The sequence below is a fragment of the Acidimicrobiia bacterium genome, from assembly GCA_040880805.1.
In the GTDB taxonomy this organism is placed as follows: domain Bacteria; phylum Actinomycetota; class Acidimicrobiia; order IMCC26256; family DASPTH01; genus DASPTH01.
In genome coordinates, this window is record JBBDHW010000037.1 from 1 (window position 1) to 45,359 (window position 45,359).

Here is a 45,359-nt window from a genome sequence, read left to right on the forward strand (position 1 = left end):
GGCGAGACGCTGCAGGTGTTCGCCCAGCGTCCGCGCAACATGCGCGACGTCTTGGTCAACGCCGCCGAGCGGCACGCCGACTCGCCGTACCTCGTGTTCGGGAACGAGACCGTCACCTACGGGGAGCTCCCCGGTCGGGTCGCGTCGTACGCCGCCGTGCTCGCGGACGAATATGGAGTGGGCAAGGGTGACCGGGTGGCGATCGCGAGCGCGAACACCGTCGAGTACGCGCTCACGCTGTGGGCCTGCATCGTGACGGGCGCGATCGGCACCGGCTTGAACGGCTGGTGGACCGGTCCCGAGCTGGCGTACGGCGTGGAGCTCACCCAGCCGAAGGTGCTGATCGGTGACGATCCGCGCCTCGAACGCATCGCGGAGTCGGGCGCCCATATCGACGCGCCGATTCTGCGATGGGGCGAGCTGGCGGCCAAGGTTGCGGCGCGCGGCAAGGTCGCGCTGCCCGACACGCCGCTCGACGAGGACGATCCCTTCATCGTCCTGTTCACGAGCGGTACCACCGGGCGGCCGAAGGGCGCGACGTTGTCGCACGGCAACATCATCCACTTCGCGCTCAGCAGTGGGCTGCGCGGGGCAACGAGCGCAATGCTCGCTAACACCGGCAGCACCGCGTCGCCGATGGCGGCCGCATCGCTGTGCGCCGGTCCGTTCTTCCACATCTCCGGCATTGCCCCGATCATGATGGGCGGACCGTTCTACGGCACCACGATCGTGTTCACGCCCCCGGGCCGGTGGGACGAGACCACCCACCTCGAATTGACCGAGAAGCACCGCATCGCCACGTGGACGGGCGTCCCCACCATGTACTGGCGGTTGCTCGAGCACCCCGACTTCGACGACTACGACCTCACCTGCCTGAAGGCGATCAGCTCCGGTGGCGCGCCGTTTCCGCCCGAGCTCATCCGCTTGCTCCAGGAGAAGTTCCCTGGTGTCGGTGTGACACAGGGATACGGCGCGAGCGAGACCATGGGGTCGGGCACGCTCTCGTTCGGCCCGCTGATGGAGCACCACCCCGACGCCGTGGGGCGGGCGACGCCCGCCATCGACATCCAGATCCGTGACGAGAGCGGCAATGTGCTCGGCGTGGGTGAGGTCGGGGAGATCTGTATCCGCTCCGGCACCGTGTTCCTCGGCTACTGGGACGATCCCGAGGCGACCGAGGAGGCGTTCTGGCCAGGCCGTTGGTACCGCACCGGCGACTTCGGCCGGATCGACGACGACGTGTTGTTCATCGAGAGCCGGATGCGCGACATGATCCTGCGCGGTGGCGAGAACATCTACCCGATCGAGATCGAACACCGGCTCGTCGAACATCCCGGCATTGCCGACGCCGCGGTCATCGGCGTGGAGCACCGCGAGCTCGGGCAAGAGGTGAAGGCATTCGTGGTGCTGGCTCCCGGCGCGGATCTGAGCGAGTCGGCAATTCAGGAATGGGTCGCGCAGTCGCTCGCGCGTCACAAGGTGCCCGCGTATGTAGAGTTCCGCGACAGCCTGCCGTACACCGCGACCGGCAAGCTCTTGAAGCACGAGCTCGAAGCCGAGGACGCGACGCCGAGCTAAACGGTGCGCCGTTCTGTGCTCGGACCGTGTGCGCGGAATATCTACAGTTACGCGCCCTTGCCGCCGACACCTCGCGCTGCGATCGCAAGCCCCGCGTCCCACCCAGGCGCTCGGCCGTTGACCGGCGGGCGGATCGTCTTGATGTCGGCTCCGCCACGCGCCAGGACCCACGAGACAACGGAGTTCGAGTTCCACATCGCGCCTGTGCCGAACTCGTCGCGGCCCCACACCGGGGTCGGAATCGATGGCAGCACATCGAGAATGTGTCTCGCGACTTCGGCATCCTCTGTCAGCCTCACGGGGCTCGCGATCGCCTCTTCGATGTCGGGAATCTGCCCGTCTCGCCAGCGACGTATTTCGTAGCGGAAAACTCGAAACCGACCCAGCCATCGCATTCCGACCGGCCCTTCCGCCACGACACCTCGCCGTTCGCCGAGAAGGAACCGGCGGGATGAGCAACGCCCATGACGATTCCTCCGTCTACCTCCACGATCGCGCCACCGCGCACGCGCCGTCATCGGCTGTGCGGGTGTCGGTGCTCACGCGCCGGTCGCTGCCCTCCGAGGCTCGGTTGTCGGCCGCGAAGCGCCGAGAGCTGGTGTTCGACTTCGGAGAGGGCCGCGACTTCGGATCCTTCCATTACGTACACCAGGTAGTACATAAGGAGGTCGGGAAGGGTTACAGCATCGAGCGCGACCGGGGCGTTGTCGTGACCGAGCGCGTACACGGTCCCGAAGCGGCGCGAGTACGCACGCACCGAGAAGAAGCTGCGGCTGTGTTCGGCCCAGCCGGCGAGGGCCGACGCCGCGATGCGGTGTACGAGGTCAGCGTCGCGTTCCCCGACGCCGGCCTCGGCGAACTGGGCGGGGTCTGCACCGAAGTCGAGATCGAAGCGTCGCTCCGCGCCGTCGGGGAACACCAACCCAACTCGGTAGCGCACCCGATGCTCCCGGTACGCGCCCACGGCGCGGTCGTCACTTCCCGCTGGGGTCGTGACCCAATCGCCGAGTCCGCGCACGACCTCGACGGCGAGCCGCTCGAGCTGCGCGGGTACATACCCGTCGGGGTTCGGGTCGCTGAGGGGGGGAATCGGCGCCGTCGGGTCGAAGGCCACGCGCCATGTGTCGAGCGCCTCGGTGCGGGCGACGGGCGACGCGCCGGCATGGAGCGAGATCTCGACGCCCGCGGTGACCTCGAGCACATCACCGGGATCGATGAGGCGGGCGTCGACCTGGGGCGCGAGTCGACCCAGATCGGCGACAAATCGCTCGCGCGAGATGGGGAAGAGGAACGCGTTGAGCCATTCATGGTCGTCACAGAATCGAAAGCCAGCCGACGCGGGCACGACAACGGTCGGGTCGACGCGAAGCGCGGTTTCGAGGTTCCGCCGGTGTGTCTCGAGGGGGAACCCGGTCGCGCGGCTCTCGAAGAACTCGAAGTTCTGACTGGCGTACATCGCGAACAAGATGTCGATCGTCCCGAACCGGTCGCGCACCACGTCGATCGTCTCGTCGGAGAGCAGCGTGTCTTCCTGGTTCCAGAACGCCCCCGAACGGTCGCGGAATACCATCCCCATCTCGGGTACCGAAGTGAGCTCGGACCGGGTCGGGAAGAGCTCGAAGCCTGGTCCCAGGATCGGGGCCATGGCCACGACCGGATGGACGTTTTCGAAGCCCAGCTCCCGGAGTGCGTGCACGATGAGCGGATCGGGCGGACAGATCGCGTCGACGTCGCGCGCGACCAGGTCGAGCGAAGCCACGTCGAAATGATCGGGATGACGGTGCGAAACGACGAGGATGTCGACCTCGGGGATCTTGTCCACGTCGACGGATCGCCCGGGACACGACACCACCGTGCCCTCCTCGAACGGATCGCCGAGCACCGGATCCATGAGACAGGTCGCCCCGTCCAGCTCCACGAGCACCGAAGCATGTCCAAGCAGTGTGATCCGCATCCCGACGCCTCCCGCTCCGCACGCGATGCCAGTGTGCCCGATTGTCCCCGCACGCGTGCAGCGAGCCACGGCGACCCGGGCAGCGGACGACGACCCCGGTCGCGATCGTCGTGACGCTCGATTCCACCGAACTTGACGTTGCAGCGACGGTTCGCACACTGCGCCACCGGCTGGTTACCGGCCAACTCCTGCTCTGTCCTCGGAGGCACGTAGGCGTCGACGAGGCTGTTACCGCGGAGCCACTGGACGGTCCCTCGGTCGTCAAGCGTGAAGGGTTATTAGATTGAGCCACGACTGAACAGGAGGGCGAGCACGTGGAACTCGGCTATGGGATGTTCGACGCGGACAACCATCTGTACGAGGCTTCTGATGCGTTCACCCGGCATCTGCCGGAGCGGCGGCGTCGGGACTTCTACTGGGTGACCGATGATCGGGGTCACCGTTTGATCGTCGTGGGGAACCGCGTGTGGGACTACATCGTGAACCCGACGTTCGATCCTGTGGCGGTGGCTGGCGCGTTGGACAGGCGCAAGGTGGAACCGCTGGGTGACCGGCCGGAGTACCGGGATCCGGTCAGGCGTGTGGCGCGCTTCGACGAGCAGGGGATCGAGGCGTCGTTGATGTTCCCGACGTTGGCGTCGGGTTTGACCGAGATCGTGGGCGACAACTTGTGGTTGCTGTCGGATCTGACGTGGTCGTTCAACCGTTGGTTGGAGGAGGACTGGGGGTTCGCGTTCGAGAACCGCAGCTTCGCGACGCCCCTGTTCACCTTGTCGGATGTGGATGAGTCGGTGGCGATGTTGGAGTGGGCGCTCGAGCGGGGATGCCGGGCGATCATGGTCTGTGGCGGCCCGGTGCGAACGCAGTTGGGGTGGACCTCGCCGGCGGACCCGATGTTCGATCCGTTGTGGGCGCGGTGCGCAGAGGCTGGTGTGGTGGTGTGCGTGCATGCGGCGGCGGCGGGCTACAACCGTCATTCGGGTGAGTACACCGGCAACTACGAGCTGAGACCGTTCCAGGACCAGACGCTCGATACGCTTTTGAATCGTGGCCGTCCGGTGTCGGACTTCTTCGCGGCGATGATCTGGCAGGGTGCGACGACGCGTCATCGGAACCTTCGGTTCCTGTCGGTCGAGAACCATGCCGACTGGGTGCCGCGGTTGGTGTCTCTTCTCGGCCGGTTCGGTCGGGCGAGCACGTTGGGTGAGGACCCGGTCGACGTGTTCCATCGGTGCGTCTGGGTGACGCCGCACTGGGAGGACGACATCGAGGGGTTGATCGAGCTCATCCCGGTCGAGCGGGTGACGGCCGGGTCGGACTTCCCGCATTACGACGCATTGGCGGAGCCCACCGATTTCGCCAAGCACCTCAACGGGCTGAGTTCGCAGGATGTGCGAAAGGTGATGAGGGACAACCTGCGCTCGATCCTCACGGGGGGTGTACAAACATTTGTGTAAGGGCGGAGCTCTGATGGCCTGAGGGCCGGAGAGAATTCCGCATCATGTCGGACACCAAGCGTGACGAGCAGCCGCCGGCGGAGGTGTCGGTGATCGACGACGAGTTGATCGAACGGCTGATGGCGCAAGTCGATGCCGAGGGCGTCGAGTGTGCTCGATGTGGAGCGCAGCGATCATCTGGGCTACGAACGTGGCGATCCCGCCGGCCGCGGTTCGGGTAACTCCCGTAACGGCACGTCGCCCAAGACGGTGTTGACCGACGCCGGCGCGATCCCGCTGGAGATCCCGCGGGACCGCAACGGACGTCTCTGATTCCAATCAGGAATACTGGCAACGTGCCGGCTGACCCCGATCTCCTCGGCAGCGTTCGGACCATGCGTCGCAAGCTGGCCGACGACGGTCCGAGCCGAACTCGTACCGAGGGCGACTTCGAAGTCGTGTCCGTCCCGCCTCGTGACTGTGACGCGCTCCGCGACCTCCTACTTGCCGAGCGCGCGCGAGTCGTGATCGAGATCGGCCTCGCGTACGGAAGTTCCGCGCTCGCGATCGCGGAGGCCCTCGTCACTCCGGGCGCCGACGATGCGCGCCACCTGATCATCGACGCGTTCCAAGGCCACTTCCACGACGCGGGATGGAACGTGATCGTCATGACTGGTCTGACCGACGTCTGCTCGTTGCTGCGCGAACGATCTCAACTCGTGCTCCCCCGGCTGATGGCCGACGGCGTCGTCGCCGACGCAGCGTTCGTCGATGGCAGCCACGTGTTCCACAACGTGTTCGTCGACCTGTTCTTCCTCGGCGAGCTCGTACGTCCCGGTGGTCTGATCGTCCTCGACGACTGTTCCTGGCTGTCAGTGGCTACGGCAGCGAGATACTTCGAAAACAACACCGGCTGGCAACGAGAACCGATCAACAGCGAGACGCGGCTCCGCGCCTTCCGCGTGCCGAACCCCAAGATCGAGGCGAGCTTCGAAGCGTTCAAACCATTCGGCGTCGACTTGACGGACTGACACGCAATGCCGGTTTGCTCACATCGACGGGCGCATCGGGTCAAACCCAGCCCAGTACGTGCGTCGACCCAAGGTTCATCCGAGCGAAGGTCACGGCATGGACCGCGCCGAGTTGGGCACGTTCCTTGGAAAGGGCAACAAGCCCGCCACGATCCCGCTCGTGCCCCGGACCGCGCGGACAATCGACCTCGCGGTTGGCGAACAGCACGAGGGGCCGATCCTGCGACGGAGGGACGGACCGCGCCTGGACCGCCGAACAGCGCACCGCTGGGTCCGCTCGATCGGGAAACGGGCAGGGCTCGGCGCGGTCCACCCGCACATGCTTCGTGCCGGCTTCATCATGGCGGCGCTCGATGCCCGCGTTCCGCTACGTGATGTGCAGATCGCAGCCCGCCACGCTGATCCGAGAACTACGACGATCTACGACCGCCGGAGAGAGAACTTCGACCGACACGCCGCATACGTCGTGGTTGCCTTTGTCGCCGGCGGCTGACCTGCTGACCCACCTCGAGCGGCACTTCGGAGGCAGCCTCCGACTTCCGGAGTCGATCGATCGGGCCCCCGACATAACAGTCACCGATCGCCAGCGAGCCTTGGCAGGCTGAAGTCATGACCGCTGACTCGTCCTCAGAGCTTTCGTGCCGAATTCCCGCCGACGATGTCGAGAATTCGGGGCCTGCTCCGTCTCAGGGGTGCATCCGGCCGGAAGGGCCGACGTCACACAAGGAGAACACCATGGCCAAGTACTTGTTGCTCAAGCACTACCGAGGCGCGCCGGCGCCCGTCAACGATGTCCCGATGGACCAGTGGAGGCCCGACGAGGTCGAGGCACACATCCGGTTCATGAACGACTTCGCAGCTCGGCTCGAGAGCAGCGGCGAGTTCATCGACGGACAGGCGCTGTCGCCCGACGGCGTGTGGGTCCGCTACGACGGCGAGGGGCGCCCGCCGGTGACCGACGGCCCGTTCGCCGAGACGAAGGACTTGATCGCGGGATGGATGGTGATCGACGTCGACAGCCACGAGCGAGCGATCGAGCTCGCCGGTGAGCTGTCGGCAGCACCCGGGGCCGGCGGCGAACCGATCCACGAATGGCTGGAAGTCCGACCCTTCCTGGCCGCGCCGCCCACCGTCACTCAGTGACCGTGGACGACGTCGAGCTGCGCGAGCTCGCGCCGGCGGTCTTGAGCGTCCTCGTCTGTCGCGGTGCAGACTTCGCGACGGCCGAGGACGCCGTGCAGGAGGCGCTCATCCGGGCGCTCTCCGCGTGGGAGGGCGAGTTGCCCGCCGACCCCACGGGGTGGCTCATCACGGTCGCTTGGAGAGCCTTCCTCGACATGACGCGGTCAGACGCGGCGCGCCGCGACCGAGAGGTCCGATTCGACACCGAACCGCCGGCCGGCGCGGTCCCGAGCGCCGACGACACGCTGCGCCTCTACTTCCTGTGTGCGCATCCCGACCTGACGTCGTCGTCGGCGGTCGCTCTGACCCTCCGGGCCGTGGGTGGCCTCACTACACGCCAGATCGCTCGGGCATACCTCGTGCCCGAGCGCACCATGGCGCAGCGCATCAGCCGCGCCAAGCGCACGGTCAGTCGGGCCGGTGTCGATCGTCCCGGCGACGTGCGCACGGTGATGCGGGTGCTGTACCTCGTCTTCAACGAGGGCTATTCCGGCGACGTCGATCTCGAGGCCGAGGCGATCCGACTGACCCGGCAGCTGGCTGCCTTGGTGGACGACCCCGAGGTCCACGGATTGCTCGCCCTGATGTTGCTGCACCATGCGCGCCGCCGCAGCCGCACCCGACCGGACGGAAGCATCGTGCCGCTCGCCGATCAGGACCGCAGCCAGTGGGACATAGTGCTCATCGCCGAGGGAATCGACATCGCACAAGCTGCGCTCGCGCGCGACCAGCTCGGCGAGTACCAGGCGCAAGCGGCGATCGCCGCGCTCCATGCCGACGCGACGCGTATCGAGGAGACCGACTGGGTCCAGATCGTGGAGTGGTACGACGAACTGCTCCGGTTCACCGACACTCCGATCGTCCGGCTCAACCGTGCGGTCGCAGTCGGCGAGGCCGACGGCGCGCTCGCAGGGTTGGCGGCACTGGCCGAGGTCGACGAACACGTCCCGCGACGCGAAGCGGTCGCCGCCTATCTCCACGAGAAGAACGGCGATCTCGAACTCGCTGCCCGCCTTTATGCCAACGCGGCTCGCAACGCACCCAACCTCGCAGAACGCGACCATCAGACGCGCCAAGCAGCGCGACTCAACCAACTCCTGCAACACCACAGATGACCTCGTCGCCGGGCGTGAAGATGGCCGCCAACTGCTCGGCGAGCTCGCTCGGCCGGTGCGCGCCTTGAAGGTCGGCCAACTGAGGCGAACTCGCTCGAAGCTCCGCAGCGCCGAACCGCCGACAGCACTTCTCGTGCACCCGGACCTGTCCCAGAACGCCTAATACACGGGTACGCTGCCGATCTGTCGCGCGAGCAACGCGCGTCGACTGAGCGTTCGGGGCGCGCAATCTGGCACGCGTCAATGACGACGGGCTCGTTCTTGCTCGACGTACTCGTCGGCAAGATGGTGTGGCGCACACGCCAACCAGCCGTCGAAGATCGCTTCCCGCAGTGCTCGCTTGGTGACGGTCTTCAGCTGGATCAGAATCGCCGGGTACCCGTCGAAATGCGGAATCGTGAAGAAGGCTCGGGGCTGTGCCGCGAGCACGGCCTCCTTCTCGCCGAGATCCTCGACGCGAACCGCGAGGATCGCTCCGTCGGGCGGGCTGGTGTCGCCGAACCGCCGGATGTCTGCCTTGCTGAACGGCCGCTCCCACGCAAAGGCCTTGCCCGCGACCGACCATGTGCGATTGCCGTGACGCTCGCCCTCGCCGACTTCCGGCAAGTCCAGGGCCATCCGGGCGACCTCGTCGACACTTACCATTACCGCACCCTATTCCGACCGCTGCGTAGTGCCGTTCGTTCCGTGCGCGTCGAGGAAGCCGCCAACTTCGCGATCTCGCGCGAGGGGCCACCGTCGAAGCGCCGCAGCAGGGTGTGTTACCGCTCCAACTCGCGTCGCCGAGCTGGGGTTCTCGTTCGAGCGTCGAGTTCGGCGATGAGCTTCTTGGCGGCCTTGTTGCGGTAACTCTCGTCGACCCAGTCACAGAGAAGGTCCACGTCAGCCGCGGACAGTCGAACGGTGAGCCATCCCCACTGTCCGAGGCCGCTGGTGGTCGTCGGCACTGCCCGTGCGAGCGCGACTGCTTGCTCGTAGGAGTCGGTGAGCTTGACGGCCATGGCGTGGGTCTGGGCGTCGCGCCTCCCGAGCCACAAGAACATTGGTCCGTGCACGAGATGCCTTCGCCATGGCGGCGGATCGACCGACCGTTTCTCGACCTTGATGACAGGCTCGCCCCACGGGAAGTCCTCTGTCGCGGAAGGAAGGCTCAGCGCGAACTCGCGCAGGGTGTCCCACTTGCGAACGCTCACCAGCTCAGACTCCCACCGATGGGTCTCCCTCGAGCAGCCACTCGATCGGGTCCAACGCCGTCCCCTTGTAGCAGAACTGCGTGAACTGTACGGCGGATCAGTGAACGCGGCGCCACCGGTCTCGGCGGTCGCCGATTGTTGACTCAGAGACAGAACGGGTGACCGGAAGGGTCGGCGTAGATCTCGGTGTCGGCCAACTTCGGCAAGCGGATGGCGCCGAAACGCTCGGCGCGCTCCTGGGCCGAGTGCGTGCCATGGGTGAATCGGAAGTCGACGTGGAGCTGCGCGGGGTATGCGGGGTCGGGCCAACGGGCGGCGACGACAACGAGGAAACCCACGGCACACCCCTCGTCCCCAACCGACGGGAGTGCACGCTCAGTTTGCGGCAGGATGCTCGGATGATCCTTGAGCATGCAGTCCTCAACGTGAGTTCGGGCGAGGAGCAGAGCTTCGAGCGCGCGTTCGCCGAGGCGAAGGCGATTATCGCGGCGATGTCAGGCTTTCGGTCGCTCGCCCTCGATCGGTGCATCGAACAGCCGTCGCGCTACCTGCTCCTGGTCGAGTGGGAGCGTCTTGAGGATCACACGGAAGGATTCCGGGGCTCGCGCGAATACGAGAAGTGGAGGGATCTCCTCCATCACTTCTACAACCCATTTCCAGTCGTCGAGCACTACGAGCCGCTCATGCGTGCCTGAGACGCGCGAAGCGCTGCGGTGGCGCGCAACGCCGGGTTTGTCCATGCCGCAACGGTTCAGCTCGATGGAAGCCTGCCACGCACCCGAGAGCAGACCGGACGCGAGATGCGATGGATTCGGCGCGTCGATTCCACCACTCGGTTGCCAGGACCCATCAATCCATCGCCGTGAGGTGACTCGGTGATCGCAGTTGAGGTGCCCGGATCGCGGGCCCCGCCCCGCGGATGTCATCGTCGCGGAACGTGAAGCCGTCCGATCGCGCGCTGTCCTGAACAAACGAGTGATACCGCACCAGCTTTCGATCGGTCATCACGCGAGCGATCAGTTGCTTCGGCGGCGCCGGAAGCGGATCGTCGCCAGCGCCGCGACGATCGCCGCGCCGGTCACTCCCGCGATGATTGCGCCGTTCCGCAACGTGATGCGCGACCGGTGCCCGCCTTCCTCGGCTTCGACGCTCTCGATGTCGGCGAGGTAGAGCCCTTCGTCGTGCAGTGTGACGTGCGCACCCTGCTCGGGATCCTGTCGAGCGGCGTGTCGCAACTGCTCGCGAAAGACTTCGGGACCCACACCGTCCGGTACCTCACCCTGCGCCTCTTCGGCCTCGGTCTCGTCCACGCGCTCACGCTATCGTCCCGTGCGCCTGAGCGAGCTGGTCGGTGAGCAGGGCTTCACGATCACCCCTGCTCGATCTCGGGTCCGAGGCGCGCTCGGATCAACGACGCAACCTCACCGTCCTCGGCGTGGCGACCGAGGTCGGCCTTGGAGAAGATCAATTCGTCGTCGAGGGTGACCTCGAAGAGACCACCCGACGACGGGACGAGCTCGAGCGATTCGACGCGCGGGCCCCACCCCGTGAGCACTTCGTCCGTCAAACTGACGGCACGTGGTGTGTAGTTTCAAACGCTGCAGTACTCGATCCGGATGACGTGCTGGTCGTCCGACACATCCCACCTCCTCCACGCGCGGTTACCCGGATAGTGGCACACCGCTACCGTCGTGTGCATGTATGTGGATCTTCTGTTCGATCCGTTCGGTGCCCGTTGGGTCGACGTGCATGACGGCGCCGTCGCGGCGGAAGCAGCCGGCTTCGACGGCGTGTGGACCTACGACCACCTCGCCGGCTCCGTGCACGGCGCCTCGGGCGTGCTCGAGTGCTGGACGACCCTCACGGCCATTGCTGCGAGCGTCCCGCGGATCGCCGTCGGGTCGATGGTGCTCAACGTCGCCAACCGCGACGCCGGCACCCTCGCGGTGATGGCTGCCACGCTGCAGGAGGTCAGCGCCGGGCGTCTCCTCCTCGGCATCGGTGCCGGCGGCGGAGCCGACACCCCGTACGCCGCCGAGCAGTACGCGCTCGGCCGCGACGTTCCCGGTGCCCGGCGGCGCAGGCGCGCGGTCGAGGACGCGATCGCGACGCTCCGTCAGGTGTGGACGGGCCGCGCCGATGGAGCTGCCGGATTCCTCCAGCCCCAGCCGCCACCGCCGATCATCGTCGGCGCCTTCGGACCGAAGATGAGCGAGCTCGCCGGGCGCGTCGCCGACGGCATCAACACGTCAGGCGCCGATCTCATCGCACGGGCCCGCAGCGCGCACACGGGCGCCGGCAATCCGCCCGGGAGTTTCCTCGTGACCACGTCGGCGAGCCTGAGTTCGGAATGGCTGGACCCCCACGGCGCACGGCGCGCGCAACTGGCTGCACTCGATGTCGACCGGCTCGTGCTCTTCGTGCGACCGCCGTATACCGACGCGATCCGGCGCCACGCGCGGTGGCTCAGTTGACCCATCCTTACGACTGCGAGCAGGCCCGGATCGCGGCGTCGGCGGCGGTGTCGGCGGCCAACGTGGCGCCTTCGGCCAGGCGCGCCATCACTTCGAGACGGTCCGGGTGCTTCTCGAAGTAAGCCGTGATCGCCGCCTCGTTCGGTGTCCCGTCCATGTTGCTCATGTGGAACACCTCTTCGTCGACGCTCCCGTCGGTCGCGCGGTCGCTGATCACGCGGAACACCGACCACGGGATGCCGCGCTCCTCGCAGAGCAGCGCGATCGCGGCAGTCTCCATGTCGAGCGACACGACGCCGCGGTCTCGTAGCTCGGCGATGGCGTCGAGGTCGGTCGTGAGCCCGACCGCGGTGTACATCTTGCCCTGCGGCGTTCCGTCGCCGAGCGGCGCGGGTCGGTACTCGGCGCCCGTCTGGCTGTGCACAACGGCCTCCGGCAGGATGAGTGTCCCGATCGGGGTCTCGTTCTCCACCGCGCCGGTGATGCCCACGGAAACCACGTGGCCGATCGACATCGCGTCGAGCAGGCGCTCGGTGCCCGTTGTCGCGTAGTCGATGCCCATCCCGGTGACGATGGCGACGACGTCGCGGTCGCCGAGTGTTCCCGAGTGCACGGTGACGTCGGCGACCTGTGTCTCCGTGAGCGCCAGTTTCTTGACGAGCGGCGTGAGCTCCATCGGCATCGCGCAGATGAACGCGAAGTGGGCCTGATTCGAGGGCATGTTCACGCCCGAAGCTTCTCGCGTCCCGCTCCGGACGGCCAGTCCTGAGGCATGATCAACGCTGCGATCTACGCCCTCCTCGACGGTGGCGCGCTCGATCCCGAGGGCGATCATCAGGTCGCGTAACACGTTGGCGTGCGCACCGAGCGAGTAGTCCTGCCTCGCCGTGGACGAACAGCAGCACCGGCCGCCCATCCCCAGGCTCGCCGCCGCCGATCCGGTAGGTCAGCCGGTGCCCGTGCAGGAGTACGTCACGCTCCTCGGGGTGCGTCACCCCGCGGAAAACTACCGGACGCGTGGCCGAAGGCGGGACACGGTCAGACGGTCAGGGCCCGCTCGAGCCATCTGCGTTCGATGGGAAAGGTCAACGCGGCACGGGCTTCCTCGACTGGTAGCCACACGGGCGTGAATTTCTCGTCGCCCGCGCTCTGCGCGCGTCGCCGGCCGGTGCGCAGGCGCATCCGGTAGTAGTGCTCATCGCGTGTGACGTGCCAGCCGGGGCCGGCGTCGGGAAAGGCGTCGAACTCGCTCACCTGAATCCCGAGGTCGGCGGTGACGACCGCGTCCACATAGCCACTCTCTTCGCCGACCTCGCGGACCGCGGTGTCGGCGGGCGACTCGTTCGCTTCGATGTGGCCCTTGGGGAGCCGGATCTCGTCGCGCTCCGGGCGTCGTAAGACCAACACCTCGTCGCCTTCGATGACGACGCCCCCCGCGGCCGCGTACTGCGTCTCGATCATCTGCAGTTCGCGTCGCAGCCACGCCAACGTGTCGCCGACGGACACGAACTCCAGGGCCGACATGCCGACTGCTCGCGCGCCCTCGACGTTGTCGAGTCGATCGTCGATGAAGACACACTGCTCGGCATCCACGCCCAACCGATCGGTCATCAGCCGGTAGATCCGTTCGTCGGGTTTCTCAACTCCTTCCTCGCCCGAGATCACCACCGCGTTCACCAGACGATCCAGCGCGAGCCGGTGCGTAGTCGCGAACCGCACACCGGCGGGCGCATTCGTCAGAATGCCGGTGCGATAGCGAGGTCGGAGACGGCCGAGGAACTCCTCGAGCCGGTCCTCCAACACCCAGTGCTCGTTGAAGTCAGCGAGCAGGAGCGCGACGTCTGGCGCGTCCAACCCGGTGTCGGCGCGGAGAACCGACGCGACATCGTCGATCTCATAGGGAAGGCCGACGGTGTTGATCGCGCCCCAGACCAGCTCGTTGAACTGATCGGCCTCCACGTCCAATCGCGCTGCCCAGCGCATCCGCCCCAACGCGGTGCGTTCGGGGAGCAACACGCCACCGATATCGAACACGACCCCCTCCACTGGCACATTGCCCACGCTAACCAGCAGCCGGCGATCGCAGCCTTTGCTCGAGCACCACTCCGTAGAGCGCACCGGGGAAGACGTCAGTGATCGTCCAACCGGCGGGCTCGCAAATCTGCGTGAGCTCGTCAAGGGAGCACCAGAGCAGGTTGAACCAACTGGTCGCGAGCTCCCGGTAGCGGATGCGGATCGTGATCTGTCCGCCGAGCCGATTCCGGCGGCGGTTTGCCTCGTGATACGCGAGGTGCACGGGATCGTCGGTTTGGTACGGATCGATACACGTTCCGACGATGATCGAGCCGGGGTGGCCGAGCCTCGTGAGTGCGGCGAGAAAGTCCGGCGCTCGCTCGGGGCTCTCCAAGAACCCGAGGTTGTTGCCGAGCGCGAGGAACGTATCGAACGGCGGCGGCGTGGTCGCCGCGAGATCGTCGACGGTGCCGAGGAAGCGTTGCCGTACGCCGCGCCGCTCGCACACTTGGAGTGCGCCCGGTGAGACGTCGAGGGCGACGACATCCTGGTTGTGGTCTTGGAGTGCCAGCGCGGCGCGCCCGGCACCGGCGCCGACGTCGAGCACACGGCCAACCGCGCGATCGAGCGCCCATCGGCATCGCTCGCCCCATTTGTCAGGCGCTCCGAAGTAGTTCTGTTCGACCGAGTCGATGTCGACGTATCCGTCGTCGCGCTCGACGACGGCGCGACTCTCGCCATGCTCCAGCGCAGCGAGCAGAGCCGCGCCGAACGCGTCTCCAAGCATGGGGGCGCCGCGATCGTCAACCATCGCGACCAGCTTGCTCACTTGTCGTCATGTCGATCCGAACCATTATCGCGGCAACGCAGGTGCGCTACTTCCCGAGCTCGCTCAGCCGCTGCGCGAGGGCGCATTCGAGATCCTCGCGTTCTTGGCGCGTTCGCTCGACTGGCCACGACATGAGATCGACCAGCAGCACGACTTCCGCCCAGGGATGGAAGCTCCGACCGCTGATCTCTTCCCAGATCCTGACGAACCGATCGGCGGTCTCGAGACCGAAGTTTCCGATCAGGTTGCCGCGACACCACGACACGTCGACCGACGGGGGACCCATGCTCGCTGCCTGCCAGTCGACGACGCCACTGAGCCGACCGCGGTGCCACAAGACGTTCGCGAGGTGGAAGTCGCGGTGGATGAACACTCGATCGGGATCGAGCCGGGGTCCATGGAAGATTTCGAGGGCGCGCTCCCAGAGCGCGGGCGCTTGCATCCATGTCGGCGGTTCCCCTGACTCGGGGTCATAGGGCCTGAAGTCGTCGATGCCGTGTTCGGAGGTCAGTGGTGCCGCGTGTATCGCGGGCAAGACACCAGCGAGGCCGCGCAACCACTGATCGGTGCCCTTCGGCGCTCCGTCGAGTCGGCCGGGTAGCCGCGCCATCAGGATCGTCGGCACGTCTGTCTCCGCGCCGGTCGGGTCGACGGCCAAGAGTTGCGGCGCGGGAACTGGCGTCGCTTCCAAGCGCTGCAGCACGCGCGCTTCGCGTCCCGCGATGTCGGGGTCCTTGGCGTGGATGAGTGGAACCACAGAGCGGCGCAAGACCGCTGCGCCAGTCTCACTCGGCCAGGCCACATACAGGACGTGCATGGCAGAAGATCTCCCGCCCAAGAGCACCCGGACGCGGGTCACTTTCGCGCCGAGGGTCTCTTCGACCCACGCGAGCGTCTGCGACGGAGGCCGCAGACGAAGCAACCGGTACCGCTCGGCATCGTCCAACGTGTGTGAGGGACTCACGCGGGTCCAGTGTTGTCGGTTCGGCGCCTGATAACCGGAGCGACCGCACAACGGCAGATGGAAGACTCGGGGCGCATGGCCGTTTCCGAGCTGGACAGATGTCCGGACCGCTCGCCCACTAGGTTCGGCGCATGCCGAGCGACCTCTCGTTGAAGACGATGAACACTGTCCACCGCGGCCTGCTCAAGATCAGTGGTGGACGCCTGGGATGGAATCTCAGCCGCATGCCGGTGCTGGAGCTCACGACGACGGGCCGCAAGACCGGCCAGCCTCGCTCGGTGATGCTCACGTCGCCCGTGCAGGATGGTGCGACCATCGTTGTCGTGGCATCCCGCGGCGGCGACGACCACCATCCGGCCTGGTTCCTCAACCTGCGGGACAACCCGGAGGTCGATGTGGTGATGGACGGCAAACCCAAGCAGCGCATGCACGCGCGTGTCGCGACCCAGGAAGAGCGAGCACGCCTGTGGCCCCTCGTCACCGCTGACCACAAGAACTACGCCGGCTACCAGACCAAGACCAAGCGCGAGATTCCCCTGGTCCGCTTGGAACCCGTCGAGTAGTCACCGCCCGGGCGCGAGTTCGCGCAGTCGACGGCGTCGCACGCAAGGAGAATGGCGCCGAAGCGGGAGGCGTGGACAATGTCATCGGAGCCGTGTACATTGTCCACGTGACCCGCGGCCGGCACCCGCACAAGGAGATCAACAAGGCACTCGAGGGCGCCGAGAAGGCTGGCTTCGAGGTGGTGGAGATCCGCAAGGGCCACGTGTGGGGAAGGGTGTCGCGCCGAATGGCCAGGAGCTGACGGTCTGGAGCACTCCGCGAAGCCCCGAGACGATAGCCAGGCGCATCCGCGAGTTCGTACGCCGACATGCGACGTAGAGGAGACCGACGATGAAGACTTACACGTTCCGACTGGTGGTCGCTGATCGCATCGACGATGACGGAGCGAACCGCTTGTTCGAGGCGGGGGTTGAGGATGGCGTTCCGGAATCGGGTCCCCAGGGCCATTCGATCGGTTTTGACCGGGAGTCGTCCTCGTTACAGGAGGCGATCCTGTCGGCGATCGCGGAGGTGGAGTCGGCGGGATTCGACGTTTTGCGAGTCGAACCCGACGAAGTCGTTTCAGCGGCTGACATCGCCGAGCGCACCGGCAGAAGCCGTCAGTCGGTCTCGTCGTTGATCAATGGAACTCGAGGCCCCGGCGGCTGGCCGCGACCGGTCGCGGGCAACGTGCGCAGTCCGTTGTGGCGCTGGAGCGATGTCGGCAGCTGGTTCGAGACATTCGATGGGTCTGAGAAGGTCGACAAGACCGAAGCAGCCGTCGTAACCGCGGTCAATGAAGTACTCGCGGCGCGGCGCGCGTTGCGACCGCTCGGCGCGCAGGCGCGCAAGCGACTGCTGCGTCAGCTCGCGAGCTGATCGATGCAGATGCCGACGCGCGAAGCGGCGCGCGGGAACTGCTAAGAGCTCTCCGACGAGGATCAAGCGCTCCCGGGCGAATGGGTGAACGAAGGATTTCGGCCCGCACCCGAGCCTGCGATCCCGGTCGAGGCCGCCTCGTCGGTCGCGCTCTGGGGTGAGGTGCTCGACGACTTCCGGAGGATCGTGGCGTCGCTCGACGAAGCGGCCCTTCACGTCGAAGCGGCGCGCCGGGCGCGTTGGTATCAGGTCTCCCACGTGAACCGTGAGATCCTGCATCACGCGGCGGAGGTCGGTTGCATGCGCGACCTCTACCGCCACATCCACCTAACGCTCGCGGACGGCGGCCTCAGCAAGGACGGTCCAGTGGAAGCTGCCGGGTGGTTGCTGGTCGATGTCCACGACCGAGAGCGCCTCGAGGTGGGCATCGGTCAGCATCGCGGTCAGGGTCGTGGCGTCGACATAGAAGTGCGGATGGCTCTTGTCGCCCGCGCTCTGATCGTCGACGAACGTGTCCGGGCGTACCTCGCGGCCGGCGCCGAAGGCGCGGTGACGCTTCGACAACATGGTCAGCTGTGTGGTCCCGCCGGGATGCAGCACTCGACGGCACTCGCTGAACGCGGTGCGCACGACGTCTGCGTCGCCGTGATACAAGACGTTCCAAGCGAGCACGTGGTCGATGCTGTCGTCATCGATCGGGAGGCTCGTGAACGGCGCGAGCCGCGTGTCGATCCGAAGGCCCTGGGCGTCGGCTTCGCGACGTAGCTCGGCGAGTCCAGTCGGGCTGGCGTCGATGGCGACGACCTCGAAGCTGGCGCGAGCAAACACGAGTGCATGACGGCCGATCCCGGTTCCGACGTCGACCACGCGCCGTACCCCGCGCGCGACCAGCGCGGGCACGAGCTCGGTGACGGCCGGCTCCGGCTGATTCCACGATGCGCGGGTCGTGGGGTCAGCCCACCGGCGGTCCCACGCCTGGTGGGCGGTATCGAGCCGCTCTTCCTGCACACACGAACGCTACGCCCGCCAGTGGTAGTGGACGTCGGGAGCGCCTTCCTCGTTCGCTCCCTCGGTCGTCTAGATCGCGACGAAGCCGTGGCGCTCGTAGAAGCGAAGTGCTCCGATGTTGCTCTGGAACGCCCACAGGTCGAGGCCGTCGGGCCGCTGTTCCTTCGCGACGTCAACGAGCGCCGACCCGAGACCCTGGCCGGTCCATTCGGGATCCACGTACAGCTGGTCGACGCACTCGTCGAGCAGCACCATCATCGCGACGAGCCCGTCGTCCGTGTCGATCACCCACACCTCTCGGTTCGGAAGCACGATGGACGCGAACCACTCGCGGACTTCGTCGTCGGGATGGACCGGCGGCGGGATGGCGGGGATCGACGCGTGGCGTGACCGCAACCAAACCTCGGCGACAGCCGGTGCTTCGTCGGAGCGCGCACGGCGCGGTTGCAGAGGCGTCAGCCGCTACTCCGCCGCTGCGGTCGTCCAGCCGTCAGCCGGGAGTGGATGACGGAACAGGCGAGCCGCATTCTCGTGGGTCATCTTGTCGATGTGGTCGTCGGGTAGCCCGGCGAAGCGCTGTTCGAGGAGCTCCTGTGTGTCGGGCCAGCTCGAGTCGGCGTGCGGGTAGTCGGTCTCCACCATGATGTGGTCGACGCCGATACGTTCCCGTGCCCCCAGGGTCGACGGGTCGTCGATGGTGCAGAACCAGAAGTTCCGCTGCACGGCTTCGCTCGGCGTGAGATCGCCGTCCCACACACCGGCACCACCGACCGCGGAGTGCGACATCACGTAGTCGAGCCGGTCGAGGAGCATCGGCACCCAGCCGATCCCTCCTTCCGACAGGGCGATGTTCAATCGCGGGAACCGCAGCGGCACGCGCGCCCACAACCAGTCGGCGGTAGCGACGATCCCGTTCACGGGGAACAGTGTGGTGCTGAGCTCGAGCGGCGCACCCGGTGATCCTCCCGCGGACCACGCCGCCGATCCGGTGTGCAGGCAGATCACGGTGTCGGTCTCCTCGCACGCCGCGAGCAGCGGATCCCAGTGCTCGGTGTGCATCGACGGCAGGCCGATGTGGTGTGGGTTCTCGGGAAAGCTGAGCGCCTTGAACCCTCTCGCGGCATTGCGCAGCACTTCCTGCGCGGCGACGGCCGGATCGTTCAACCACGTGATCTGCAACGGGATGATCCGATCGCGATACGTACCCGCCCACACGTCGTGGTGCCAGTCGTTCCACGCCCGCACGCACGCCAGCCCGACCTCCTGGTCGTTGGCGCGCGCGAACATCGTGCCGGCGAATCCGGCAAGCAGCGACGGGAAGCACAGCGACGCCCAGATGCCCGCGGTGTCCATGTCGGCGATACGCGCGTGGATGTCCCAACATCCCTTGCGCATCTCGTCGAAACGTACGGGATCCATGCTCCACTCGTGCTTCGGGCGTCCGATCACCGCGTTGAGCCCGATGTTCGGATAGAGCGCATCCTCGAACACCCACGCCTGCTTTGCGCCTTCGAGCTCGACCACACGCGGCGCGCGGTCGACGAGATCCGCGGGCATCCGGCCGTCGAACAGGTCGGCGGGCTCGATCAGGTGATCGTCGACCGAGATGATGGTGAACGCCCTGCGCTTCGCTTCCGGGTCGGGGAGCAGCGACATCTAGATCGTTACCTCCACGGTCGCTACGTGCGCGATGTCTGCCGACGATCGACCGATCTCGAGGTCGTACGTTCCCGAGTCGATCCGCCACCCTGGATCGGGAGCGGGCGCCGGTTCCGCGGACGGGATGGGCGGCCCGGTGCGCCCCGGTAGAGGCGAGTCGGTCACGGGCTGCCAGTAGGAGAAGGCGCGGTCGCCGAGCTCGAGGACGACGGTGCTCGTCTCGCCCGGGTCGAGCCACACCTTGGCGAACGCCTTCAGTTCCTTCGGTGGGCGCGTGATGCTCGGGTCCCGCGGTGCGACGTAGCACTGCACGACTTCGGCGCCGCGCCGCGCGCCGGTGTTGGTGACGTCGACCTCGACGGTCAACGTGTCGCCCGCCGTCAACGTCATCGACGACACGCGCGGCGCGCCGATCTCGAACGTCGTGTACGACAGGCCGTGGCCGAACGGGAACGCAACCCGCAGCCGGCGCGCGTCGTACCACCGGTAGCCCACGAGCACACCCTCGCTGTAGCGCACCTGGCCGTTCTCGCCGGGGAAGTTTCCGTACGACGGGTTGTGCTCGAGCCGCACCGGAAACGTCGTGGGCAGCCGTCCACTCGGCTCGTTCTCGCCGAACAGCACGTCGGCCAGCGCGTTCGCCATCTCCTGGCCACCGAACCAGGCCACCGCGGGCACGTCGCCGGCCCAGTCCAACGTGACCGGCGACGCCGCGTTCACCGCGACCACGGTGCGCGGATTGACAGCGGCGACCCGACGGATGAGCTCGGCCTGGTCGCCGGGGAGCTCCATGAACTCACGGTCGTGCCCTTCCGACTCCCAGTCGTCGTTCGTGCCGACGACGACGATCGCGGCGTCAGCTCCTGCCGCGGCCGCTATGGCGCGTTCCATGAGGTCCGCCGGGGGGAGCGCCCGGCACCCCACCTGCACACCTTCCAACGCGCCGCTCGTACCGCCTGTTCCACCCACTGCGGCCGTGTACTCGACGACGAGCTCGTGCGGGCTCGTGTCGAGCTCGACCATCGCCTCGATGGCCTCGCTCCCCATGGCGAAGAGCTCGCGCCCGCGCGGCGGCGGATTCGTGACGCCGTCGAGGACGACGTTGCCATCGAGCAGCACGCGTGACGGGCCGAGCTGCACGAGCGACAGCACGTGTGGTCCCGTAGTCGACGGAACGAGCGAGGCGGTCGCGCGGAACGAGCTGCCGCCGCCCGGAAGGCCTCCGAGGAAGATCACCCGGCCGTCTCGCCGTCGCGCGCGCTCGGGCCCTCCGTCGACCACGACCTCGAATTCGGCCGCAACCGGTGGGACCGTCCGCTCGATGTCGCAGCCCTGCTCGTAGACGATCTTCACGTCGGCACCCACGCGCTCCTGCAACGCGTCGAGTGGCGGCACGCGGTAGTGCGGTGTGAACGACGCCGACCCGCCGCCCATGATGCGCGCCTGCTGGGCGTTCGGTCCGATGACAGCCAGCGTGGTGATCGACGACGCGTCGACGGGCAGCATCGCGCCGTCGTTCTTCAGGAGCACCATCGACTCTGCCGCAGCCGCGCGCGCGAGGGCGCGGTGCTCGGGGCGATCGAGCGATTGCGGCTCCGGCGGCCCGTCGTCGAGCGCGCCGATCCGGTCGAAGACGGTGAGCAAGCGCGTCGCTGCCGCGTCGACGACCGATTCGTCGACCTCGCCGCCTCGCACCGCGCCGGCGAGCGCGGGTCCGTAAACACGGCCGGGTCCGGGCATCTCGAGATCGAGCCCGGCGCCCGCCGAACCGGCCGACGACCCGCGCGCGTACCAGTCCGAGATCACGAAGCCCTCGAAGCCCCACTCGCCGCGCAGGACGTCGGCAAGAAGCCACTCGTGCTCCGCGCAGTAGGTGCCGTTGAGCCGGTTGTACGCGGTCATGATCCCGAGCGAACCGCCCTCGCGCACGGCGAGCTCGAACGGGAGGAGTGTGATCTCGCGCAGCGTGCGCTCGTCGATCACGGAGTTCATCGTCATGCGCTCGAACTCCGCGTCGTTCCCCGCGAAATGCTTCACGGTGGTGGCGACACCCTGCGACTGCACTCCGCGCACGAACGCGGCGGCCGTCTTGCCGGAGAGGAGCGGGTCTTCGGAGTAGCACTCGAAGTTGCGGCCCGCGAGAGGCGAGCGGTGGATGTTGACCGTCGGGCCGAGCAATACCCGGCACGCCTTCGTGCGCGCTTCGGCGCCGATCGCCTCGCCGATGCGTTCGACCAGCCCGACATTCCACGTTGCGCCGAGCGCCGAGCCGCACGGCGCGCAGAACGCGCTCACGCCCTCACCGCCTTCGCCCGGGAGGCCGGGGCCGCGCGCGCCGTTGGGCCCGTCGGTCACGAAGACCTTCGGGATACCGAGCCGAACGACTGCGACGGTGGACCACAGGTCGTCGCCGGCCAGCAGCGCGGCCTTCTCGTCGAGGGTCAGGGCTGCGACGAGGGCAGGAATGTCACGGGACATGCCGCCCAGTATTGGCGGGTCGGGTACCGCGGCGAAAGACGAGAATGCCGAGATGAGCACCGACGAGTCGCTGGTCCTCCCTTCCTACGTCGATTGGCCGCTCTTCCCCTTCGAGGGCGAGCTGCGGGTCAAGCCGCCGACCCAGCTCGACGCCGATCGCGTGCGCAGCGGCGAGCCTGGTGGACCACCTTGTGGCTCATGTCCGGCGGACGACGACGCCTTCATCTGGGTCGACGACCGGTGGCGCCTGTTCGCCCGGGAGGAGCCGCCCTCGGTACCAGTGCTCGTGATCCTCGAGACGAGGGCGCACGTCGACCTGGACGGGCTCGACGGTGAGCTCGCAGCCGAGCTGGGCCCGATGATGATGCGGCTCGACCGAGCGATCCGTGCGGTCGGCAACGTCGGTCGGGTGCACGTGCACCGCTGGGGAGACGGGGCCGAGCACTTCCACATCTGGTTCTACGGCCGGCCGGTCGGCTCCATGAACATGCTCGGTTTCGGGATGCCCCTGTGGGAGCCGATCCTGCCGCGGATTACCGAGCCCGAGTGGCGCGCCAACCTGGTGACCGTCGCGCAGGCTCTCGCCACCGACGGGGGACGCGCGGTCGTCGGCTAGCGCGCGTAGCGGTCGCGCAGTTCCTGCTTCCTGATCTTGCCCATCGGGTTGCGCGGGACCTCGTCGACGAGCTCGAGCTGCTCGGGGATCTTCTGGGTGGCGAGTCCCACCGAACGGCAGTGCTCGGCGATGTCGGCGAGGGTCAATCTGCCGACGCCCTCCTCGAGTTGGACGACGGCGCAGCATCGCTCGCCCGTCCTCGGGTCCGGCACACCGATGACGGCGACGTCGAGGATCTTGGGGTGCCCGTGGAGCACGTCCTCCACTTCCGTTGCCGAGATGTTCTCGGCGTTGCGGATGACGACGTCTTTCAGGCGACCGGTGATCTTCACGTGGCCCGACGGGAGCACCATGCCGAGGTCGCCGGTGCGGAAGAAGCCCTGGTCGTCGAAGGCGTCCTTCATGAGGTCGGAATTCGCGTAGCCGCAGAAGAGCTGTGGCCCGTTCAGGCACAGCTCCCCGGCTTCGCCCGACCCGCACTCGCTGCCGTCGGGGCGAATCACCCGGATCTGCGCTCCGGGTGACGGTCGTCCCTCCGTGGTGCTCAGCTGCTCGTCGGTATCGTCCAGCGACGGCGCGGTTGCGATGGGGAACTCGGTGAGTCCCCAGCTCGAGCAGACCCCGCGTCCGCCCAGCACCTCCTGGACCTCTCGATGCAGCTCGGGCGAGTTGGGCGCGCCGCCGCCGCTGCAAGTACGCAGGCGCGGGAACAGCCGCTCCGGGCCGTGCTTGCGCTGCGCGGCCATGTACGCGTGGAAGAACGGGATCGCGCTCCCGAGGAGAGTCGCGCCGTGCTCGGCCATCACGAGCGGGCTGCGCTCGGGGTCGAAGACGTCGATCGTCACGATGCGGAAGCCGGTGAGCAGCGACGCGGTGACGATCGCCATGCCGCCGATGTGCGCCATCGGGAACGCAACGGGAAGGACGTCGTCGGGTGTGGTCGAGTAGCCCGCGACGAACCCGTACGAGCCCGCCATCACCGACGCGTCGGTGTGCCACACGCCCTTCGGGTCGGCGGTGGATCCCGACGTGTGGTACAGCCACCGTGCCGGCAGCGACACGGCGTCCGGATACGACGGCGGGGGTGGCAGTGTCGACGGGTCGCCCCTCGGCAACTCATGGTCGGAGTCGAGGATCTCGAAGCCGTGCGATTCGGCGATCGTTTCGAGCATCGCCCGATGATCGAAGCCCCGGAACGTGGCGGGTGCGATGACGAGGTCGGGCTTCGCCTCACCGGTGATGTAGGTGACCTCGCGCTCGCGCATGATCGGGATGATCGGGTTCTGCACCGCGTCGAGGCGCCCGAGTGCGGCCATGAGCACCACCGCCCCGATCGTGGTAGGTATCTGCCAGCTCACGACCGATCCCGACGTGATCCCGCGCGCAAACAGCGCAGCCGCGACGCCAACCGCTGTGTCCCGGTACTCGCCGAACGTCATCGAACGGCCGAGGTCGTCCTCGAGCATCACCGCGTCGGGTGTGCGCGCGGCACGCTGCTCGACGACGCCCCACAGCGTGACGGGGTGTTCGGGGATCGCTTCCTGCATCAGCTCAAGAGGTCTTGTCGAGCTGTGCGGCGACGCGGTCACGCGCGTTCGGGAGTTGCAGCAGCCGCGAGAACTCCTGGCCTTCGAGCTCACGGGCGCGCAGGATCCCCTCGCGCTCGGCGTCGAGCACGAGCCGCTTCGTGGCCATCAGCGACGGCAGCGGGTGCTCCGCGATGCGAGACGCCAGCTCCACCGCCTCGGCGACGAGGCGGTCGGCCGGACACACCTTCACCGCGAGGCCGCACGCGACGGCCTCCTCGGGTTGGATCCAGTCCGAGGTGAACAGCGCGAGCGCAGCGCGCTGTCGGCCCGCTCGACGAGGAAGGAGATAGCTGCTCGCGGCTTCCGGCGCGACACCCATCCGCGTGAACGGCGCGCGCAGCCGCGCGTTCTCCGACACGAGCACGAGGTCGCAGTGCAGCAGCATCGTGAACCCGATGCCGACGGCCGCGCCGTTCACCGCGGCGATCACCGGCTTGGGGAAGGACGAGAGCGCGTTGACGAAGGCATCGAAGCCGCGGCTCATCGAACTCGCCTCCGCCGGACGCTGCGGCGTCGCGGCCAGCTGTCCCTCCTCGGGTATTACGGCCGTCATCTCCGTGATGTCGACGCCGCCGCTGAACACACGCCCTGCGCCGGTGAACACCACCACACTCACCGACTCGTCGGCCTCTGCTTCTCTGAGCGCGACCGCGGCGGCGTGGTACAGCCGTTCGTTGAACGCGTTCGCCTTGTCCGGGCGATTCAACGTGAGCACGCGCACGAGCTCGATGTTCTCGATCAGGAGCAGGTCAGGAGTGTCGGGCACGGCGGGAATTTACCGGGGGAAGAAGTCGTCGGCCCAGGCCACTTTCTGGTGTGCGAGCTCGCTGTCTCCCCAGCTCGGGAGCACGACGGCGTGCAGGCTGGCGAGCCCTCCGCACACGATCACCACGAACTGGTCGGGGCGCTCGTTGAGAAACACACGACCGGTCTCGTCGATGCGACCTTTCTGCTCGAGCACGGCGCGGTTCGGCTCGGGCCAGAGGTCGATCGGCTGCCACGCGTGCTCGAAGAGGTAGGTCTGGAGGTCTTCGATGTTCGGGAAGGCCCGGGCGAAGCGCTGGGCCCACTCGGGGTTCACCGCGATCACCGTCTGCCCGTTGCCGGCGGTGGGCGTGAGGAACTTGTTCGACAGCGGGAACGCCGCGCTCTTCGCGACGAGACGGAGGAGGTCGCGCGGGTCGTCGTTGTTGATGTCGGCGATCGCGTGGGTTCCCTTTGCTGCGTGCACCGTGACGACGTCGTCGTCGCGCGAGTAGCCCCACTGCTCCGCGAGTGACGGCCACGGCGACTGCTCGTCCCATTCGCCGAAGCACACGCCGAGCCGCCCCGGCTGCCCGAACACGCTCTTCGACGTCGCGCCGGGCGTCGGACCGACCGTCTGCCCGCCGATGTTGCGCAGACACAGCGACACCGCGCGCCCGATCGTCATCGAGCCGCGTCCGGCGGCGCCGCCCATGCAGCCGTTCTGGTAGTCGATGCCCACCCGGTCGCGCGACGGTCCGTTGACGATGAGGTACGGGAACACACTCGACGTGGTGGTGGTGATCCCCTCGAGGTTGAACGGCGGCTCGCACATGGCCTCGAGCGCAGCGATCACGTAGGGCATCCCCCAGGCTTCACAACCGGCCATGGCAGCGTTGACCGCGGCGAGCTCCACCGTCGCCTCGCGGTTCATCGGCGGGAGGATCCCGATGACGTCGTCGGTGTGGAACGGTGTGGACGCGAGGATGCCGCGCACGCGACGTTCCGTAGGCGGGAGGAGCGGCAGGCCGTCGCCCCATCCGGCTTCCAACGAGAGCTCGTAGAGCGCGACGGGGTCTTCGTCGATCCTGATCCGGTCACTGACCAACGGGTCGATCAGGCACCCCGAGGGTCCGCAGGAGTCTTGGGTACGCGTCTGCAGCAATCTGGCGCACTTCCTCGTCGGGACGACCTTCGAGAGGGTAGGGCAGCACGAGCACGCGCAGGCTCGGGTGACCGTTGTGCGCGGCCATCCGGTGCGCGAACGCCTCGAACTCCTCGGTGACGACGACGACCGCCGGCTTCTCGAGCCGCTCCACGGCCATGGTGTCGTGGACACTCCACGACGTGCACGATCCTCAGTTGCCGAGGCCGACGACGCCGCAGTCCACGAGGCGCGACCACTCCTCGACATCCGAGCGGGTCTGCTCACCCTGTGGACCGGCGCGATCGCCTGCCCAGAGCACGCGCACGACGGCACCGTCGCGCCGCAACAGGTCTTCCCAGACCTCGATGACGGAGAAATAGGAGCGCCAGGAGCGATCGGTACGGAGGCCGACGGCCACTCCGTCGAGCGGACGATCGAGGGACCAGGTCTCGGACGTGTCGCCACCCGCGTCGGGCGCGGTCGGGGCGAGGATCTCGACCTGGCGCGCTTCGTCCATCAGTCCGGGATTCCACTCATTCCGGGGCCGCCGTCGACGCTGAACGTCTGACCGCTGACGTACGACGCGGCGTCACTCACCAGGAACAGCATCGCATAGGCGACCTCGACCGGCGCGCCGGTGCGTCCGAGTGGGATGCCCTGCACCATCGCCTGTTGGTCGAGACGCGCGACCTCCCACGCGTCGAGCGCCCGCTCCGACGCGACGAGGCCGACCGCCACGCAGTTCGCCCGGATGCCGTAGCGACCCCACTCGGCGGCGGTGACCCTCGTGAACATCTGGAGACCTGCCTTGGCTGACGCGTAATGCGCGCCACCCTTCACGCCGGTGACTCCAGCTCCCGACGACACGTTGACGATCGCGCCCGATCGTTGCGCGATCATCTGCCGACCGGCTTCGCGCGTGCAGAGGTACGCGCCCCGCAGGTTGAGACCGACGGCGCTGTCGAACGCCCTCGTGGGGAGATCCTCGAGGCGACCGAGGCGCGTACCCCCGGCGTTGTTGACGAGGATGTCGACCTTCCCGAGCTCCTCGATCGTGCGCTCGACGAGCCGCACGACCTGGTCCTCCTCCTTGACATCCGTCGGGACGGGAACGCACCGCCGCCCGGTGGTGCTCTCGACCTCGGCGGCCACGCGCTCGAGCTCGGCGACGGTGCGGCTGGCGACGACGACCTCTGCCCCGTGCTCGGCGAAGAGGCGCGCGGTGGCGGCACCGATTCCGGTTCCACCGCCGGTGACGATCGCCACGCGATCGGTGAGGCTGAACTGCTCCAGGGACATCTCGGTTCGTACCGTATACGCTCCGCGTCGATGACGGATCCTCTGAAGCTCGCGCGCGACCTCGTGCCGCTCGTCGAACAGGAAGCCACCAACTCGGAACAGATCGCGACGATGCCCGATGTGGTGGTGAACGCGTTCCGCGACGCAGGGCTCTTCGCGCTCCAGGTTCCGCGCTCGCTGGGAGGCTTCGAGGCTGACATCGAGACCACCCTCGCGGTCTACGAGATCGTGTGCCGGGCCGACGCGTCGACCGGTTGGTCGCTGCTCGCCAACGCGTCGACGTCAGCGTTCGCGACCACGTACACGAGCGACGATGCAGTCGCCGCCATGTTCGCCGACGGCGCCATGCCAATTCACGCCGGGCAGTTCGCGCCGCGCGGCACCGCGGTCAAGGTCGACGGCGCGTATCGGGTCAGCGGCAGCTACAGCTTCGGCAGCGGGAGCGCGCACGCCGAGTGGATCGGCGGCGGCACCCTCGAGCTCGTCGACGGTGCACCGCGCATGATCACCCCCGAGCGACCGGCGATCCGCGTGTTCTTCGTGCCGCGTGATCACATCGAGTTCGCGGGCAACTGGGACGTCATGGGGCTGGTCGGCACCGGGAGCTTCGACTACGTCGTGCCGGAACAGCTGGTGGATGCCGGGTTCACGTTCGACATGATGAACGACCTCCCGCTACGCGGAGGTCCGATGTACCGCATCGGTGTGCTCGGGCTCGCGGCGATCGGGCACGCAGGGTTTGCGCTCGGGGTCGGTCGCCGCGCGCTCGACGAGATCGCGATCCTCGCGCAGGACAAGCAGCGACTCGGCCAGAGCACGGTGCTCGCCGACCAGGAGCGGTTCCAGTACGAGCTCGGGCGTAACGACGCCGCCATGCGCGCATCGCGTGCCCTCGTGTTCGACGCCTTCGGTGCCGCACAGGTGAAACTCGACGCCGGCGACACGTACGACATGGTGAGCCTGATCCCATTGCGTCAAGCCACGACCTGGGCCACCGACGCGGCGGAGGAGGCGGTTCGCTTCGCCTACCTGGCTTCCGGGAGCGACGGGCTGCGCAACCCGAGCGTGATCGGCCGCTACTTCCGCGACATCCACGCCGCGACGCAACACGTCGTCGTCGACGACTCGACGCTCACGCAGGCGGGCCGCGCGCTCCTGGGCCGCTGAGGAGGATCATGCCGGAACTTGCCGATGTCGTTGCGCCCGAACACACCGCGATCATCACCCAGGAATGCCAGCGCGGCGTGATCGGTGACCGCAGTGTGCTCCCTCAGCTCGCGGAGATGGCGCGAGATACGGGAATGATCGACAACGTGGCGCGTCTGGTGGACGCCGGGCGGCGAGCCGGTGTCGAGATCGTCCACCACGTGGCGACGAAGCGACCCGACATGAAGGGTGCCAACCACAACGCCCGGCTCTTCCGCGCGATGGTGCGGCCCGGTCGTCTCCAACTCACCGGGAGCGAGATGGTGGAGATCGTGCCGCCCATCAGTGTCTCCGACTCCGACATCATGTCCTCGCGACTGCACGGCCTCGGCCCGCTCGCGGGTACCGATGTCGACTCGATCCTCCGCAACCTCGGAGTCACCACGCTGATAATCGTCGGCGTGTCTTCCAACGTCGCCATCCCGAACGCGGTCTTCGACGCGGTGAACCTGGCCTATGAAGTGGTGCTCCCTCGCGACGCGATCGCCGGGTTTCCCGCCGAATACACCGACACCATCGTCGACAACTCCCTCTCGCTCGTCGCGACGATCACGACGACCGACGACCTCGTCGCCTGCTGGGTTCCGAGCTGACGTCGATCCACGCCCAGGCCACGCCGATCGCGCTGAGAGTGATCAGCACGAACTGGACTACCACGAGCGTCGTGATCTCCCAGTCGGTGAAGTAGAGATGGAGCGGCAGCGTGAGCACGAAGAACGCGAGCCACTTCAAGCGACCCGAGAGCTGGTGTTTCCGCCACTCTTTCCACCCGCCCCAGCGCGTGAAGCGCTCGGCCGCGCGCTCGAATGGATCGTCGACTTGGTCGGACATCACGCGGCACCTCCCCCCGTGTCTGCGATGTTCTCGATGTCGGAAGCCGTTCGCTCCAATATCTCGCTGACCTTCTTCGGATCGATCTGTCCTGTGGTCGCGCGTAGCCGTACCACGAAGCGGTCGAGTGCGTGTTCGAGCAACGCATCGCGCCGGACCCGCACTCCTGTGCGCAGCTCGAGACCGGCGAGTTGCTCACCGCGGGCTCGAAGGGCGTCACGCCCGAGTTCGGTGAGCTGGACGACCTGGCCGTTGCGCGGGCCGTGTGGGGTACCCGTGATCAGCCGCTCGTGCTGGAGCGCGCGGATGGCGGGGTAGACACTTCCCGTCGACGGCTCGTACGCTTCGCCGAAGAGGAGGTCGAGCTCGCCGAGGAGCCGGTAGCCCGTCATCGGCTCTCGTTCGAGCAGGGCGAGGACCACCAGGGGCAGCTCGCCGTGCCGGAAGAACCACTTGGCCATATTTTCCGCCGCTGTTCCCGCCGTCCCGCACCGTACGAAGTTCATGCGAAGAGTACTGCGAAGATCCTGCGAAGTCAAGCCCGGGGGAAGATGTCGGCCGTGAGCGACGACACCGATGCCGTGTTGAACCAGCTCAACCTGGTGGTCAGCGACATGGACGCAGCGGTCGCGTTCTACCGGCAACTGGGGCTCGAGGTTCCGGACGGGGGCGCTGACGACGGCATCCGCCATGTCGAGATCGAGATCCCCGGTGGCATCCACCTCGACCTCGACAACGAGACGCTCGCTCGCGTCTACAACGCGGCGTGGCGACGACCAGAGGGCGGGAGCCGCGCGCTCCTCGGTTTCGGCGTGTCGTCGCGCGCGGCCGTCGACGACAAGTACGCCGAGCTCACCGGCGCGGGCCACCGCGGCGTGCAGCCTCCCTATGACGCGTTCTGGGGTGCTCGCTACGCGATCGTGGCCGACCCGGACGGGAATGAAGTCGGGCTGATGAGCCCGCATGACGACGACATGCGGTCGTTTCCGCCGTCGAACTCACCGGAGGCATCATGACTGTGGCGGATCTCCTTTCGAGCGTGCTCGGATCGAACGTCCCGGTTGCGTTCCGCGCCTACGACGGGAGCAGCTTCGGGCCCGCTGACGCGCGGACGAGCGTGGTGGTTCGTTCGCCGGACGCGTTGCGCCGGATCGTCACCGCGCCCGACGAGCTCGGCTTCGGTCGCGCGTACGTGGCCGGCGACATCGCGATCGACGGTGACATCTTCGACGTCATCGCGATGTTGAAAAACTTCCAGAACGTAAGGGTGGGGCCGCAGCAGATCGTGTCGGCGGTGAAGATCCTGGGGGTTCGCAACCTCAAGCCGCTCCCTCCGCCGCCGGAGGAAGCGCGCCTGCGCGGCCGTCGCCACTCGAAGGAGCGCGACGCGGCAGCGATTTCTTACCACTACGACGTCTCGAACGACTTCTACCGGATCGTGCTCGGGCCGTCGATGACGTACTCGTGTGCGGTGTGGACCGACGCGACGGCCACGTTGGAAGACGCGCAGGCGAACAAGCACGAGCTCGTGGCGAACAAGCTCGACCTGCAGCCCGGCATGCGGCTGCTCGACATCGGATGCGGGTGGGGCGGGATGGTGCTACACGCCGCGCAGCACCACGGCGTGCGCGCCGTCGGCGTCACGCTCTCGCGGCGGCAAGCCGAGGCCGCGCAGAAGCGGGTGAGCGACCTGGGCCTCGCCGACCTCGTCGAAGTCCGCTACGGCGACTACCGCGACATCAGGGACGGGCCCTACGACGCGATCAGCTCGATCGGGATGTTCGAGCACGTCGGTCTCTCGCAACTCGCGGAGTACTTCGAGCGCTGCCACCGTCTGCTCGCGCCGGGCGGCCGTTTGCTCAACCACGGGATCAGCCGCCCGTGGCACATGCCGAAGCAACATCACGGTCGGTTCGCGCGTCGCACCTTGGCCAGAGACTTCACCACGCGGTACGTGTTCCCCGACGGCGAGCTCCACGAAGTCGGCGTCGTCGTCTCGGCGATCCAGGCCGCCGGCTTCGAGGTGCGACACCTCGAGAGCCTGCGAGAGCACTACGCCCTCACGTTGCGATGCTGGGTGCGCAACCTCCAGGCCGAGTGGGACACCGCGGTCAGCGAAGCCGGTGCCGGGCGTGCGCGGGTGTGGCTGCTCTACATGTCGGCCGCCGCCGTCGGGTTCGAGGCGGACGAGAACGAGGTCCACCAGATCCTCGCCACGAAGACCGACCACGGGCAGAGCGGCATGCCCTTGCAACGCGACTTCAACGCCGGTCTCCGCTGACCCGCGCCACGACGCGCGCGAACCCGAGAGTCCGTCCCGACTCAGTGAGGAGCAGATCGGCGTCGCCCGCCTCGCGCACCTCGGTGCCCTTCCATGCCGCCCCCACCTCGCACCACCGGTACCAGAGGTCCCATCCGGCCGGATGCGTGTCCGCGCGTTCGACCTCGACGACGCCGCTCATCTCCCAGTGCCTCTTCCACCAGCCGGCGCTGCGGAAGGTGAAGAAGTCGCCGCCGGTCGAGCCCATGATCGAAGTAGTGGAAGGCGTCGACGCTCACGATCGCGTCGAAGTAGCCAGCCGCATAGGGAAGTGTGTGGGCCTCCACCGAGATGGGCAACACACGGTCGGCGACGTCAGTCTCGGCGATGCGTCGCGCGTTGTCGTCGGGCGAGATCCACAGGTCGCTCGCCCACACCTGCACACCGAACTCGCGTGCGAGGAAGATGGACGAGATCGCGGTGCCGCACCCGAGGTCGAGCACGCGCATGCCGGGTTGTAGATCGAGCACCTGCGTGAGCCACTCCGTGAGCCACACCACATTCGGCCCCATGTGGTTGAGGAACACCCACTTCGGGTCGTACGCGGAGGTGCGGGGGTAATCGGGATGCACGGAGAGCTCTGTGAAGCGGGCCGGGTCTGCCGGTCCGTCGCCCGGCGGTCGGAGGAACTGCGTCCACGAGTACGAAGGGTGCGCTGGCAGGGCAGGAGTCATACGTAGGCGGCCAGGGTTGCTTCAAGGCGCGCGACGCTGTCGGCGAGGCCGCCGGGCCGCGAGCGGCGGAGCCACACCTCACGTTGCCGGTCGATCGCTTCGGCGAGGTCGACGCGGAGCCGGTCGGTGTCGAGTGCCGGGCCGTCGACGGACGCGAGTAGCCGCCACGCGCCGTGCCGCGCGAGCCGTGCCGCTTGCGCGAGCTCGTCGCGCACCAGGTCGCCGTCGACGCAGGCGGGCGTTGCCCTCTCGATCTCCTGCACGCAGCCGTCGATGCGCGCGATCACGTCCTCGATGCTGTCGACGGACGGCTCGCCGGTGGCGAAGCTGAACCCCGCCGGGACCAGCGCCCCTTGGAGCGGGCTGCCGTTGAACGAACGGCGGCCAGTGCGGTTCCACTGGCGGCCGAGCTCGACAACCGCGGCGCCGAGGCGAGCGCTCGGGTCGTCGAACACGAAGTGATCGAGCACCTCGGCGAGGTCCACGTCGTGGTTGGCGTCGGCGCACCACGCGACTGCTCCGCCGTACGCGATCGGACCGAAGCTCACCGACGGCGGCTGGAGATGCCCGTTGTCGCCCCAGTCAGTAATCAGGTAGCCACCGGCGTCGCGTTCGCGTCCGGTGCGCGCGGCGTCGAGGAGGTTGGCCTGCGCGTTGTCGACGCGACCGATCAACGAGTCCCAGGCCGACGTGCCGGGCGCGACCCAGAACGGCACGCCCGCGTCGGCGAGCGGCCGAGTGTTGACGTCGAAGCCGAGCGCAGCTTCGAGGTCCACACCGAGCTGATCGAGCAGGGTGCGGATCGCCGGGTCCAGGTGCTGGGCGGCATCGTCGAGTGCCCGCGGCGCCTCGTAGGTCCAGCAGACGGGGACCGAGCCGTCGGGGAGGTCGCGCGCGAGCGCGGGATCCTTGCGCACGATGTCGGCCCAGTAGTGGACCCTGTGCCCGTCGTCGACCAGCGGCCGGATGATGCGCACCAGGTGGTCGATGTACACGCGTTCCTTGCCGACGCGCGCGACGAGCTCCTTGCTCCTGCCGTGCCCGAGGTCGAAGGTTTCGTCGCAGTTCACGTTGACGCGTCGCGACCGGAAGTTGGGGAGCAGCTCGGCGAACAGCGTCTGCGCGAACTCGGCGTTCTCGGGAGTGGGTGCGAGCACCGTTGGTCGCATGGGGTATCCGGGGATCGGTTCGAAGCCGTCGGGCGCCTCGGCCCGGTTCCGGTACCGCTCGTGCGCGAGCCAGCGTCCCATGTGGCCGAAGCAGTTCTGGTTCGCGACGAGGTCGATGCCGGCAGCCGTGCACGTGTCGTCGAGCCAGCGCACGTCGTCGGCCGTCATTGGCGACGCGTCGCGCCACACCACTTCGTGCTCGGCGTACGCGAACGTGTGCTCGGTATAGAGCTCGAAGTGGTTGATGCGGGCGAGCGCGCAGAGATCGACGAGCCGCGCGAGCGTATCGCGTGTCGGTACGCGGTCGCGGCTCACGTCGAGCATGTAACCGCGGACTGGGAAGTCGGGCCAGTCGCGGATGCTGAGGCCGGGGAGCCGGAACGGGTGATCGGCGACGAGCTGGTCGAGCGTGGCGCGCGCGTAGCGCAGCCCGCGGTCGTCGCGGTGCGCGATGGTGACGCCGGTGGGGTCGATGTCGAGCGTGTAGCCCTCGGGTGGCACCGACGCGTCGACCCGCGCGCGTACCTCGAAACCAGGGGCGGGTCCGTCACCGTTCTCGAGGAGCAGGCGTGGTCGTGGGAATAGCATTGGGGCGAACCTACTTCGGAGAAGGAGCACTTCCGTGACTGATGCCGTCATCGTCGCCGCCGCCCGCACGCCGATCGGGCGCGCCCGCAAGGGGTCACTCGTCGACGTCGACGCGTTCGAGCTTGCCAGGATCGTGGTGGGCGCCGCGGTCGAGCGGTCGGGAATCGCGACGAGCGACATCGACGACATCGTCGTGGCCGAGTCGCTCCAGGGCGGCGGGGTCATCGCGCGCAACGTCGCGGTCCAGTTGGGCCTCACCTCGGTGCCGGGCCTGGCCGACAACCGGCATTGCGCGGCCGGGCTGAGCGCAGTGCAGATCGCGTCGGCAGGGATTCGTGCCGGCATGGACCACGTCGTGGTGGCGGGTGGTACCGAGAGCCTGAGCACCTCACCGCAAACGCTGAAGCGATTTGGCCCGGGCGCCGAGCCGCTTCCGTGGATGTCGCCGAGCCACCCCGACACCCCTGACGCACCCACGTGGGACATGTCGATCACGGTTGGCGAGAACACGGCCCGCGAGATGGGACTCACGCGTCAGGACGTCGACGCGTGGGCGCTGTACAGCACCGAGAACGCGCTCCGATCCATCGACGGAGGCGCATTCGAGGCCGAGATCGTGCCGGTGCCGGTCACGGATCCCGACGGCACGCAACGGATGTTCGCGGTCGACGAGCACCCGCGGCGCGGCTCGTCGATGGACACGCTCGGCGCGCTGCCGGTGCTGCACCCCGAGATCGAGGGCGCCACCGTCACCGCGGGGAATGCGGCCGGGCTCAACGACGGCGCGGCCGCGGTCGTCGTCACTTCCGGCGAGTTCGCGCGTTCGCACGGGCTCAGTCCGATGGCCCGTGTGCTGTCGTGGGCGTCGATCGGTCTCGAACCCGCGCGCACCGGCCTCGGGCCCACGCTCGCGATCCCGAAGGCACTCGACCGCATCGGCATGTCGATCGACGACATCGAGCTGTGGGAGATCAACGAGGCGTTCTGCTCGGTGCCGGTTGCGGCGGTGCGCAAGCTCGGCATCGTGCAGGAGATCGTGAACGTGAACGGCAGCGGCGCCAGCCTCGGTCACCCCATTGCGTGCACCGGCGCGCGCATGGTGGTCACGATGATCAACGAGCTCCACCGACGCGGGAAGACACGCGGGTGCGTGTCGATGTGCGCCGGCGGCGGCATGGGATCCGCCCTCATCCTCGAAGCCCTCTAACCCCCAACGAACTTGCGTCGTTCAGGGTCGTAGAGCGCCCACGAACGACGCAGGTTCGTTGTGAACTAGTGGGGGACGGTGGGGTTGAGGCCTTGGCCGAAGCGGTCGGCGCGTTCGTGGAGACGCTGGGCGTTGGCCTCGTTGCCGTTCATCTGGATGCAGTAGACGCCGGTCTTGATCTGCTCGAGCACGTCGCGGCCGAGCTCGTTGAGGTCCTGCAGCGGTAGCTCCCGCCCCGCTTTCTTCGCCTGCTCCATCAAGCCTTCGATTGTCTGCGGCGTCGTGGGGCGCGGCTTCTCACGGCTCAGTTCCGGCGGCCGGTTGCGCTCCGACGTCCAGAGCCCGGTCCTGAGCAACCCGTGGCCACCCGGCAGGAACAGCGACGCCTGCAAGTTGGTTTCCTGTGCTTCGAGCTGCGCGGCCAGGCACTCGGTCATGACCGCGACCGACGCCTTGCTCGCCGCGTAGATCGACGCCATCGGCATCGGCGCGATCGCACCGTCACCCGACGACGTGTTGATGATGTAGCCGGGTTCCCCGCCTTCGAGCATGCGCGGCACGAACGACTGGATTCCGTACGCGACTCCGAACACGTTCACCGTGAACGTCCACGCCCAGTCGTTGGGTGTGGTGTCCCAGATGTTCGCGCCGGGTGCTCCGATACCGGCGTTGTTGAACAGCACGTGGCACACGCCGTGCTTCTGGTAGACGGCCTCGGCGAGCGCCTCGACCGAGTCGGGCTTCGACACGTCGGTCTGCACGCCCGACACCTCGCCCAAGCTCGACAGTTCCTCGACGGTCTTGTCGATCGCGCCCTTCTCGACGTCGGCGATGACGACCAAGGCGGCGTCCTTCAACAGCTCTGCGCAGATCCCCTTGCCGATCCCGGACGCGCCGCCGGTGACAACCGCGACCTTGCCCTTGAAGTCGGTGATCGTGCTCGCCATCAGACTGTCTCCACTCTGTCTTCGAGCTCGCCGCCGTGGATGTCGTCGACCGTGGGGCCGATCCGCTCCACGAGAGGCTCGAGTGCCAACGGGTCGAAGCCGTAGCAGTCGACTGCGTTGAGGCCCAGGATCTTGCGGGTCTCGTCGACGGGCACGTCGTGGAAGCGCATGCGCAGCCACTCCCGCGTGTGCGGCCATGTGCCCTCCGGGTGCGGGAAGTCGTTTCCCCACATGAGGTTTCCGATCCCGATCCCGTGCCGGCGGTCCACCTCCATCTGGTGCATCGTCGACGCGCCGAGCCAGCAGTTTCGGTCGATGTAGTCGCCGGGCTTCATCGACAGCCCGCCGCGGAACACATCGACCCCGAACTTCCGCGTGTTGTGGTCGCCGATCCACTTGGCGTCCATGCGAGTACGCAGGTCGGGAACCCACGCCGCGCCGTTCTCCGCGATGCAGTAGTGCAACGTGGGGAAGCGCTCGAACACACCGCCGAGGATGAGCACGTGCATCGGGCGCGCCGCCCACCATCCCGCTTCGGCGGCGTAGATGGCCATCGTGCTCGGGCCGAAGCTGATGTCGGTGGGCCCCGCACCCGAGTGCGTGTGCAGCACCAGGTTGTGCTCCACGCACGCCGCCCAGATCGGGTCGTACACCGGGTCGTTGTACGACGGCTGGCTCATCCAGCGAGTGGGGATCATGACTCCACGGAGCCCGTGGTTTGCCGCCCACGCGATCTCCTCGAGCGCGGCCTCCTGGTTGTGCAGGATCGGCACGAGCGCGACGCCCACGCGGCGATCGGGGCTGTCAGAGCACAGCTCGGCGAGCCACCGGTTGTGGGCTTTGGCGCCCTCCATCACGAGCACGGGGTCGCTGTCGCCGGACGAGCCGAGCCCGGCACCGAACGGCGTGCCCGACACGCCACCGACCCCCGCCGCGTCGGCGTCGGGAAAGATCACCTCGCACGCGACGCCGTCACCGTCGAGCTCCTTGTCGCGGATGTTGGCGTCCCACGAGCCGCGCATGCCACCGTGTTCCTCGATCTCCTCGCGCCATTCGGCGACCCACTTCTCGCGGTCCTCGGACGGTGCCATCCGCGCCGCGCTGAAGCTCGACGCCGCCGCGATCCACTCGTCGTAGGTGTCGCGGAACTTCGGGTCGACGTACTCGCGGTACTGCTCGGCGGGCAGGCCCGCGTGACAGTCGGACGAGATGACGAGGTACTTGTCGCTCATGTGAAACCCCGCTGCTGGTACTGGGCTAGTTGTACTGGGCTAGTTGTACTGGGCTACTTGTACTGGATGGCGACGCGACGCGCGAAGTCGTCGGGATCGCCGACCGCGCCGTGGAAGTTGTAGGTGTTCGCCGCGGAACGCACGCTCCAGAAGATCGACACCGTCTCGAGGATCGGCAGGTCGACCACCGGGCACCCGGGCAGATCGCGCAGCTCGAGCTTGCCGTCGACGCGCTCGCGCGACTCGTGCGTGCGCACCTGGTCGAGCGTCACGAGGAACGGCCCCGCGTCGAGGCCGTTGCCCACCGCGGCGGGCAGGAACTTGAACCAGAACTGCGTGTTCTCGTACGGCTCGGGCGTCGGCAGCTTCTCGGCGACATCGCCGATGATCTCGACGAACGTGACGCCCTGGCGGGTGATGCTGCCGCGCACGTGATCACCCTCACGGCTGAGCTCGATGTCGGCCAGCTTCTTGGGCTCGCCGAACTTCTCGCGGCTGATCGCCAGCGCGGGCTCGAGGTCGATCGGGATGAGCAACGGGTACTCGCCCCTCAGGCCGTTCCACATCGCGTCGACACCGAACCAACCGACGCGCTCGCGGTGGACGAAGTCGCCGTGCTGAATGTGGATGTCGCAGATGCGAACGTGCACGTTCGGTTCCGGCGGCACCTCGAGCGGCTTCGGGAGCACCTCGGCGACGACCTCGGGATCCGTGAGGTAGGTGACCTCGAGGTTCGGGATCGCCGGGCCGGCGTGGGTACCGGTCTGGGCTGCGGGTGCGGGGTCCTCGACCCAGCGCGTCTTTCCCATGGAAATACCCCCCAAATGGGTGTCGAGTGAAATGGTTTTCCGAACGGTACTCGGGTGGGTTGGTGGCGGCAAGGAAGGGCTGCACGGCTCGACGGCCGCGCCGCCGTGTTGCAAGCTGTCGGCCCATGAGCCACCACCTCCTTCCGCCCACCGGCCAACTCACCGGCCCACTCGCCGGGCTCCGCGCCGTCGACTGCACGGTCGAACGAGGCGAGTTGTGCGGCCGCTACCTTGCCGACCTCGGCGCCGAAGTCGTGAAGGTCGAGCCGCCCGGTGGAACGCCTGCCCGGAAGCTGGCCCCAGTTCGGTCGGGTGTCTCGCTGGCGTGGGCGGTGCGCAACGCGGGGAAGCTGGGCGTGGTGCTCGACCTCGAGACGGAGGCCGACCGCGATCGGTTTCACTCGCTCCTCGATCACTCCGATGTGCTCCTCACGTCGGAGGTTGCGCTCGACGCGGGCATCGGAGCGACTGGCCTCGACACGCGCGAGCTTGCGGCCCGTCATCCGCACCTTGTCGTGATCGCGATCACCGCGTTCGGCCTCGAGGGTCCGTTCTCCGACTACGTCGCAACCGACGCCGTGCTCTCGGCAACCGGCGGGATCGCGTTCAAGGCCGGCGTTCCCACCGACACGCCGCTGTTCCCGCCCGGGCACCTCGTCGACGACCTCGTCTCGGTGACGGCGGCGTTCGCGGCGCTCTGCGCGCTCTACCAGCGCGAGCACACCGACGCGGGGCAGTTCGTGGAGCTCTCCGCGAACGAGGCCGTCGCGCTCGCGGCCGACTGGGCGCTTCCAAACGTGAGCGCGCGCGTGCTCGCCGGCGAGCCGCCCGCCGAAGTGCGCAACGGATCGGGACCCGTCTATCCCGTGTTCAAGTGCAAGGACGGCTACGTACGGCTCGTCGTGTTGAGCACGCGCCAATGGCGCGCCCTACGCGAATGGCTGGGCGAACCCGAGTATCTCCAGGATCCCGAGCTCGAGAGCTTCGTCGCCCGGCTCATGATCGCGGCGACCGTGATCAATCCGTTGCTCGAGGAGCACTTCGCGCAGTTCGGCATGGACGAAGCCGCGGCCGAGGCCCAGCGACGCGGCATCGTGTGCACGCCCGCGCTGACACCGAAGCGCGTGCTCGAGAACGAGCACCTTCGCTCACGCGCGACGTTCGCGCCGCTTTACGTCGGCAACGGTGTCACGGCACCCGTGTTCACAGGGTTCTACGAGCTCGACGGCGAGCGCGCGGGACCGCACGAGCCGCCGCCGGAGATCGGCCAGCACACCGAGCAGGTCTTCGGCAGTCTCGGCGAGGCGCGGCCTGCACCGTCGTCGATACCCGCTCCGGCTCCGCCGCTCGCCGGCGTGCGGGTCATGGACTTCGGGATCGGCGCCGTCGGCGTGGAGGTCGGACGCCGTCTCGCCGAGTACGGCGCCGAAGTGATCAAGATCGAGTCGCGCGCGTATCCCGATTTCATGCGTACGGTCACCGGCGGCGAGTTCTCGCCCTCGTTCGTGTCGTCGAGTCGTTCGAAGCTCGGCTTCGGTGCGAACGCGCAGACGCCCGAGGGACATGAGGTGCTGCTGCGCCTGGCCGAGCAGTCCGACGTCGTCGTCGAGAACAACTCCACCGGCACGATGGACAACCTCGGGCTCGGGTTCGGTGACCTCGTCGCCGTCAACCCGAACATCGTGATGGTGTCGAGCCAGCTCATGGGCTCGCACGGGACGTGGGCCGATTGGCGGGGGTACGGGCCCACCGGCCAAGGCCCGGGAGGGCTGCTGCACCTCTGGAACTACGCCAACCGTGACGACCCCGCGGGCTCGGCGTCGATCTACCCCGACCACTACGCCGGCTGTCTCGGCGCGGTCGGCGCGCTTGCGACGTTGGTCGGCCGCGCGCGCGGCACCAACGCGGGGACGCATGTCGAAATCGCGCAGGTGGAAGCGGTCGCGGGCTCGCTCGCCGACCTGCTCGCGGCAGAGGGCGTCGCGCCCGGATCCGTCGTGCCGTCGGGCAACCGCAGCGAACAGGGTGCGCCGTGGGGTCTGTACCCGTGCGCAGGCGAGGAGCAGTGGGTCGCGATCACCTGTCGCGACACCTCCGACTGGCGCGCGCTCCGGACCGCGATGGGCGAGCCCGACTGGGCCGGCGATCCGGCTTTCGACGACAACGACTCCCGCCTCGCGAACGCCGCGGTGCTCGACGAGAAGGTCGGCGAGTGGACGCGCACCGACACCAAGGATGCGATCGCGGAACGGTGCCAGCGCCACGGCGTGCCGGGTGCGCCGATGCTGACCGGCACCGACATGGGGAGTCATCCGCACTACGTGGCGCGCGAGTTCGCGATCCGCATCGACCAACAGGTCCTGGGCCCGATGGTGCTCGACGGCGCCGCGTTCCACGGCGCCCTCATGGTCGGCCCCGACGTCCGGGGTGCACCCGCGATCGGCGAGCACACACGACAGATCAGCACCGAGGTACTCGGCCTCGATGATGCCGAGATCGACAAGCTGTTGGCGACCGGCGCGCTCGAGACCACGCCGGCGGTCACACAGCCGGCGTCGTCCGACCTCTCGGACTGACCAATCAGACGGATTGGTCTGCCTGACCCAATCAGACCGATAGGGCGCGTTCGCAGAACGCGACGAGGTGGTCGATGTCGGCGCGGCTGGGTGTGGTGCGCGTCAGGATGCGCTGCTCCATGTACGCGTACGTGATGTCGTAGACCGCGCGTGCGTCTCGGTGCGGATCCCGGAGCTCGAGCTCGCCCGCGGCGGCGGCGGCTGCGAGCGCGTCCTCCAACTGCTGCAGCAGGACCGCCTCGGCCCGGGCCTTCTCGGCGGGAAACTGATCGGCGAGCCGGCCGATGTTCGCGACGAACGGGCGCGTTCGCGATGCCGCCTCGGGGTCGACCGCTTGCGCGACCACACCTTCGATCCACGCCCGCACGCGAGCGCGTGCGTTTGGCGCGGCTTCCATCCGGTGGGCGAGGTACTCGGCCTGACGGCGGAGGCCGTCGTCGAAGATCACGAGCATGAGCTCGTCTTTCGAGGCGAAGTGCCGGTAGAACGCAGGACTGGAGAGCCCGGCTTCGTCGAGGATGTCGCGGACGCGCGGGTCGATCGTCCCCGTGCGCTCGATCACTCGGTAGGTGGCTTCGACGATGCGTTCGGCGTCCCCGGCCGCCGCAACACTCACTCGGTTACCGTACTCTCGCCATGCGCCGCGACTTGCTGATCGGTGACATCTTTCGAACCGCGACGCGGGCGGCGCCGGGGCGGATCGCCGCCTGGCGCGGCGACGATTCGATCACGTTCGACGAGCTCGAGCGGCGCGGCAACCAGGTGGCGCATGCGCTCGCGGCACTCGGTATCGGGCATCGAGACACCGTCGTCGCGTGGAACGACACCACGCTCGACGTGCTCCCGCTGTTCGTCGCGCTGGCGAAGCTCGGCGCGGTGTTCGCCCCGATCAGCCCGTTGCTTTCGCCGGACGAGGCCGAGGTGATGATCGCGGCGGCGAGGCCGAAGGCGATCGCCGCCGACGCCGGGCGCGCGGCCGACGGTGCGGCCCTTGCGGCGCGTGTGAGCGCGCCCTTCGTCGAGCTCGCGGGCTTCGCCGCCGACGAGGACGATGCCGACGTCGACGAGCCCCTTCTACGCGAGACCGACCCGCACGTCGTCTTCTTCACCAGCGGGAGCACGGGGCGCCCGAAGGGCGCGGTGATCTCCAATCGAGTCAACGTGCTGCGCACACATCCGGGCGCGTTGTTGGAACCCCGAGGCGCGAAGGTCGCGCCGTTCCCACTGTTCCACATGGGCGCGTGGACGATGGCCCTCCAGCAATGGCAGGCGCGCGAGGCGATGGTCTTCACGACCACCGATCCGGCCGCGATCTGCGAGGCAATCGAACGCCACTACGCGACGCGGGTGCACTGCCTGCCGGGAATCTGGCGGCGCGTCCTCCAGTACCTCGACACGCCGGATGGTCGCGCGCGCGATCTGTCCTCGGTGTTGCTTGCCGACGCCGCGACTTCGGCGACCCCACTCGAGCTCCTCACCGCGATCGACCAGGCGTTGCCGAACGCGCGCGTGCGGGTCTTCTACGGGTCGACCGAAGCGGGCTTGGTCGCGTGGCTCCCGCCCGCCGACATGTACCGCAAGCCGGGGAGTGTCGGCGTGCCGGGAGTCCTCACCGCGGTCCGTGTCGATCCGGGCGGTGAGCTGTGCGTGAGCGGCCCGCTGCTGTTCGACGGCTACCTCGACGATCCGGAGGCGACCGCAGGTGCACTCGTCGACGGTTGGTACCACACCGGCGACGTCGTCGATGTCGACGACGACGGGTACATCTCCATCGTCGGCCGCGCGCGCGACGTGATCCGCACCGGCGGGGAGACGGTCGCTCCGCCCGAGGTCGAGGCGGTTTTGACGCAGTGCCCCGGTGTTGCCGACGTCGCGGTGATCGGACTCCCGGATCCGCAATGGGGCGAGGTGGTGTGCGCGGTGATCGTGCCCGTCGCCGGACGCGACGCGCCGACCCTCGACGAGGTGCGCGCCTACTCCGACGGCCTGCTCGCCAGGTTCAAGCAACCCCGGCGCGTCGAGGTGGTCGACGCGATCCCCCGGACCCCCGCCACCCAACAGGTCCAGCGCCGCCTCCTCGTGGACCGCCTGACCTGAGGGTGGCGCCAAAAACGGCGTTTTTCGCTACTCTCGCGGGGTGGAACGAGAGCTGCTGGTCACGGGGATCGGCGGGCAGGGGATCCAGCTCGCGGCCCTCGTGATCGCACGGGCCGCGCTCGTCGAGGGCCGCGAGGTGCAGCTCTTCGGCAGCTACGGCGGGATGATGCGCGGCGGGAACACCGAGGCCACCCTCGTGGTCGCCGACGGGCCGGTCGAGGCCCCGCCCACCGTCGGATCGGCGTGGTCCGCGATCGTGATGCACCACGACTACTCGGAGCCGACCTTCGAGCGGCTTCGGCCGAACAGCGTCGTGATGGTGAACTCGACCGTCTTCGAAGGTTCGTTCGACCGCGACCCCTACGTCGTGGTCGACGTGCCCGCCACCGATCTCGCCCTCGGGCTCGGCAACATCATGACCGCGTCGATGGTGATGACCGGCGCGTACGCGGCGGTCACCGGGCTCGTTGCACTCCACGCGCTGGTCGACGCGGTACAGGGCGCGTTGCCGTCGTACCGGGTGCGCCATGCCGGCCTCAACCAAGACGCGCTGCGCGCCGGGTACGACGCCGCACCCGACGTGCGCGTCGACGCGTGGACGGTCTCAGTCGCATGAGTGCGGGCACGGTGCTCACGCGCGGCACGGTCGTCATCGACGTCGAAGCGTGCAAGGGCTGCGATCTCTGCATCGACGCGTGCCCGCCTCGTGTGCTCGTGATGACCGAGCACATCGTGAACACGCGTGGCTACCGTTACCCGATGCTGCTCGCGGGTTGTACCGGATGCCGTGCGTGCGCCCAGATCTGCCCCGACTTCGTGTTCCAGGTGTACAAGTACGACACGCCGCTCGAGCTTCCCATGGAAGTCGAAGCGGACCAGGCATGACGACCGCGCCCGCTCGTCAGCTCCTCGAGGGTTCGGAGGCGATCGCCGACGCGATGATCGCGGCCGGGTGCCGGTTCTTCGCCGGTTACCCGATGACCCCGTTCACCGAAGTGCTCGAGTACATGGCGGCCAAGCTCCCCGAAGTCGACGGCGTGTGCATGAACGCCGAGAGCGAGCTCGAGGCGATCGGCATGGCATGGGGCGCCGCGGCCACCGGCACGCTTGCCGCCACGGGGTCCACCGGCCAGGGCCTGTCGCTCATGCAGGAGTCGCTCGCGGAGATCTCGCTCGCACGCGTGCCGCTCGTCGTCTTGAACATGGCGCGCGCGCAGGGCGACTACTTCCAGGCCACGCGTGGTGGCGGGCACGGCGACTACCGGCACCTCGTGCTCGCGCCCATGGACGTCGCCGAGGCCGTCGAGCTCGTGCAGCTCGCGTTCCATCTCTCGTCGCAGTGGCGCAATCCGGTTTTGGTGTTCGGCGACTACTACCTCGCGCACACCACGCAGTCGGTTGCCGTCGAGGCGATTCACTTCGGACCGCCGCCTGCCGCCGACTGGGCGCTCGACGGCTCAACTGGCGGGTCCGGCAACGCACGCCTCGTATCGCCGCTCGGTACGGGCAAGCAGCGCGACGCTGCCGGCTACGACCTCGCCCAGCACTATCTCGCGTGCGCGCAGGGCACGACCGAGATGCTGGAAGGCGTCACGCCGCTCGTCGACACGGGGTTCGTCGACGACGCCGACGTGGTGGTCGTCGCCTTCGGCACACCCGCCCGCTACGTGCGCGCGGCGGTGCGCAGCCTGCGCGACGACGGCGCGAAGGTCGGCTGGGTCCGGCCGATCTCGCTCGTACCCTTCCCGGCGGAAGCCGTCGCCGCCGCCGCCGAAGGCGCGCGAGCCGTCGCGGTGTACGAGAACAATCAGGGCCAGATGATCGACGACGTGCGCCTCGCGGTACTCGGGCGCTGCCCGGTGCACTTCATCGGCGGCCTGAGCCTCGACAGCTCGGGGTTCGGGATCGCGCCCGATCTCGACGTCGCCACACTGCGCGCACGCATCGAGGAGGTGCTCGGCTGATGGAACGA

The 45,359-nt window shown here is 68.0% G+C and carries 51 protein-coding genes and 1 pseudogene; 23 read left to right on the forward strand and 29 right to left on the reverse strand.

Annotated features, from left to right (window positions below):
* The coding region (locus WD271_09250; protein MEX1008013.1) for a class I adenylate-forming enzyme family protein at window positions 1–1,578 on the forward strand (1,578 nt) is incomplete at its 5' end.
* Window positions 1,579–1,625: 47 nt separating this feature from the next.
* Here the strand turns inward: WD271_09250 and WD271_09255 are convergent.
* Window positions 1,626–1,877, reverse strand: a complete 252-nt coding sequence (locus tag WD271_09255; protein ID MEX1008014.1) for a hypothetical protein — start codon at window positions 1,875–1,877, stop codon at window positions 1,626–1,628.
* Between the two features lie 215 nt (window positions 1,878–2,092).
* Window positions 2,093–3,532 (reverse strand): MBL fold metallo-hydrolase, encoded by a 1,440-nt coding sequence (locus WD271_09260; protein ID MEX1008015.1) that lies wholly within the window; start codon window positions 3,530–3,532, stop codon window positions 2,093–2,095.
* Window positions 3,533–3,846: 314 nt separating this feature from the next.
* On the opposite strand from WD271_09260, the gene WD271_09265 reads away from it, so the two are divergent.
* The 6 genes and pseudogenes from WD271_09265 (at window position 3,847) to WD271_09290 (ending at window position 8,296) form a co-directional block, all read left to right on the forward strand.
* Window positions 3,847–4,989: an amidohydrolase family protein gene (locus WD271_09265; protein ID MEX1008016.1), complete on the forward strand. Its 1,143-nt coding sequence runs from the start codon at window positions 3,847–3,849 to the stop codon at window positions 4,987–4,989.
* Window positions 4,990–5,033: 44 nt separating this feature from the next.
* A pseudogene (locus tag WD271_09270) lies at window positions 5,034–5,292 on the forward strand (transposase).
* A gap of 32 nt (window positions 5,293–5,324) precedes the next feature.
* Window positions 5,325–5,999: a class I SAM-dependent methyltransferase gene (locus WD271_09275; protein MEX1008017.1), complete on the forward strand. Its 675-nt coding sequence runs from the start codon at window positions 5,325–5,327 to the stop codon at window positions 5,997–5,999.
* Window positions 6,000–6,096: 97 nt separating this feature from the next.
* Window positions 6,097–6,492, forward strand: coding sequence for a tyrosine-type recombinase/integrase (locus tag WD271_09280; protein MEX1008018.1), 396 nt, complete (start codon window positions 6,097–6,099; stop codon window positions 6,490–6,492).
* A 242-nt stretch (window positions 6,493–6,734) separates the two neighbouring features.
* Entirely contained in the window at window positions 6,735–7,142 is a 408-nt protein-coding gene (locus WD271_09285; GenBank protein ID MEX1008019.1) for a YciI family protein, read from the forward strand.
* A 2-nt stretch (window positions 7,143–7,144) separates the two neighbouring features.
* Window positions 7,145–8,296, forward strand: a complete 1,152-nt coding sequence (locus WD271_09290) for a DUF6596 domain-containing protein (protein ID MEX1008020.1) — start codon at window positions 7,145–7,147, stop codon at window positions 8,294–8,296.
* A 240-nt stretch (window positions 8,297–8,536) separates the two neighbouring features.
* Here the strand turns inward: WD271_09290 and WD271_09295 are convergent, their stop codons facing one another.
* The 3 genes from WD271_09295 to WD271_09305 all read right to left on the reverse strand — a co-directional run bounded on the left by WD271_09295 (window position 8,537) and on the right by WD271_09305 (window position 9,827).
* Complete coding sequence (locus tag WD271_09295) at window positions 8,537–8,941, reverse strand: hypothetical protein (GenBank protein ID MEX1008021.1); 405 nt, start codon at window positions 8,939–8,941, stop codon at window positions 8,537–8,539.
* A 116-nt stretch (window positions 8,942–9,057) separates the two neighbouring features.
* On the reverse strand, window positions 9,058–9,489 hold the full coding sequence (locus WD271_09300; GenBank protein MEX1008022.1) for an MmcQ/YjbR family DNA-binding protein: 432 nt from the start codon (window positions 9,487–9,489) through the stop codon (window positions 9,058–9,060).
* A 143-nt stretch (window positions 9,490–9,632) separates the two neighbouring features.
* On the reverse strand, window positions 9,633–9,827 hold the full coding sequence (locus WD271_09305) for a VOC family protein (GenBank protein ID MEX1008023.1): 195 nt from the start codon (window positions 9,825–9,827) through the stop codon (window positions 9,633–9,635).
* A gap of 60 nt (window positions 9,828–9,887) precedes the next feature.
* Here WD271_09305 and WD271_09310 point away from each other — a divergent pair, with 60 nt between their 5' ends.
* Window positions 9,888–10,184: an antibiotic biosynthesis monooxygenase gene (locus tag WD271_09310; GenBank protein MEX1008024.1), complete on the forward strand. Its 297-nt coding sequence runs from the start codon at window positions 9,888–9,890 to the stop codon at window positions 10,182–10,184.
* A gap of 321 nt (window positions 10,185–10,505) precedes the next feature.
* Here the strand turns inward: WD271_09310 and WD271_09315 are convergent, their stop codons facing one another.
* Window positions 10,506–10,799: a hypothetical protein gene (locus tag WD271_09315; GenBank protein ID MEX1008025.1), complete on the reverse strand. Its 294-nt coding sequence runs from the start codon at window positions 10,797–10,799 to the stop codon at window positions 10,506–10,508.
* Between the two features lie 59 nt (window positions 10,800–10,858).
* The gene (locus WD271_09320; GenBank protein ID MEX1008026.1) at window positions 10,859–11,107 is read right to left on the reverse strand and encodes an Rdx family protein; all 249 of its coding nucleotides are present in this window, start codon (window positions 11,105–11,107) and stop codon (window positions 10,859–10,861) included.
* Window positions 11,108–11,186: 79 nt separating this feature from the next.
* Between WD271_09320 and WD271_09325 the strand changes: the two genes are divergently transcribed.
* On the forward strand, window positions 11,187–11,963 hold the full coding sequence (locus WD271_09325) for an LLM class flavin-dependent oxidoreductase (GenBank protein MEX1008027.1): 777 nt from the start codon (window positions 11,187–11,189) through the stop codon (window positions 11,961–11,963).
* Window positions 11,964–11,970: 7 nt separating this feature from the next.
* On the opposite strand, the gene WD271_09330 is transcribed toward WD271_09325, so the two are convergent.
* The 4 genes from WD271_09330 to WD271_09345 all read right to left on the reverse strand — a co-directional run bounded on the left by WD271_09330 (window position 11,971) and on the right by WD271_09345 (window position 15,769).
* The gene (locus WD271_09330) at window positions 11,971–12,684 is read right to left on the reverse strand and encodes a hypothetical protein (protein MEX1008028.1); all 714 of its coding nucleotides are present in this window, start codon (window positions 12,682–12,684) and stop codon (window positions 11,971–11,973) included.
* A gap of 317 nt (window positions 12,685–13,001) precedes the next feature.
* Window positions 13,002–14,015 carry an HAD-IA family hydrolase gene (locus WD271_09335; protein ID MEX1008029.1) on the reverse strand — a complete coding sequence of 338 codons (1,014 nt, stop codon included), beginning with the start codon at window positions 14,013–14,015 and terminating at the stop codon, window positions 13,002–13,004.
* Window positions 14,016–14,025: 10 nt separating this feature from the next.
* Window positions 14,026–14,763 carry a methyltransferase domain-containing protein gene (locus tag WD271_09340; GenBank protein ID MEX1008030.1) on the reverse strand — a complete coding sequence of 246 codons (738 nt, stop codon included), beginning with the start codon at window positions 14,761–14,763 and terminating at the stop codon, window positions 14,026–14,028.
* Window positions 14,764–14,851: 88 nt separating this feature from the next.
* A complete protein-coding gene (locus WD271_09345) occupies window positions 14,852–15,769 on the reverse strand; it encodes a phosphotransferase (protein MEX1008031.1) in 918 nt (305 codons plus the stop codon).
* 131 nt (window positions 15,770–15,900) lie between these two features.
* Here WD271_09345 and WD271_09350 point away from each other — a divergent pair, with 131 nt between their 5' ends.
* The 3 genes from WD271_09350 to WD271_09360 all read left to right on the forward strand — a co-directional run bounded on the left by WD271_09350 (window position 15,901) and on the right by WD271_09360 (window position 17,191).
* Window positions 15,901–16,332, forward strand: coding sequence for a nitroreductase/quinone reductase family protein (locus WD271_09350; GenBank protein ID MEX1008032.1), 432 nt, complete (start codon window positions 15,901–15,903; stop codon window positions 16,330–16,332).
* Between the two features lie 107 nt (window positions 16,333–16,439).
* The gene (locus tag WD271_09355; GenBank protein MEX1008033.1) at window positions 16,440–16,574 is read left to right on the forward strand and encodes a hypothetical protein; all 135 of its coding nucleotides are present in this window, start codon (window positions 16,440–16,442) and stop codon (window positions 16,572–16,574) included.
* A gap of 89 nt (window positions 16,575–16,663) precedes the next feature.
* On the forward strand, window positions 16,664–17,191 hold the full coding sequence (locus WD271_09360) for an XRE family transcriptional regulator (GenBank protein MEX1008034.1): 528 nt from the start codon (window positions 16,664–16,666) through the stop codon (window positions 17,189–17,191).
* 327 nt (window positions 17,192–17,518) lie between these two features.
* On the opposite strand, the gene WD271_09365 is transcribed toward WD271_09360, so the two are convergent.
* The 4 genes from WD271_09365 to WD271_09380 all read right to left on the reverse strand — a co-directional run bounded on the left by WD271_09365 (window position 17,519) and on the right by WD271_09380 (window position 22,336).
* Window positions 17,519–18,199, reverse strand: a complete 681-nt coding sequence (locus WD271_09365) for a class I SAM-dependent methyltransferase (protein ID MEX1008035.1) — start codon at window positions 18,197–18,199, stop codon at window positions 17,519–17,521.
* A 69-nt stretch (window positions 18,200–18,268) separates the two neighbouring features.
* On the reverse strand, window positions 18,269–18,595 hold the full coding sequence (locus tag WD271_09370) for a GNAT family N-acetyltransferase (protein MEX1008036.1): 327 nt from the start codon (window positions 18,593–18,595) through the stop codon (window positions 18,269–18,271).
* Window positions 18,596–18,661: 66 nt separating this feature from the next.
* Window positions 18,662–19,855 carry an amidohydrolase family protein gene (locus WD271_09375; GenBank protein ID MEX1008037.1) on the reverse strand — a complete coding sequence of 398 codons (1,194 nt, stop codon included), beginning with the start codon at window positions 19,853–19,855 and terminating at the stop codon, window positions 18,662–18,664.
* Window positions 19,856–22,336 carry a glycoside hydrolase family 3 C-terminal domain-containing protein gene (locus WD271_09380; GenBank protein MEX1008038.1) on the reverse strand — a complete coding sequence of 827 codons (2,481 nt, stop codon included), beginning with the start codon at window positions 22,334–22,336 and terminating at the stop codon, window positions 19,856–19,858. It abuts the gene before it with no gap.
* Window positions 22,337–22,388: 52 nt separating this feature from the next.
* Between WD271_09380 and WD271_09385 the strand changes: the two genes are divergently transcribed.
* The gene (locus tag WD271_09385; protein MEX1008039.1) at window positions 22,389–22,952 is read left to right on the forward strand and encodes a hypothetical protein; all 564 of its coding nucleotides are present in this window, start codon (window positions 22,389–22,391) and stop codon (window positions 22,950–22,952) included.
* On the opposite strand, the gene WD271_09390 is transcribed toward WD271_09385, so the two are convergent.
* The 6 genes from WD271_09390 to WD271_09415 are packed head-to-tail and all read right to left on the reverse strand — an operon-like array spanning window position 22,949 to window position 27,731.
* Window positions 22,949–24,499: an AMP-binding protein gene (locus WD271_09390; GenBank protein ID MEX1008040.1), complete on the reverse strand. Its 1,551-nt coding sequence runs from the start codon at window positions 24,497–24,499 to the stop codon at window positions 22,949–22,951. The two genes, WD271_09385 and WD271_09390, sit on opposite strands and share 4 nt — an antisense overlap.
* Window positions 24,500–24,503: 4 nt before the next feature.
* Window positions 24,504–25,307 (reverse strand): enoyl-CoA hydratase-related protein, encoded by an 804-nt coding sequence (locus WD271_09395; protein MEX1008041.1) that lies wholly within the window; start codon window positions 25,305–25,307, stop codon window positions 24,504–24,506.
* Between the two features lie 9 nt (window positions 25,308–25,316).
* Window positions 25,317–26,393 (reverse strand): hypothetical protein, encoded by a 1,077-nt coding sequence (locus WD271_09400; GenBank protein MEX1008042.1) that lies wholly within the window; start codon window positions 26,391–26,393, stop codon window positions 25,317–25,319.
* Window positions 26,383–26,610 (reverse strand): hypothetical protein, encoded by a 228-nt coding sequence (locus WD271_09405; protein ID MEX1008043.1) that lies wholly within the window; start codon window positions 26,608–26,610, stop codon window positions 26,383–26,385. Before WD271_09405 ends, WD271_09400 begins: the two co-directional genes overlap by 11 nt.
* A 33-nt stretch (window positions 26,611–26,643) precedes the next feature.
* On the reverse strand, window positions 26,644–26,949 hold the full coding sequence (locus WD271_09410) for a hypothetical protein (protein MEX1008044.1): 306 nt from the start codon (window positions 26,947–26,949) through the stop codon (window positions 26,644–26,646).
* Complete coding sequence (locus WD271_09415; GenBank protein MEX1008045.1) at window positions 26,949–27,731, reverse strand: glucose 1-dehydrogenase; 783 nt, start codon at window positions 27,729–27,731, stop codon at window positions 26,949–26,951. Before WD271_09415 ends, WD271_09410 begins: the two co-directional genes overlap by 1 nt.
* A 30-nt stretch (window positions 27,732–27,761) precedes the next feature.
* On the opposite strand from WD271_09415, the gene WD271_09420 reads away from it, so the two are divergent.
* Window positions 27,762–28,898 (forward strand): acyl-CoA dehydrogenase family protein, encoded by a 1,137-nt coding sequence (locus WD271_09420; protein ID MEX1008046.1) that lies wholly within the window; start codon window positions 27,762–27,764, stop codon window positions 28,896–28,898.
* A gap of 8 nt (window positions 28,899–28,906) precedes the next feature.
* Window positions 28,907–29,530: a cysteine hydrolase gene (locus tag WD271_09425; GenBank protein MEX1008047.1), complete on the forward strand. Its 624-nt coding sequence runs from the start codon at window positions 28,907–28,909 to the stop codon at window positions 29,528–29,530.
* Here the strand turns inward: WD271_09425 and WD271_09430 are convergent.
* On the reverse strand, window positions 29,487–29,768 hold the full coding sequence (locus WD271_09430) for a hypothetical protein (protein ID MEX1008048.1): 282 nt from the start codon (window positions 29,766–29,768) through the stop codon (window positions 29,487–29,489). The genes WD271_09425 and WD271_09430 overlap by 44 nt on opposite strands.
* Window positions 29,768–30,229: a PadR family transcriptional regulator gene (locus WD271_09435; GenBank protein ID MEX1008049.1), complete on the reverse strand. Its 462-nt coding sequence runs from the start codon at window positions 30,227–30,229 to the stop codon at window positions 29,768–29,770. Before WD271_09435 ends, WD271_09430 begins: the two co-directional genes overlap by 1 nt.
* Before the next feature lie 99 nt (window positions 30,230–30,328).
* Between WD271_09435 and WD271_09440 the strand changes: the two genes are divergently transcribed.
* Together WD271_09440 and WD271_09445 are read left to right on the forward strand one after the other, a co-directional pair.
* Entirely contained in the window at window positions 30,329–30,784 is a 456-nt protein-coding gene (locus WD271_09440) for a VOC family protein (GenBank protein MEX1008050.1), read from the forward strand.
* Entirely contained in the window at window positions 30,781–32,049 is a 1,269-nt protein-coding gene (locus WD271_09445) for a cyclopropane-fatty-acyl-phospholipid synthase family protein (GenBank protein MEX1008051.1), read from the forward strand. The genes WD271_09440 and WD271_09445 overlap by 4 nt, the downstream gene beginning before the upstream one ends.
* 41 nt (window positions 32,050–32,090) lie before the next feature.
* On the opposite strand, the gene WD271_09450 is transcribed toward WD271_09445, so the two are convergent.
* Window positions 32,091–32,660, reverse strand: a complete 570-nt coding sequence (locus WD271_09450) for a methyltransferase domain-containing protein (GenBank protein ID MEX1008052.1) — start codon at window positions 32,658–32,660, stop codon at window positions 32,091–32,093.
* A gap of 98 nt (window positions 32,661–32,758) precedes the next feature.
* Window positions 32,759–34,519: a glycoside hydrolase family 20 zincin-like fold domain-containing protein gene (locus WD271_09455; protein ID MEX1008053.1), complete on the reverse strand. Its 1,761-nt coding sequence runs from the start codon at window positions 34,517–34,519 to the stop codon at window positions 32,759–32,761.
* A gap of 34 nt (window positions 34,520–34,553) precedes the next feature.
* Between WD271_09455 and WD271_09460 the strand changes: the two genes are divergently transcribed.
* Entirely contained in the window at window positions 34,554–35,726 is a 1,173-nt protein-coding gene (locus WD271_09460) for a thiolase family protein (protein MEX1008054.1), read from the forward strand.
* Window positions 35,727–35,791: 65 nt separating this feature from the next.
* Here WD271_09460 and WD271_09465 read toward each other — a convergent pair whose 3' ends face one another.
* The 3 genes from WD271_09465 to WD271_09475 are packed head-to-tail and all read right to left on the reverse strand — an operon-like array spanning window position 35,792 to window position 38,714.
* A complete protein-coding gene (locus WD271_09465; protein ID MEX1008055.1) occupies window positions 35,792–36,673 on the reverse strand; it encodes an SDR family NAD(P)-dependent oxidoreductase in 882 nt (293 codons plus the stop codon).
* Window positions 36,673–37,905: an amidohydrolase family protein gene (locus WD271_09470; GenBank protein MEX1008056.1), complete on the reverse strand. Its 1,233-nt coding sequence runs from the start codon at window positions 37,903–37,905 to the stop codon at window positions 36,673–36,675. The genes WD271_09465 and WD271_09470 overlap by 1 nt, the downstream gene beginning before the upstream one ends.
* A 53-nt stretch (window positions 37,906–37,958) precedes the next feature.
* A complete protein-coding gene (locus tag WD271_09475; protein ID MEX1008057.1) occupies window positions 37,959–38,714 on the reverse strand; it encodes an acetoacetate decarboxylase family protein in 756 nt (251 codons plus the stop codon).
* A 125-nt stretch (window positions 38,715–38,839) separates the two neighbouring features.
* Between WD271_09475 and WD271_09480 the strand changes: the two genes are divergently transcribed.
* Window positions 38,840–41,290: a CoA transferase gene (locus WD271_09480; GenBank protein MEX1008058.1), complete on the forward strand. Its 2,451-nt coding sequence runs from the start codon at window positions 38,840–38,842 to the stop codon at window positions 41,288–41,290.
* A gap of 31 nt (window positions 41,291–41,321) precedes the next feature.
* On the opposite strand, the gene WD271_09485 is transcribed toward WD271_09480, so the two are convergent.
* Complete coding sequence (locus WD271_09485) at window positions 41,322–41,906, reverse strand: helix-turn-helix domain-containing protein (protein ID MEX1008059.1); 585 nt, start codon at window positions 41,904–41,906, stop codon at window positions 41,322–41,324.
* Window positions 41,907–41,926: 20 nt separating this feature from the next.
* Between WD271_09485 and WD271_09490 the strand changes: the two genes are divergently transcribed.
* Genes WD271_09490 through WD271_09505 form a run of 4 tightly spaced genes read left to right on the forward strand, consistent with a single transcriptional unit; the run spans window position 41,927 to window position 45,351 of the window.
* Complete coding sequence (locus WD271_09490; protein ID MEX1008060.1) at window positions 41,927–43,387, forward strand: class I adenylate-forming enzyme family protein; 1,461 nt, start codon at window positions 41,927–41,929, stop codon at window positions 43,385–43,387.
* A 40-nt stretch (window positions 43,388–43,427) separates the two neighbouring features.
* Window positions 43,428–44,003 carry a 2-oxoacid:acceptor oxidoreductase family protein gene (locus WD271_09495; protein ID MEX1008061.1) on the forward strand — a complete coding sequence of 192 codons (576 nt, stop codon included), beginning with the start codon at window positions 43,428–43,430 and terminating at the stop codon, window positions 44,001–44,003.
* Window positions 44,000–44,272 carry a 4Fe-4S dicluster domain-containing protein gene (locus WD271_09500; protein MEX1008062.1) on the forward strand — a complete coding sequence of 91 codons (273 nt, stop codon included), beginning with the start codon at window positions 44,000–44,002 and terminating at the stop codon, window positions 44,270–44,272. Before WD271_09495 ends, WD271_09500 begins: the two co-directional genes overlap by 4 nt.
* Entirely contained in the window at window positions 44,269–45,351 is a 1,083-nt protein-coding gene (locus WD271_09505) for a thiamine pyrophosphate-binding protein (GenBank protein MEX1008063.1), read from the forward strand. The genes WD271_09500 and WD271_09505 overlap by 4 nt, the downstream gene beginning before the upstream one ends.
* Window positions 45,352–45,359: the final 8 nt, after the last annotated feature.

Excerpts from the sequence above, each read along its gene's own strand:
- WD271_09410 (MEX1008044.1), bottom strand. The coding sequence starts at position 26,949 with ATGGACGAAGCGCGCCAGGTCGAGATCCTCGCCCCGACCGCGCCCGAC.
- WD271_09295 (MEX1008021.1), bottom strand. The coding sequence starts at position 8,941 with ATGGTAAGTGTCGACGAGGTCGCCCGGATGGCCCTGGACTTGCCGGAA.
- WD271_09455 (MEX1008053.1), bottom strand. The coding sequence starts at position 34,519 with ATGCTATTCCCACGACCACGCCTGCTCCTCGAGAACGGTGACGGACCC.
- WD271_09340 (MEX1008030.1), bottom strand. The coding sequence starts at position 14,763 with ATGCTTGGAGACGCGTTCGGCGCGGCTCTGCTCGCTGCGCTGGAGCAT.
- WD271_09480 (MEX1008058.1), top strand. The coding sequence starts at position 38,840 with ATGAGCCACCACCTCCTTCCGCCCACCGGCCAACTCACCGGCCCACTC.
- WD271_09280 (MEX1008018.1), top strand. The coding sequence starts at position 6,097 with ATGGACCGCGCCGAGTTGGGCACGTTCCTTGGAAAGGGCAACAAGCCC.
- WD271_09505 (MEX1008063.1), top strand. The coding sequence starts at position 44,269 with ATGACGACCGCGCCCGCTCGTCAGCTCCTCGAGGGTTCGGAGGCGATC.
- WD271_09390 (MEX1008040.1), bottom strand. The coding sequence starts at position 24,499 with ATGCAGGAAGCGATCCCCGAACACCCCGTCACGCTGTGGGGCGTCGTC.
- WD271_09260 (MEX1008015.1), bottom strand. The coding sequence starts at position 3,532 with ATGCGGATCACACTGCTTGGACATGCTTCGGTGCTCGTGGAGCTGGAC.
- WD271_09360 (MEX1008034.1), top strand. The coding sequence starts at position 16,664 with ATGAAGACTTACACGTTCCGACTGGTGGTCGCTGATCGCATCGACGAT.
- WD271_09445 (MEX1008051.1), top strand. The coding sequence starts at position 30,781 with ATGACTGTGGCGGATCTCCTTTCGAGCGTGCTCGGATCGAACGTCCCG.
- WD271_09405 (MEX1008043.1), bottom strand. The coding sequence starts at position 26,610 with ATGGCCGTGGAGCGGCTCGAGAAGCCGGCGGTCGTCGTCGTCACCGAG.
- WD271_09465 (MEX1008055.1), bottom strand. The coding sequence starts at position 36,673 with ATGGCGAGCACGATCACCGACTTCAAGGGCAAGGTCGCGGTTGTCACC.
- WD271_09470 (MEX1008056.1), bottom strand. The coding sequence starts at position 37,905 with ATGAGCGACAAGTACCTCGTCATCTCGTCCGACTGTCACGCGGGCCTG.
- WD271_09375 (MEX1008037.1), bottom strand. The coding sequence starts at position 19,855 with ATGTCGCTGCTCCCCGACCCGGAAGCGAAGCGCAGGGCGTTCACCATC.
- WD271_09350 (MEX1008032.1), top strand. The coding sequence starts at position 15,901 with ATGCCGAGCGACCTCTCGTTGAAGACGATGAACACTGTCCACCGCGGC.
- WD271_09310 (MEX1008024.1), top strand. The coding sequence starts at position 9,888 with ATGATCCTTGAGCATGCAGTCCTCAACGTGAGTTCGGGCGAGGAGCAG.
- WD271_09490 (MEX1008060.1), top strand. The coding sequence starts at position 41,927 with ATGCGCCGCGACTTGCTGATCGGTGACATCTTTCGAACCGCGACGCGG.
- WD271_09380 (MEX1008038.1), bottom strand. The coding sequence starts at position 22,336 with ATGTCCCGTGACATTCCTGCCCTCGTCGCAGCCCTGACCCTCGACGAG.
- WD271_09425 (MEX1008047.1), top strand. The coding sequence starts at position 28,907 with ATGCCGGAACTTGCCGATGTCGTTGCGCCCGAACACACCGCGATCATC.
- WD271_09500 (MEX1008062.1), top strand. The coding sequence starts at position 44,000 with ATGAGTGCGGGCACGGTGCTCACGCGCGGCACGGTCGTCATCGACGTC.
- WD271_09475 (MEX1008057.1), bottom strand. The coding sequence starts at position 38,714 with ATGGGAAAGACGCGCTGGGTCGAGGACCCCGCACCCGCAGCCCAGACC.
- WD271_09285 (MEX1008019.1), top strand. The coding sequence starts at position 6,735 with ATGGCCAAGTACTTGTTGCTCAAGCACTACCGAGGCGCGCCGGCGCCC.
- WD271_09415 (MEX1008045.1), bottom strand. The coding sequence starts at position 27,731 with ATGTCCCTGGAGCAGTTCAGCCTCACCGATCGCGTGGCGATCGTCACC.
- WD271_09385 (MEX1008039.1), top strand. The coding sequence starts at position 22,389 with ATGAGCACCGACGAGTCGCTGGTCCTCCCTTCCTACGTCGATTGGCCG.
- WD271_09330 (MEX1008028.1), bottom strand. The coding sequence starts at position 12,684 with ATGCCCTCGAATCAGGCCCACTTCGCGTTCATCTGCGCGATGCCGATG.
- WD271_09430 (MEX1008048.1), bottom strand. The coding sequence starts at position 29,768 with ATGTCCGACCAAGTCGACGATCCATTCGAGCGCGCGGCCGAGCGCTTC.
- WD271_09325 (MEX1008027.1), top strand. The coding sequence starts at position 11,187 with ATGTATGTGGATCTTCTGTTCGATCCGTTCGGTGCCCGTTGGGTCGAC.
- WD271_09420 (MEX1008046.1), top strand. The coding sequence starts at position 27,762 with ATGACGGATCCTCTGAAGCTCGCGCGCGACCTCGTGCCGCTCGTCGAA.
- WD271_09435 (MEX1008049.1), bottom strand. The coding sequence starts at position 30,229 with ATGGCCAAGTGGTTCTTCCGGCACGGCGAGCTGCCCCTGGTGGTCCTC.